Origin of the sequence: Mycobacterium sp. SMC-4 (genome assembly GCF_050205565.1) — a bacterium.
Taxonomy (GTDB): Bacteria; Actinomycetota; Actinomycetes; order Mycobacteriales; family Mycobacteriaceae; genus Mycobacterium.
Genome location: NZ_JBNMQU010000018.1, coordinates 1 through 56,533, shown reverse-complemented (window position 1 = coordinate 56,533; position 56,533 = coordinate 1). Strand labels below are relative to the sequence as shown.

Genomic DNA, 56,533 nt, shown 5'->3' with positions numbered 1-56,533 from the left:
GCGGCCTGCTCGGCGATGGCGGCGACGACCTTGGGGTGCTGGTGACCGATGTTGGTGTTGACCAGCATCGACGAGAAGTCCAGCAGGCGGTTGCCGTCACCGTCCCAGACGTAGCAGCCCTGCGCGGCCACCAGCGTCATCGGGGAGATCTCGGCCTGCGCCGACCAGGAGTGGAATACGTGGGCGCGGTCCAACTCGTAGGCGCGTGCGGCCTCGGCGCGGGCCTGCTCCACGCTCAACCCGTTGGGCAGTTCGGCACTGTGAAGCGTTTCGTCGAGCACACCGACGACGGTAGCGGCTCTAGCCGGCAGAGGCTTTCTCGAGCTCGGCGAGCGCCTCGCCGGTGTAGACGGCCAGCCGTTGCAGATGGGGCAGCCGGTCGCGGCAACCCACGAAGCCGACGTTGATGGTGTCGGCGTAGCTCTGCAGCGTGATGTTGAGCGCCATCCCGTGGATCGGGATCGACACCGGGAACGTGGCTTCCAGACGGGAACCGTTGAAGTACAACGGTTCCCGCGGCCCCGGCACATTCGACACGCACAGGTTGAACGTGTACGGCCAGGGCGGCTCGATCCCGGTCAGCGCGCCGGCGATCTGCCCACCGGCCGGGGCCAGCAGCGCCGCGCTGTACGCGATGATCGCCGCGGGCGACATCTTCTGCAGTTCTGCCTTGGCTGCTGCGGTGGCCGCGCTGATGACCTCGAGTCGCTCGACGGGGTCGGCGATGTCGGTGCCCATGGGCGCCAGGATCGCGCCGACCGAGTTGCCGCCGCCTTCGTCGCCGTGGGGCCGCACGTTGACGGGGAGGAAGGCCACGAGCGACCGGTCCGGCAACTCGCCCACCTCGTCGAGGAAGTTGCGCAGCCCGCCGCCGAGGATGGCCAGCGCGACGTCGTTGAGGGTGGCGCCGTGCTGTGAGCTGAGCTTCTTGAGCCGGTCGAAGTCGTACTGCTGAGTGGCGAAGCGGCGGTTGCGGCTGATTCGGGCGTTGAGGATGCTGTGCGGCGCCGAGGCGGACCCGGCGATGCGCCGCAGTTCACCGTCGCGCCGCAACTGCGTGTTCACCAGCGCCGAGGTCAGTCCGGCCACCGCGCTCACCCCGGACGCGATGGCCGAGCCCGCCTCGGTCAGCGAGCGCACCGCCGCTTCCAGCGGGTTCGACGTCTCCTGCCGCGGCGGCCGGGGCGCACGCGGCGGCGGCGGTGTGGCGAAGAAGAACCGGGTGTCACGGGCCTCGGGGTCGCACGACAGGCTGCGCGCCAGGATGCGCATGGCGCTGTATCCGTCGACGAGGGCGTGGTGGATCTTCATGTAGAGCGCGAACCGGCCGTCCTCGAGGCCTTCGATGACGTGCAGCTCCCACGGCGGACGCGTCAGGTCCAGGTGGTTGCTGTGCAGCCGGGACACCAGGATGCCGAGTTCGCGCTGATCGCCGGGGCTGGCCAGCGCGGAACGCCGCACGTGGTAGTCGAAGTCGAAGTTGTCGTCGGTGACCCAGCTGTGCAGCGGGCTGAACTGCAGGCGCGGATGGGCGAGCTTGAGGTTCCACGGCGCGACCACTTCCTGGTCGTGGGCCTCGGCGATCAGCCCGCGCAGGAAGTCCGGCCGCGCGTCCTCGGGCGGCGTGAACGGCAACAGGCCTGCGACGTGCATTTTCGAACTCGGTGTCTCGCCGTAGATGAACAGCAGATCCTGCAAGCCGAGACGTTTGGTGGCCACTGTGTCACGCTACGCCGGTGGGTTCACGTCCCGCAGAAAGTGCGGAAACCCGCCGTGAACTCCTTGTCTCCCGGTTCGGCGTAGCGCTGCAGCCCGGGCCGCTCGGTGTAGGGCTCCTGCACCACCGACAGCAGCGTCGTGAACGGCTCCAGGTTGCCTTCGGTCGCCGCCGTCAACGCCTCCTCGACCAGATGGTTGCGGGGGATGTACAGCGGGTTGGTTCGGTCCATCACCGCCGGGTCGGGATTCAGTGCCCGCCACCGCGTCAGCCAGTCGTCGAACCGGGCCAGGTCGATGAACTCGCCGCGCACGGGTTCTGCGTCCCCGCGGGCTGCTTCACCCAGGCGACGGTAGAACGACGTGTGGTCGACGTGGCTCTGCTGCAGCTGCTCGAGCAGCTCGGTGATCAGCGGCTCGACGGTGGGCACGGGCGCGTCGGGCACGCCCAGCTTGGTCCGCATCCCGGCCAACCAGTGGTCCTCGTAGTGCATCTGGAACGCGCCGAGATGCGCTTCGGCCAGCCGGATGGCTTCATCGGTGTCCTCGTCGAGCAACGGCAGCAGCGTCTCGGCGAACCGGGCCAGATTCCACAGCGCTACCGCCGGCTGGTTGCCGTACGCGTAGCGCCCGAAGCTGTCGATCGAGCTGTACACCGTGGCCGGGTCGAATGCCTCCATGAACGCGCACGGCCCGTAGTCGATGGTCTGTCCGGAGATCGTCATGTTGTCGGTGTTCATCACGCCGTGGATGAAACCGATCAGCATCCACTGCGCCACCAACCGCGCCTGCACCGCGATCACCGCATCCAGCAACGCGAGGTACGGGTTGTGTGCGTCGGCCGCGGCCGGGTGGTGACGGGCGATGGCGTGGTCGGCCAGCCGGCGCAGCACCGCCGGATCCTCGGTGGACTGCGACACCAGCGCGGCGTACTGGAAGCTGCCGACCCGTAGGTGGCTGTCGGCGACGCGGGCCAGCACTGCCCCGGGCAGGATCGTCTCGCGGTACACCGGGCGACCGGTGGCCACCACGGCCAACGCGCGGGTGGTCGGCACGCCCAGCGCGTGCATCGCCTCGCTGATCAGGTATTCGCGCAGCATCGGACCGACGGCGGCCAGGCCGTCGCCGCCGCGGGCGAACGGGGTACGTCCGGAACCTTTCAGATGCAGATCGCGCAGTCTGCCGCCGGCGTCGGTCAACTCGCCGAGCAGCAGTGCGCGGCCGTCGCCCAGACGCGGGGTGAACCCGCCGAACTGGTGCCCGGCATAGGCCTGCGCCACCGGAGCGGCGTCGGAAGGAAGCGTGGCTCCGACGAGCAGTCCGACGCCGTCGGGGCCGCGCAGCCAGTCCGGGTCGAGTCCCAGCTCGACGGCCAACGGCTCGTTGAGCACCAGCAGTGTGGGCTCGGGTGCCTCCTCGGCTTTCCAGCTCACCGCCAGCTCGGGCAGCTCCCCGGCGAAGCGGTGGTCGAGTGCAAGTGTCACCTCATCCAGACTACGGAGACTGCGGCAACACGGCGATGCCGTCGACGTCCTCCCGGATCGGGAATCGGCGCGAGCCGTCCTCGAAGACCAGGGTGCCGTCGGGCGCGCCGTACTGGTCGATCTGCGGCAGTAGCAGCGCGCGCTGACCCGGCGTGAGTTCGGCGGTCTGCAACGCCGACGTCGGCGGTGCGACCTGGGCGATCTGGCCGTCGGCGAGCTGCCACACCAGCGGCGGTTCGGTTTGGGGTTCGCCGCACCGCCACGTCGACAGGCTGAGCTTCGGCTGACCATCGGTCGGCCACCACAGCCGCGTGACGCGGGATCCGGCGGTCGGGTCGGAGCCGGCGACCTCGAAGACCTCCTGGGAACCGTCGGCCTTGGACTGCACGACTGCCGCGGTGCCGCACCCGCTGTCGGTGGCGCGGTAGACCGCGTAGGCCAGTTCGGCGCCGTCGGGGCTGAGCCGGGCCACCGTCACCGGGCTGTTGGCGTCGGCCTGCCCGAGCGACGCGGGCGGGCCCGGCCCGCGGACCGCATACAGCGTGTCCGGTCCGCCGAACGGCGACGGCGGAGCTTCGACGCGGGCCAGCACCGCGGTGCCACCGCGGGCGACGACCAGCCGGGGCTCCCCGGGCCGGATGCCGGCCACCGGCGGGAAGTCGACGATCTGTGCGACCTCGGGGACGGCGTCGGGGTCGGCCAGGTTCAGCCGCATCAACCGGTTGGGCTGCTCCCACCACACCACCGCACTGTCACCCGCGGTCCCCAGAGTGGGGCCGACGGTGACCGGGCGGATGGTTCCGCGCTGTGCCTCGACGTCCAGCGTCGCGAGCTGGTTGTCGTCGGTGCGGGCGAAGACGAAGCGGCGGTCCTCGGTGGTGATCAGGTCGTTGGACGTCGGGAACGTCCCCGGCACGGTGGCGACGATGCGGGTCCCGTCGACCAGCCCGATCTCGTCGGCGGCGCGGTAGGCCAGCAGCGGACCGGCCGGCGGCGGGGCGGTCGTCGTGGTGGTCGGGTCGTACGGCGAACTCGGTTGGGCACTGGTGGTCCCTCCGGTGCCGGCGGGAGGTCCGGCGCAGGCCGCGACGAGCAGCGCGACGAACGCGAGCGTCAGCGTCACGACCAGCGACCGCGGACGTGTCAGGGGCTCGGGCTGTGTATCCATGGCTTCTGTCCATGAAAGCGGACGGACGCCGGGGATGTGGTCGGCGGGGTCGTGCGTGCTGCGCGGGCGAACGGCCCGACTCGGTATGGTGATCCCCGCCGGTAGCGGGGGATTCCGGAGCCGACGAGCGGGTTTGAGAAGACCGCGCCGACGTCGAATGACAGATGTGGAGCAATCGCTGTGACCTTGAACACCATCGCGCTGGAACTCGTTCCGCCCAATGTGGACGGCGGTCGCGAACGCGCCCTGGAGGAAGCCGACAAGGTACTGCGCTGTGCCGCTGAAGCCGGGGTGGCCGGTCGTGTCCGGCACGTGATGATTCCCGGGATGATCGAGGAGGACGACGGCCGTCCGGTCGAGATGAAGCCCAAGCTCGACGTGCTGGACTTCTGGGAGATCATCAAGCCCGAGCTGCCCGGCATCAACGGGCTGTGCACGCAGGTCACCGCGTTCACCGATGAGCCGGCGCTGCGCACCCGGCTGACGGCGTTGCGCGACAGCGGTTTCGAGGGCATCGCGTTCGTCGGGGTGCCGCGCACCCTGAGCGACGGGGAGGGCAACGGCGTGGCCCCCACCGACGCGCTGTCGATGTTCGACGAGATCGTCGACCACCGCGGCGTCATCCTGATCCCGACCCGCGAGGGCGAGCAGGGCCGCTTCAACTTCAAGTGCGACCGCGGCGCCACCTACGGCATGACCCAGCTGCTGTACTCGGATGCCATCGTCGATTTCCTGACCGAGTTCGCCGCGACCACCGAGCACCGCCCGGAGATCCTGCTGTCGTTCGGGTTCGTGCCGAAGGTGGAGAGCCGGGTCGGGCTCATTCATTGGCTGATCCAGGACCCGGGCAACGAGGCGGTGGCCCGGGAGCAGGAGTTCGTGCGCACGTTGGCCGACACCGATCCGGCCAACCGGCGGGCGCTGATGCTCGAGCTCTACAAGCGCGTCATCAACGGCGTCGGCGAGCTCGGGTTCCCGCTGTCGGTCCACTTCGAGGCGACCTACGGCGTCAACACCGCCGCGTTCGAGACCTTCGCCGAGATGCTGGAGTACTGGTCACCCGACCGGGTGTGACGCCACAGTGGATGTCATGACGCAGAGCCAGGAACCGGTCGGCCGGCTGGGCGCGACCTCGATCGACTGCCCCGACCCAGGCGCGCTGGCCGACTTCTATGCACGGCTGCTGGGGATGCAGCGCATCGTCGAGCACCCCGACGGCAGCGTGGTCGCCATCGGCGACGGCACCGCGGTGCTGGCGTTCCTGCGCGTCGACCACTACGTCGCGCCGACGTGGCCTCAGCCGGGGCAGACCCAACAGATGCATCTGGACGTCTCGGTCACCGACCTCGACGAAGCCGTCGCCGCGGCCGAGCGGTTGGGTGCGCGACGCGCCGAGCACCAGCCGCAGCCCGACGGCTGGCGGGTGATGTTCGATCCGGCCGGTCATCCGTTCTGCCTGACCACATTCGGGGCGGACTGAATTGTCCGGACCGCCCCGCACCGACATCCGGGCGCTGCGGGCGCGGCTGGACGGACTGACTCTCCGCGACGCCGCGCGGCTGGGCCGCCGGCTGCGTCAACTGCGCAACCCGACACCTGAGCAGGTGGAACGGATCGAGCGGCAGATGGCCACGGCTGAGGCGCTGGTCGCGACACGCGCTGCCGCCGTCCCTGCGATCAGTTACCCCGACCTGCCGGTCAGCGAGCACCGCGACGAGATCGCCGCGGCCATCGCCGCGCACCAGGTGGTGATCGTGGCCGGCGAGACGGGGTCGGGCAAGACCACCCAGCTGCCCAAGATCTGCCTCGAGCTGGGCCGCGGCATCCGCGGCACCATCGGCCACACCCAGCCGCGCCGGCTGGCCGCCCGCACCGTCGCGCAACGCATCGCCGACGAACTCGGCACCGAGTTGGGCGACGCCGTCGGCTACACCGTGCGGTTCACCGACCAGGCCAGTGACCGCACGCTGGTCAAGCTGATGACCGACGGCATCCTGCTGGCCGACATCCAGCGCGACCGGCGGCTGCTGCGCTACGACACGCTGATCATCGACGAGGCCCACGAACGCAGCCTCAACATCGACTTCCTGCTCGGTTACCTGCGCGAGTTGCTGCCGCGCCGGCCCGACCTGAAAGTGATCATCACCTCGGCCACGATCGAACCGGAGCGCTTCGCGGCGCACTTCGGCAGTAGCGACGGTGTCCCCGCGCCGATCGTGACCGTCTCGGGCCGCACGTATCCGGTCGAAATCCGTTACCGGCCATTGGAAGTCGTCGTCGATGCCGATGACGAAGATGACCCCGACGACCCCGACCATGAGGTCGTCCGCACCCCGGCCCCTGGTCTTCGCGCAAGCGGCTCATCCGAACTGCGCGACCAGACCGACGCCATCGTCGACGCGGTCAAAGAGCTGCAGGCCGAACCCGACGGTGACGTGCTGGTGTTCCTGTCCGGGGAACGCGAGATCCGCGACACCGCCGAAGCGCTGCGTGGTGCGCTGGCCGACGCCCGACCGCCCACCGAGGTCCTGCCGCTGTATGCGCGGCTGCCGACCGCAGAACAGCAGAAAGTCTTTGCCCCGCACCAGAACCGGCGGGTGGTGCTGGCCACCAACGTGGCCGAGACCTCGCTGACGGTGCCCGGCATCCGTTACGTCGTCGACCCCGGCACTGCGCGCATCTCGCGCTACAGCCGCCGAACCAAGGTGCAGCGGCTGCCGATCGAACCGATCTCGCAGGCCTCGGCGGCCCAGCGCACCGGCCGCGCGGGCCGCACCGCGCCCGGGGTGTGCATCCGGTTGTACTCGGAGCAGGACTTCGAATCCCGTCCGCGCTACACCGATCCGGAGATTCTGCGCACCAACCTGGCCGCGGTCATCCTGCAGATGGCCGCGCTCGGGTTCGGCGACATCGAACAATTCGGCTTCCTCGACCCGCCGGAGGCGCGCAGCGTCCGCGACGGCATCGCGTTGTTGCAGGAGCTCGGCGCGTTCGACGCCTCCGGGGCGCTCACCGACGTCGGCCGTCGTCTCGCCCAGATCCCGGTGGACCCGCGGTTGGGCCGAATGCTGTTGGCCGCCGACGCCGAAGGCTGCGTGCGCGAGATGCTGGTGCTCACCGCAGCCCTGTCGATCCCGGACCCGCGGGAACGTCCCGTCGACCGCGAAGAGGCCGCCCGGGCCAAGCACGCCCGGTTCACCGACCCGCAGTCGGACTTCCTGTCCTACCTCAACCTGTGGCGGTACCTGTCCGAGCAGCGAAAAGAACGCTCCGGCAGCTCATTTCGCCGAATGTGCCGTGAGGAGTTCCTGCACTACCTGCGCATCCGGGAGTGGCAGGATCTCGTCGGCCAGCTGCGCGGTATCTGCCGTGACCTCGGCATCACCGAGTCCGACGAGCCGGCCGATCCCACCCGCATCCACTCCGCGTTGACCGCCGGGCTGCTGTCGCACGTCGGGATGCGCGACGACGACGGCCGCCTCTATCAAGGCGCCCGCAACGCGAAGTTCGTGCTGGCCCCCGGCTCGGCGCTGGCGAAACGGCCCCCGCGGTGGGTGGTGGTGGCCGAGCTGGTGGAGACCAGTCGGCTCTTCGGGCGCACCGCCGCGCGCATCGAGCCCCACGTCGTGGAGCGGCTGGCCGGACATCTGGTGTCGCGCAGCTACAGTGAGCCGCACTGGGACGCCGAACGCGGCGCGGTGATGGCCTACGAGCGGGTGACCCTGTACGGCTTGACGTTGACCGCGCGCCGCCGGGTCGGTTACGCCGGCGTCGACCCCGAAGTGTCGCGGGAACTGTTCATCCGGCACGCCCTGGTCGAGCAGGACTGGCACACCAAACACCACTTCTTCGCCGACAACGCGCGCCTGCGCGCCGAACTGGCCGAGCTCGAGGAGCGGGCCCGCCGACGCGACCTGTTGGTGTCCGACGACGAGATCTTCACGTTCTACGACGCCCGCATCCCGGCCGACGTGGTCTCGGGACGTCACTTCGACGGGTGGTGGCGCAAGGCCCGTCACCGCACGCCGAAGCTGCTCACGATGACTCGAGATGACCTGCTGCGCAGCGATTCCGGGGCTGAACAGCCCGATGCGTGGGAGGCCGGTGATGTCGCGCTGCCGCTGTCGTACCGGTACGAGCCCGGTGCCGCCGACGACGGCGTGACGGTGCACGTACCCGTCGACGTGCTGGCCCGTCTCGGTGGCGACCAGTTCGCCTGGCAGGTGCCCGCGCTACGTGAGGAACTGCTGGTGGCGCTGATCAAATCGCTGCCCAAGGATCTGCGCCGCAACTTCGTCCCGGCCCCCGACACCGCCCGCGCCCTGCTGAGCTCGATCTCCCCGGACAGCGGCCCGCTCCTGGACGCGGTGCAGCGAGAACTCAAGCGGCGCAGCGGAATCCTGGTGCCCATCGACGCGTTCGACCTGAGCAAGATACCGCCGCACCTGCGCGTCACGTTCGCCGTGGAGGGCCCCGACGGCACCGTGGTTTCCCGCGGCAAGGACCTGTCGCAGCTGCAGGAGCAGCTGGCCGCCCCAGCCCGCGCGGCCGTCGCCGCCACCGTGGCCGGCGACCTCGCCCGGCGCGGATTACGTTCGTGGCCCGACGATCTCGACGAACTGCCCCGTGTCGTCGAGCGTCCGGGTGCGTCCGGGCACGCGGTGCGCGGGTACCCCGCCCTGGTCGACGCCGGCTCCGCGGTCGACATCGAGGTGTTCGCTACCCCGGTCGAGCAGGAAGCCCGGATGGGGCCGGGCAGTCGGCGGCTGCTGCGTCTGGCCGGGCCGAACGTCACCAAAGCGGTGGAACGCAGCCTCGACACCCGGACCCGGCTGGAACTCGGCAACAATCCCGACGGCTCGCTGACCGCGTTGCTCGACGACTGCGCGGACGCCGCGGTGGCGGTGCTGGTGCCCGGTCCGGTGTGGACGCGCGACGAATTCACCGCTGCGAGTAGGCGATTGGCCGGTCAACTGCAGAGCGTCACCACCGATGTCCTGCGCCGCACTCACCGCGCACTGCAGGCCTGGCGCGAGGTGGAACTCGCGCTGCCGCAGCGTCCGAGTCCGCTGCAGGCCGACGCCGTCGCGGACATCCGGGCGCAGTTGGCGCGGCTGCTGCCCGTCGGGTTCGTCGCCGCCACCGGGGCCACGCGGTTGGTCGACCTGGCCCGCTACCTGACCGCCGTGCGGCGCCGGCTGGATCGGCTCCCGCAGGGGCCGGCCGCCGACGCCGACCGCATGGCGCAGGTGGCCGCCGTCCAGGACGCCTACGACGAGCTGCGGGCCGCGCTGTCCCCGGCCCGCGCCGCCGCCGAGGACGTCCGCGACATCGCCTGGCTGATCGAGGAATTCCGCGTCAGCCTGTGGGCGCAGCAACTCGGCACGGCCCGGCCGGTCAGCGCGCAACGGATCTACCGCGCCATCGACGCGGTACACGGCTGAACCTAGGGCTGCGTCACCGCGCTGGCCGGATCGATGAGGATCTTGGCGTGGGTCTCCGGGTCGCGCAGCGCGTCGAACGCCGCACCCACCCCGCCCAGGCCGACGGTGGCGCTGACCAGCGGCGATGCGTCGACCTTGCCGTCGGCCAGCAGGTACAGCGCGTCGCGGTACTCCAGCGGGGTCTGCCCGAACACGAACCGCAGCTCGACCTCTTTGCCGATCGCCATCGCGGGACGGATCCGGTCCTCGCCCATGCACACCCCGACCACGACGATCCGGGAGGCCAGCGGCGCGGCGGCGACGATGCCGTCGATCATGCCCGGCACACCGACGCACTCAAAGATCACCGGCCGTTTCGGCGCGGTGCCGCCCAACCTGTCGGCCAGCCGGTACACATGCGCCCAGCCCGGGATCTTGCGCAGCTTCTCCATCGACCCGACACCCAGCTCCATGAGCTTCGGCAGCTCGGTCAGACCGCGCTGATTCGGGGGCACCGCCTCATACGGCGAGTCGACGGCCGGGTCGACGGCCACGTGCGCACCGCAGCGGATGGCCAGGTCGCGCCGCGCGGGGGAGAAGTCGCTGGCCACGATGGTCCGCACACCGCGCGCCTTGAGATGGCAGATGATGGCCAAACCCACGGGCCCGCAACCGATCACGATCGCGACGTCCTTGGCGGAGATCTCGCTGCGCCGCACCGCGTGCAGCGCCACCGACATCGGCTCGGTCAGTGCGGCGGTGGCCGGATCCAGGCCGTTGGGCACGGCGAACGTCAGCGCGGCCTCGGTGACCACCTGCTCGGCGTACGCGCCGGGCGCCAGCGGGGACAGCCCGATCAGATGCACGCCGCCGCCGGCGCGCCGGATCGGGAACGACACCACCGTGGTGCCCTCGGCGAACTGCTTGCCGACCTTGCGGCCGCGTTCGCGGATCACCCCGCAGAATTCATGGCCCATCACCGTCGGGGTGTCGCCGCGCATGAAGTCGTGGTAGCCGCCCTCGGCCATCACTTCGGTGAGTTCGTCGGCGTGGTCTTTGGCGTGGAGGTCGGATCCGCAGATGCCGCAGCGCAGCACGTCGAGGACCAGTTGGCCTTCGGCGGGCCGCGGATCGGGCATGTCGACGACCTGCAGGGTGCCCTCAGAACAGCTGACCGCTTTCACGGGGCCATCGTTGCACGGTAGAACGGCGGTATGACCCGCGATAGGACAAAGTGGCGCCTCTGGGCGGCGTTGCTCCCGCTGACCTGGCTGCTCGGCGCCGCGGTGCCGTACGCGCAGGCCGTTCCCGCCGCGCCGGTGGTGGCGCCGGAGGTGCTGGGGGAGTTCGGTCACGACCCGTCGGCGTTCACCCAGGGCCTGGAGATCGCCGACGGCATCCTCTACGAGGGCACCGGGCTGGCCGGCCTCTCGCAACTGCGGGAGCTGGACCCGGCCGCCGGCACGGTGCGGCGCACGACCGACGTGCCCGGCTCCTATTTCGGTGAGGGCATCACCGTGGTCGGGGACCGGATCTGGCAGCTGACCTACCGCGACGGTGTCGCCGTCGAATGGGACCGGGCCACCCTGACGCCGCGGCGCGAGGTTCCCGTCGAGGGTGAGGGCTGGGGCCTGTGCGCCGACGGGAACCGACTGATCCGCAGCGACGGCAGCAGCCGGTTGCGTTTTCACGAGCCGGCCGACCTGGTCGAGACGGGCGGCGTCGACGTCACCCGCGACGGCCGGCCGGTGACCGGTCTCAACGAGCTCGAGTGCGTCGACGGCCACGTGTGGGCCAACGTGTGGCCCACCGACACGATCGTGCGGATCGACGATTCAGGCACCGTCGATCTGGTTGTCGAAGCTGCCGGGCTGCGCGAGCGCGGCATCCCGGTCGACGCCGGGGTGCTCAACGGCATCGCCCATGTCGGCGGCGACGAGTTCCTGCTGACCGGGAAGAACTGGCCGACGATGTTTCGGGTCCGGCTGGCAGAACCGGCGTGACGCAGCAGCGGGTGCTCATCGCGGGGATGGGCGACACCGGCGTGCTGACCGCGATCCGCCTGTCGCGGCGCGCCGACGTCGTCGGCATCTCCGCCAAGCCCGCACTGGTCAGCGGACAGGAGCTCGGCTGGCGGCTGTCCCGCCCGGACGACTGGGCGCGCCACTACCGGCTGGAGTTCGGGCGCTTCCGCGGCCTGGACCGCGTGCGCACCGTGCATGCGCGGCTCGCCCACCTGGACCCGGCCGCCCGCAGCGTCACCGTCGAACTGCCCGACGGGTCGGCCACCGCTCTGGGCTACGACGCGCTGGTGATCGCCACCGGCGTGCGCAACGGGTTCTGGCGTCGGCCCACCCTGCAGACCGCCGCCCAGGTCGACGAGGACCTGCGCGCCGCACACCGCCGGATCGCCGACGCACCGTCGGTGATCGTCGTCGGCGGTGGTGCCGCGGCGGTCAGCAGCGCCGCCCAGATCGCCGTCACCTGGCCGGGCAAACGCGTCGACCTGTACTTCCCGGGGCAGCGGGCGCTGACCGGACATCACCCCCGAACATGGGATGCGGTGCAGCGCAGGCTGACCCGCGCCGGGGTCGGCCTGCATCCCGGCCACCGAGCCGAGCTGCCGGAGGGCTTCACCGCCGAGGAGATGACCAGTGGGCCGGTGCGTTGGCGCAGCGGTCAGCCGCCCGCGTGGGCCGACGTGGTGCTGTGGACGATCGGTCGGGTGGCACCCAACACCGAGTGGCTGCCACCGGAACTCCTCGACGCCGACGGCTTCATCCGCGTCACCGAGACCCTCCAGGCGCCCGACCACCCGGACATCTTCGCCGTCGGCGACGTCGCGGCCACCGACCCGCTGCGCAGTTCGGCACGCAACCGCGCCGACGGCCTTGTCGCACACAACATCTGCGCGTTCTTCACCGGGGAGACGATGCGCCGCTACCGACCACCGGCGCGACGCTGGGGCTCGGTGCTGGGCATCCAACCCGACGGCCTGGAGATCTTCGCGCCCAACGGACGGGTGTTCCGGGTGTCGGCGTGGGCGTTCGAACCGGTGCTGATGCGCGGCATCGTGCGCCGCGGCATCTACCGCGGGGTGCGGGAGCAGCGGCAGATCGATCCCGCGAAAGTGCAACCACGGTAGCCGGTGGCGCGGCCACGCTACCGTGGAAGCACTCTCGACGCACGGAACGTCAACGCACCCGCGGGATCTCGGCGTTGATGCGGTCCAGCAGTGCGGGGTAGCGGTCGGCCTCCTTGTGCCGGCCCGGCTTGCCGCTGCTGACCACGGCCACCGACAGCGCACGCGACGGATCGGCCCACACCGCGATGTCGGTCAGGCCGGTGTGTCCGAACGCTTCGGCGTTGTTGCGGCCGAATGGCCCGAAGCGGTGCGAACCCAGCATGTATCCGGTGCCCCACCGCATCGGCATCAGCCCGGTCGCGATGTCGGGACGCAGCCGTCGGCACGGTCGGGTGGCCTCGCGTAACGTCTGCTCCGAAAGCACCCGCACGCCGTCGAGTTCACCTCCGCGACAGAGTATTTCGGCGAACCGGGACAGTTCCTCGGCGTTGGAGACCGTGTTCGACGACGGGATGACCCCGGTGAGGAACCGCGGCGTGTTGGAGAACGGGATGATCTGCGTCATCGTGCCGCCGACCGCCATCTTGAACACCTTGGCGATCGGGGCGGGTAGCGGCGTGCCGGTGACGTGGCTGGGCGCCACCGACGGGACGTCTTCGGGTGCGACGCCGTAGTTGGTCCACCGGAATCCCAGCGGTGCCAGGATCTCGTCGTGGAGGATGTCGCGAATGTTGAGTCCGGTTGCCGCGGAGATGATCTCGCGCATCAGCGGACCCCACGTGACACCGTGGTACATGTGCACCAGTCCGGGTGGGTGCAGTGGTTTGAGTCGGCTGAGCATGTCGCGCGCGTAGTCGCTGTCGTCCATGCGTTTGAGGTCGGGCCGCGGGCCGGTGGCGAACGGCACCCCGGCGCTGTGGGTCAGCACGTGCCGGATGGTGGTGCGGTCCTTGCCGTGGCTGGTGTAGGTGGGCAGGTAGTCGCAGACGCGGTCGTCGAGGGAGAAATGTCCGCGCTCGACCAGCATGTGCGTCACCGTCGTGGTGATGGCTTTGGCCGCCGAGTACACGCAGAACGGGGTGTCGGTGCGCACGGGCACCTGTGGGGTGCCGGGCGGGTCGGACGGGCCGTTGCCCCGAGCGTGGCCGATGGCCCGGTTGAGGATCACCCGACCGTTGCGGCGCAGGCACACCTGGATGGCCGGTTGCATCCCGGCCGCATACCAGTGCCGGGCCGCATCCCAGATCCGTTCGACGGCGCCGCCGTCGACGTCGCCGGGTTCCTCCGACCCGACCGCGGTGACCGCGTCGAGGTCGTCGGGAACGTTGATCCGGCCGTCGGTCAGCGCGGGCCTCCGTTGAACATGCCGCTGCCGATCACCTGCGTCAGCTGTCCGAGCAGTTCACCCGGGCCGGCCGGCGGCGGCGGCGGGGTGTTGGTCAACTGCCAGGTCTGGCAGTCGCTGGTCGTGAACGACGTGTCGGTCGGCATCACGTGCACGATGGCGGATTTCTTGGTCAGCGCGTTGTCGACGAGCTTCTCGCCCGCGGTGCGCTTCCAATAGCAGGCGCCGTCGTCGATGGGTCCGGCCGACTGGTAGAAGCCGGGGACGATCTGGGTGCCGACGGCGTACGTTCCGTCGCCTTCGATGACGGTCTTCGGCGCTTCGCCTGGTTGTGCGCCGGCGGCTTGTGCGGGCGCCGGTGGTGCGGGTTCGGTGGTGGCATCTGGTTGAGCCAGCGCTGACGGCGCCAGAGCGCACCAGCCCGCCAGCACCGCCGCGGCTGCCGCGGCCGCTCGTGAGGGCTTCATAGGAAGTCAGTCTAAGTGCTGCGGCGGCGAGTGGTCACCCGCCGCCGCAGCCATCAGAGGAGAGGTCAGCCGGCCATGAAGGTGTCGTAGGCCGACTGCAGGTCACCCGGCAGCACCGCGATGTTGCAGGAACGCTGGGTGTCGCCGAGCGGTGCCAGGATGCCGCGCAGGTCGTAGTACTCCGACGGGTTGGCGTTGAAGTAACCACGCAGGTTGGCCTCGGCCTCGGGTCGCGGCTGGTTCATCGCCGCGGTGACCGCCTGGTTGGCGCCCGGATGGGTGTCGAGGTACTGCCGGGCCGCGCCCGTCACGTTGCTGACGGTGTTGGCGACCGAGCTGGCGCTGCACTGCGGAGCCGGCTGCGCCAGCGCGGTGGGTGCGGCCACGGTGGCGACGGCCAGACCGCCGAAGACACACGCCGCCCCGACGCCGGCCAGTGCGCGACGCGAAGTCGGCACGGTGAAACCCTTGGAATTCATATGGATTGATCCTTCGAATTGTTGATCGGTCATTGCGGATCCCCGCCCGAAATCCAAGGTAACCGCGTCTTGAATGGGTCAAACTCGGCTGCGGAAATCGCAAGGGCGTGAGTTTGCCGGCGTTACAGGTCCAGGCGGTGATCTTCGCCTCAATCAGCGTCGATGTCGTTCGCTGAGGGCTCAATTCGAAAAGCGAAATCTGAGAGTTCTCAAAATACGGTGTCGTCTCTTAAATGATCGTGATGTGCGGTGTTTCCGAATTGTTATCGACGATCTTGAAATCCGGCCGCCCGGGGACGCCGCAGCAACGCGACCGCTAGCGTGGTTCACGCTATGAGCCACCCCTATCAGCCGGGCGCCCAACCGCCGACGCCCACGTGCTACCGCCACCCCGACCGGCCCACGTGGGTCCGGTGCACCCGCTGCGGCCGGTTCATCTGTCCGGAGTGCATGCGCAACGCCGCCGTCGGCCACCAGTGCCCGGACTGTGTGAGCGCCGCCGCGCGCACCGCGCCGGTGATCCAGACCCCGGCCGGCGGCCGGCGACCGACCTCAGCGCTGGGGGCCGCGCCGATCCTGACCTACGCGTTGATCGCGGTCAACGTCCTGATGTTCATCCTGCAGTCGACGTCCGCGGCACTGGAGCGCGACCTGGTGCTGTGGGCTCCCGCGGTCGCCGACGGCGACCTGTACCGGCTGTTGACCTCGGCGTTCCTGCACTACGGCCTGGTGCACCTGCTGTTCAACATGTTCGCGCTCTACATCGTCGGACCGCCGTTGGAGATGGCGCTGGGACGGTTGCGATTCGGCGCGCTGTACCTGCTCAGCGCGTTGGGCGGGTCCGTGCTGGTCTACCTGCTGTCGTCGCTGAACTCGGCCACCGCAGGCGCGTCCGGCGCGATCTTCGGGCTGTTCGGCGCGACGTTCGTGGTGGGCCGCAAACTCAACGCCGACGTGCGCGGGGTGATCGGGATCATCGTGCTGAACCTGGTGATCACCTTCGTCATCCCGCTGGTCAGCTCCCAGAACATCAGTTGGCAGGGACACCTGGGCGGGTTGGTCTCCGGTGCCGCGGTGGCGGCCGCGTACATGTACGCGCCGGCCCGTCAGCGCAACGCGGTGCAGGCCGCGGCGACCGCGGCGGCCGTCATCCTGTTCGCGACGCTGGTCTGGTGGCGCACCGCCGAACTACGGGCACTGTTCGGTCTCGGTTAGACCGTTCCGCCGCGTCAGGATCGGCGCGAGCGGGTAAGAAGAGGGGGATGCTGGGCCTACCCGATCGGATACGCGCGTGCCTCTTCGACCTCGACGGAGTGCTCACCGACACCGCAAGCGTGCACCGACGGGCATGGAAGGCGATGTTCGACGAGTACCTGCGTGCCCGGGGCGGGCCGGATTTCGTCCCGTTCGATGCGGGCGCGGACTACGAGCACTACGTCGACGGCAAGCCGCGACTCGACGGCATCCGGTCCTTCCTGGGTAGCCGCGACATCGTCGAGGACGAAGCGACCGTCCTCGCGCTCGGCGATCGCAAGAACGATCTGTTCGCCGAGACCCTGCGCCGTGACGGCGTCGAGGTCTTCGAAGGCTCGCGCCGTTACCTGCAGGCCGCGGCGGACGCCGGACTGCGCCGCGCAGTGGTGTCCTCGAGCGCCAACACTCAAGCGGTGCTCGAGCTGACGGGCCTGGAGGCCTACATCGAGTACCGCGTCGACGGCGTCACGCTGCGCGAGGAGAACATCGCCGGCAAGCCCGCACCGGACTCGTTCCTGCGCGCCGCGCAGTTGCTCGGAGTCACCCCCGACGAGTCGGCGGTCTTCGAGGACGCGATCGCCGGCGTCGCCGCCGGACGTGCCGGCGGGTTCGGCGTCGTGGTCGGCGTCGACCGCGGTGGGCAGGCGCAAGAACTGCGCGACAACGGCGCCGACATCATCGTCACCGACCTGGGGGAGCTGCTCGCGCCATGATGATCAAGGACGAGGCGTTCCCCGTCGAGCCGTGGCAGGTGCGCGAGACCCAACTCCACCACGACCTGCTGCCGCAGACCGAGTCGCTGTTCGCACTGTCCAACGGCCACATCGGATTACGCGGCAACCTCGACGAAGGCGAGCCCTACGGCCTGCCCGGCACCTACCTCAACGCGTTCTTCGAGATCCGCCCGCTGCCCTACGCGGAGGCCGGATTCGGCTATCCCGAGGACGGGCAGTCGATGGTCAACGTCACCAACGGCAAGATCATCCGGCTCCTGGTCGACGACGAGCCGTTCGACACCCGCTACGGCGATCTGCTGTCCCACGAACGCGTCCTCGACATGCGTGCCGGTGTGCTGCGCCGCACCGCGGAATGGGAATCCCCGGCGGGCAAGACCATTCGGCTGCGCACGGTCCGAATGGTGTCGCTGGAGCAGCGCGGTCTGGCAGCCATCGAGTACGAGGTGGAGGCCGTCGGCGAACCCGTGCGGATCACCCTGCAGTCCGAGCTCGTCGCCAACGAGGACCTGCCGTCACCGTCGGAGGACCCGCGCGTCGCGGCGGTGCTGAACCGGCCCCTCGAACCCGTGCAGCACGAGGTCAGCGAACGCGGCGCGATGCTGGTGCACCGCACCCGCGCCTCGGACCTGACGATGGCTGCCGCGATGGACCATCACGTCATCGACGCACCGGGCCGGCTCGACATCAGCGGTGACGCGGGCCCGGACTGGGCGCGCACCACCGTGGTGTGTGGCCTCAATGCCGGTGAACGTCTGCGGGTGGTCAAGTACATCGCTTACGGCTGGTCGAGCCTGCGGTCGCGTCCGGCGTTGCGCGACCAGGTCGCCGCCGCGATCGCCAGCGCGCGGTACAGCGGCTGGGACGGGCTGCTCGCCGAACAACGCAAGTACCTCGACGACTTCTGGGACTGCGCCGACGTGGAGGTCGAAGGTGACCCCGACTGCCAGCAGGCCGTGCGGTTCGCGCTCTTCCATGTGCTGCAGGCCAGCGCGCGCGCCGAAGCCCGGGCGATCCCCGGCAAAGGGCTGACCGGGACCGGCTACGACGGGCACGCGTTCTGGGACATGGACGGATTCGTTCTCCCGGTGCTGACCTACACCGCTCCGTACGCCGCGGCGGACGCGTTGCGCTGGCGCGCGTCGACCCTCGAGTTGGCCCGTGCCCGCGCCGAGGAACTCGATCTGGCGGGCGCGTGTTTCCCGTGGCGCACCATCCGCGGCGAGGAATGCTCGGCGTACTGGCCGGCGGGCACCGCCGGATTCCACGTCAACGCCGACATCGCGATGGCCTTCGAGCGCTACCGCGTGGTCACCGGCGACGACACCCTGGAGAAGGAATGCGGGCTGGCGGTGCTGGTGAACACCGCACGCATGTGGCAATCGCTGGGGCACCGCGACCGAAATGGCTTGTGGCGCATCGACGGCGTCACCGGGCCCGACGAGTACACCGCGGTGGTCCGGGACAACGTGTTCACCAACCTGATGGCCGCGGCGAACCTGCGCGCGGCCGCCGGGGCCTGCCGGCGCCGCCCGGACGCGGCGGCTGAACTGGGCGTCGACCACGAGGAGATCGCGGCCTGGTGTGACACCGCGGATGCCGTGCACATCCCGTACGACGAGGAACTCGGCGTGCATCCGCAGAACGACGGCTTCACCACCTTGCGTGAATGGGATTTCACCGCCAACACCGAATATCCACTGCTGCTGCACGAGCCCTACGTGCGGCTGTATCCGGCGCAGGTGGTCAAGCAGGCCGATCTGGTGCTGGCGATGCAGTGGCAGAGCCACGCGTTCACCGAGGAACAGAAAGCCCGCAACGTCGACTACTACGAGCGGCGCACCACCCGCGACTCGTCCCTGTCGGCGTGCACCCAGGCGGTGATGTGCGCCGACGTCGGCCACCTCGAACTCGCCCACGACTACGCCTACGAGGCGGCGTTGATCGACCTGCGCGATCTTCATCGCAACACGTCCGACGGATTGCACCTGGCATCGTTGGCCGGCGCGTGGACGGCGCTGGTGGCGGGCTTCGGTGGGCTGCGTGACGACGACGGCGTCCTGGCGCTGGATCCGCATCTGCCCGCCGGCATCTCGATGCTGCGATTCCGCCTGCGCTGGCGGGAATTCCGCATCACCGTCGAGGCCGACCACGAATGCGTCACCTACACGCTGCGCGACGGACCGCACTCGCAGCTGGAGATCCGTCATGCCGGTGAATCGCTCGAGCTGACCACCGACTACGAGACCCGCGTACCGGTGCGCCCGCGGGTGCCGTTGCTGCCGACGCCGCAGCAGCCGCCCGGTCGAGAACCGATACGCCGCCACCAGTACCGGCGGGTCGACGGCTGACCCTCATGGCCGGCGACGAGGCCACCGAGCAAGCACTCGACGCGCTGTACTCCGCACCGCGCGACGACTTCACCGCCGTGCGCACCCGGCTGGCCGCCGAGGCCAAGCAGCGCGGCGACACCGCGGCCGCCAAACGCATCGCCGGTAGCCGCAAACCGACCGCCGCGGCCTGGGTGGTCAACGTCCTGGCGCTGCAGACCTCGGCCCGCGACCGACTGGCCGATCTGGGGGCGCGCCTGCGCGATGCGCACGCGGCGATGGACGGCACCGAGATCCGTTCCCTGACCGCAGAACAACGCCGTCTGGTCGACGAGCTGGCCCGCGAAGGCCTGCGCCTGGCCGCCGTGGATGCGCCGACCGCGGCGCTGCGCGACGACGTCACCGCCACCTTGCAGGCCGCGGTCGCCGACCCTGAGGTCACCGCCCGCCTGGGCCGACTGGCCAAGGCCGAGCAATGGTCGGGTTTCGGTGAATTCGGCTCGGCCACAGCGGTTTCGAGTGTCAAGAAGGACAAACCCGCACCACGCGCAGCGCGGCAGGAACCAGAATCGCCGGCTCGCCGGCAGCAGCCAGAATCGCCGGCCCGCCGGCAGGGGCCCGAATCGCCGGCCCGCCGGCAGAAGCCCCCCGAGGACAACCGGCAGCGCCAGCGCGCCCACGCCACCCTGACGGCCGCACAACGGGCCAAGGCTCAGGCCGACGATGCGTTGACCGAACTGCAGGCCGACCTGGCGACCGCGCGGCTGCGCCACCAGGACGCCGAACGCCGACTGCGCGACGCGCAGACCGCGCTGACCGCAGCGCAGGACGCCTACGACTCGGGCAAGCAAGCCGTCCGCGACGCCGCGCAAGCGGTCAGAGCCGCTGACAAGGAGTACCGCCGGGCGGGCGGTTGACCCTAGTCCGCGGCGGGCCGGGACATGTCGTCCGGCGCCGCCGCGATATGTTGCCCTGGCACGGCTCACCCGGAGCCGTGTTAAGCGAAATACTCAGCGCCCCGCTTAAATTCGGGAGGGTGACATGGCGTCCGACATCCGGAAAGTGGTGACCGGAGCCTCCATCGGCAACGCGGTCGAATGGTTCGACTTCGCCATCTACGGCTTCCTCGCCACCTTCATCGCCGCGCAGTTCTTCCCGGCGGGTAACGACACGGCCGCGCTGCTCAACACCTTCGCGATCTTCGCCGCGGCGTTCTTCATGCGCCCCCTCGGCGGGTTCTTCTTCGGTCCGCTCGGTGACCGCATCGGCCGCCAGCGCGTCCTGGCCATCGTGATTCTGCTGATGTCGGCAGCCACGCTGGGGATCGGCCTCCTGCCCACCTACGAGACGATCGGATTGGCCGCGCCGCTGCTGCTGCTGATTCTGCGCTGCCTGCAAGGGTTCTCGGCCGGAGGCGAATACGGCGGCGGCGCGGTGTATCTGGCCGAGTTCGCCAGCGACCGCAACCGCGGTGTGACGGTGACCTTCATGGCATGGTCGGGGGTGGTCGGCTTCCTCCTCGGCTCGGTCACGGTGACCCTGCTGCAGGCGCTGCTACCGGCCGAGGCGATGGAGAGTTACGGGTGGCGCATCCCGTTCCTGATCGCCGGCCCACTGGGACTGGTCGGCCTCTACATCCGCCTGCGGTTGGGCGACACCCCGCAGTTCGCCGAGCTGAACAAGGCCGAGCAGACCTCCGATTCGCCACTGCGCGAGGCGATCTCGACATCGAGGCGCCAGATCCTGCAGGTGATGGGCCTGTTCATCGTGTTCAACATCGGCTACTACATCGTGTTCACGTTCCTGCCGACGTACTTCATCAAGACGCTGGAATTCTCCAAGACCGCGTCGTTCGTATCGATCACACTGGCATGCCTGGTCGCCCTGGTGCTGATCCTGCCGCTGGCCATGCTGTCGGACCGGATCGGACGGCGCCCGTTGCTCATCGCCGGTGCGGTGGCGTTCGTCGTGCTGGGCTACCCGCTGTTCCTGCTGCTGAACTCGGGGTCGCTGGTGGCCGCGATCGTCGCGCACTGCCTGCTGGCCGCCATCGAGTCGATCTACATCTCCACGGCCGTCTCCGCGGGCGTCGAGATGTTCGCGACACGTGTGCGGTTCAGCGGGTTCTCCGTCGGCTACAACCTGTGCGTGGCGATCTTCGGCGGCACCACGCCGTATGTGGTGACCTGGCTGACGGCCACCACCGCCAACCCGATCGCGCCTGCGTTCTACCTGATCGTCGCGGCTCTGGTCTCCCTGGCCACGGTGCTCACCCTGCGCGAATCGGCCGGCCGCACCCTGGCGCAGGTGCAGTGACTCCTGGTTAAGTGGGGCGCAGGCATCCACGAAGGGGAGGGCACATGAAGTTCCAGGTGTTGCCTTACATCACCGTCGAGGTCGACGACCGGCTCCGGCGGCGGTTGCGAACCGTCGGCGAGCGTCTCCGGGTCACCGTGCGCGCCTACCTGCTCAGCGCCGCCGACGACGTCGACACCGCCGGCGACCGGGTCCGCGACATGTGCGACCGCGCCGTGGACCGCGTCGACTCGGTGGTGGCGTCGGTCAACGACCGGATCGCGCCGGAGCCGGAGCCACCGACCCTCCGCGCGGTCTAACGGGCCGCTCCGCGACCCGACTCAACGGGCCGCTCCGCGACCCACGGTCTAACGGGCCGCTCCGCGACCCACCACAAACGAGCCGGCCACCAACACCACCCCGATGACGGCAACCGGGATGGCCCACGACCGCCGCGACGACACCGCCGACTCACACTCGACGACGAAGTCGCGGTGCGGGACGATCTCGTTGAGGATGGGCAGGTTCGCCGGGTTCTGATCATCGACCTGCTGAGCCTGCGACAGATCCTTCGAGATCCCGTTGCCGCACCCGATGTTCGAGTCCGGGCCGGACACCGACACCGGCACCAACAGCGCGATGACACCCACCAGCAAAGCCGCTATCCCGGCAACCAAGATCAGCTGTCGCAGTTTCATGCCTCCGGTAATAGCCCGGTACCGACACACCGAAACAAGATCGATCATTACGCCCGGGGCCACCGGAGTACGCACACGAGCCGCGGATGTGTTGTCCTAGTCGGGTGATCGGCCATGGACTGACGGTGCTGCTTGCGCTTCTTGCTGCGGTGTTCCTCGCCCTGGGGATCGTGATACGGCAGCGGGCCACCCTCGACGTGCCCGCCGAGCATGGAATCAGCGGCGTGATGTTCGCGACATTGATCCGGCGTCCGCTGTGGTGGGCCGGCACCGCCGCCGCGCTCGCCGGCTTCCTGTTCCAGGCGCTGGCGCTCGCGGAAGGTTCGTTGCTGCTGGTCCAGCCCATCCTGGTGTCCGCGCTGCTGTTCGCGTTACCGCTGTCCGCCCACCTGGCGGGCCGCCGCGTCACCCGCGCCGAGTGGGGATGGGCCGTCCTGCTGACCGTCGCGCTGGCGGTGTTCGTCGTATTGGCCAAGGCCAATCCCGGCGACTACGAGGCGTCGCTGTCGTCGTCGGCACTGGTGGCCGTGGTGTGCACGGCCGCGGTCCTGGCGTGCGTGATCGTTGCGACGCGATCGGTCGGGTGGCGGCGCGCGGTGCTGCTGGCGGTCGCGGTGGGCGTGTTGTTCGGCGTGGTGGCCGTGCTGACCAAACTGGTCATGCACCTGCTGACCCACGAAGGCATCGGCGAGGTGCTCAGTACTCCGGTGCTGTACCTGCTGGTGATCCTCGGCGTGGTGGCGATGCTGCTGCAGCAATCGGCGTTCCACGCCGGCTCCCTGCAGACCTCGGTGCCCACCATGCTCGTGCTCGAACCGATGATCGCGGTCCTGCTCGGTGCCGTGGTGCTCGGCGAGCACCTCGACGTCGGTCGGTGGGACGCGCTCGCGCTGGCGGTGTCGACCGCCGCGATGGTCGCGGGCACCATCGCGCTGGGCCGCGACGAGGGTGCCTACGAGGAAGCGCTGGCGCCGGCGGCGAAGACTGCCACGTCCGTCGACTAGCCGCCCTGCCAGGACGCCCATCGGGTGACCTGCACGGCGATGACCGGCCCCTCCAGCCCCACCGAGCGGTACTGCGGGTACTTGGCGCGCAGCGCCGTCAGACCGGTCTCGGCTTCGGCGTCGCCGTCATGGATCTGCGCGATGCCGTCGGCGCGCACCCACCACAGCCTCGACCAGTCGTCGTCGTACTGCGAAACCAGCAAGCTCACCGCCGGATGGTGGTCGATGTTGGCCAGCCGCTGCAGTCGTCGCCCGGACTTCGGTTTGCCGTCCACCGCGGTGTAGACGACCGGGTTCTCGCCGTCGGTCAGCGCGAAAACCACCGGCACCACATGCGGTGTGCCATCGGGCCGCACGGTGGCCAACATCGCCACCGGTTCGTCGCCGAACCTGGCCGCCTCCGACCCGCCCTCGGATTCGCGCAGTACCACGCAGCCGAGCGTAGGCGCGATAAGGTTCACCGCGGTGACATCCCAGTGCAAGCGCGACGCAACCGCGCGGTTGTGCGCCCATCGGAAGGTTCGGCAATGCACACCTCTGCTCCTTCGCTGATGACCAAGGCGCTGGCCGGGATCGCAGCAGCGCTGCTTGCCGTCTCGTGCGCGCCCCCGCCCGAACGGGACTCCGGCGCCGAGACCGACAGCGGGGTGCGCGCAGCAGAGGCGACGTCGGCGGCCGACTTCGGCGGCATGGACGGGCTGATCGAGGCGGCCAAAGCCGAAGGCGAGCTGAACGTGATTGCGCTGCCGCCGGATTGGGCCAACTACGGCGCGATCATCAAAGCCTTCTCCGACAAGTACGGCATCAAGGTCAACTCCGCGCAGCCCGACGCGTCGAGCCAGGACGAGATCAACGCGGCCAACCAGCAGAAGGGGCGCAGCACCGCGCCGGACGTGTTCGACCTGGGTCAGTCGGTCGCGCTGGCCAACACCGAGATGTTCGCGCCGTACAAGGTCGAGAACTTCGACGACATCCCCGCGGCGTTCAAGGACCCGGACGGCACCTGGGTCAACGATTACGGCGGTTACATGTCGATCGGGTTCGACTCGGCCAAGGTGCCGCCCGTGACGTCGGTCGACGACCTGCTCAAGCCCGAATACCGCGGCAAGGTCGCACTCAACGGCGACCCGACGCAGGCCGGCGCCGCGTTCTCCGGGGTGCTGATGGTCGCGCTGTCCCAGGGCGGCTCGGTCGACGACATCGCCCCCGGGGTGGAGTTCTTCGCCAAGCTCAAACAGGCCGGCAACTTCCTGCCCGTCGACCCGACCCCGGCGACCATCGGGTCCGGCCAGACCCCGGTGGTCATCGACTGGAACTACACCAATGCCGCCGAAACCAAGAAGCTGCCGTCGTGGACGGTGCTGGTGCCTCCGGACAACGCCGTGGCCGGCTATTACTACCAGGCCATCAACAAAGACGCGCCGCACCCGGCCGCCGCGCGGCTGTGGCAGGAGTTCCTCTACAGCGACGAAGGCCAGAACCTCTATGCCCAGGGCGGGGTGCGTCCGGTACGCGCCGACATGATGCTCACCGACGGCACTCTCGCCGAGGCGGTGGCCGCTTCGCTGCCCGTCGTCGACGGCCCGGTGACCGTGCCGACACCCGAGCAGACCGCAGCCGCGTCGAAATACCTTGCCGAGCACTGGGCGGCGGCGGTCGGCTGACATGAGCGTCGGCCGCCGGGTCCGAGACGCGCTGCCGCTGGTGCCGTTCCTGGCGGTCGTGACTGTCTTCCTGCTGATCCCGACCGCCACCGTCATCGTCAACGCCGTCTACGCCGACGGGACGTTCTCGCTGCAGCGCATCGAAGCTCTGTTCACCGGCACGGCGCTGTCCGCACTGCGCGACAGCGTGCTGCTCTCCGGTGCGACCGCGGTGCTCGGGGCTTTCTTCGGTGCGTTGTTGGCCTGGCTGATCGTCAGCAGCCCGCCGAACTCGGCGGTACGTCGTACGGTGCTGTCGCTGTGCAGCGTGCTCGCTCAATTCGGCGGGGTGGCATTGGCATTCGCGTTTCTCGCGACCATCGGTCTGAACGGGGTGCTCACCCTGTGGGTGCAGCAGATGTTCGGGTTCAACCTGGCCGCGTCGGGTTGGCTCTACGGGTTGAGCGGCCTGATCCTGGTGTACACCTACTTCCAGATCCCGCTGATGGTCATCGTGTTCCTACCCGCGCTGGAGGGCCTGCGCGCGCAGTGGCGCGAGGCCGCGGTCAGCCTCGGTGCGTCGACGTGGGCGTACTGGCGGGAGGTGGCCATCCCGTTGCTCACTCCGGCGTTCCTGGGCTCAGCACTGTTGTTGTTCGCCAATGCGTTCGCCGCCTACGCCACCGCGGCAGCACTGGTCAGCCAGGGCAGTCCGATCCTGCCGCTGCTGATCCGCGCGTCGCTGGTCAGCGAAGTCGTGCTGGGTCAGGAGGGCTTCGCCTACGCGCTGGCGTTGGAGATGGTCGTGGTGGTCGCGGTGGTGATGGCCGCCTACAGCCTGCTGGTGCGCCGCAGTTCCCGGTGGCTGTCATGAGAGCTGTTCTGCGCGGCGCACTCTGGGCCGGTTTCGCGATGTTCTTCCTGTTCCCGCTCTACGCCATGGCCGACTTCTCCACACGTGACCTGCTCGGGGGCGGACGCACATGGCAGGCATGGCGCAACCTCGTCGCCGACGACGCGCTGTTCGCGTCGATCGTGGTGTCCCTGCTGCTGGCGGTGTTGACGGTCGCGGCCATGCTGGCGGTGCTGGTGCCGACGATGATCTGGGTGCGGCTGCGCACCCCGTGGGCCAGACGCGCGGTGGAGTTCCTGTGCCTGCTGCCGCTGACCATTCCGGCGTTGGTGATCGTCGTCGGCCTGCGCAACGTCTACCTGTGGGTGACCTACCTGCTCGGGGAGTCGGCTCTCACGTTGACCTTCGTGTACGTGGTGGTGGTGCTGCCGTTCGCCTACCGTGCGCTCGACGCGGCGCTCTCGGCGATCGATCTGCGCACCCTCGCCGAGGCCGCCCGCTCGCTGGGGGCCGGATGGTCCACCACCATCCTGCGGGTCATCGTGCCCAACATCTGGTCGGGCATCCTGTCGGCGGCGTTCATCTCCATCGCCGTCGTGCTCGGCGAATACACCATCGCGTCGCTGAGCGGCTACGACACCCTGCCGGTGCAGATCGTGCTGATCGGCAAGAGCGACGGTCCGACGTCGGTGGCCGCCTCGCTGGCGACGCTGGTGTTCGGGTTCGCGCTGCTGCTGGCGCTGTCGCTGCTGACCCGCAGCAGGCGCGGGGGAGGGGTCGCGGTATGAGCGTGGACGTCCGGTTCGACCAGCTGACCCGGGTCTACGGCAGCACCCGCGCGCTCGACGGTTTGACCCTGCACATCGAACCCGGCGAACTCGTCGCCTTGCTCGGCCCGTCGGGCTGCGGCAAGACCACCGCGCTGCGCATCCTGGCCGGCCTCGACGAGGCCACCTCGGGCACCGTCACCGTCGGCGGCGTCGACGTCAGCGCGGTGCCGGCCAACAAACGCGACATGGGCATGGTGTTCCAGGCCTACAGCCTCTTCCCGCACCTGACCGTGCTGGAGAACATCGCGTTCGGTTTGAAGATGCGTCGAAAGTCGAAGCGGGACCGGATGTCTCGGGCCCGGGACATGCTCGATCTGGTCGGCCTGACCGCGCACGCCGACAAGTACGCCGCCGAGCTGTCGGGCGGTCAGCAGCAGCGGGTGGCGCTCGCGCGGGCGCTGGCGGTCCAGCCGCGCGTGCTGCTGCTCGACGAGCCGCTGTCCGCGCTCGACGCCAAGGTGCGCACGCAGCTGCGCGACGAGATCCGCCGCGTGCAACTCGAAGTCGGCACCACGACGTTGTTCGTCACCCACGACCAGGAGGAGGCGCTCGCGGTCGCCGACCGGGTGGGGGTGATGAACTCCGGTCGTCTCGAACAGCTCGCCGCGCCGGCCGACCTGTACGCGAATCCCGCCACGCCGTTCGTCGCCGACTTCGTCGGCCTCAACAACAAGGTGCGCGCCGAAGTCCGGAACGGGCGCGCCACGCTGCTGGGCGTCACCGTGCCCGCGCTGCCCGGCTCCATCACCTCCGGGACCGGGGTGGCGATGGTGCGTCCCGAGTCCGTCACGGTCACCGCCGATCCGGCCGGGACCGCGACGGTGACCGCGGTGTCGTTCCTCGGCGCGATCACCCGCATGACCGTCACACCGGCCACCGGGGGCGCGGTCAACGCGCAGATGACCAGCTCGGTCGCGCGCGCGTTCGCGCCCGGCGACCGCGTCACCCTCGGAGTCGAACCCGGCGGGGTGCTCGTCGCCGCCGGTCAGACGTCCTGAACCGGCTCGATGCCCAGATCGCGGTAGGTCACCAGCGCGTGGAACGGCACGCCGTGCCCCGCGAACCGTCGCGCGGCGACATCGCCGCGGTCGACCATCGGGATCACCCCGGTGACCACGGCGCCGAGCGCGCGAACCCGTTCCAGGGCGATCTCGGTCGATCCGCCGGTGCTGATCACGTCGTCGACCAGCAGCACGCGGTCACCGGCCTGCAGCCGGGTGCCTTCGATCCACTGCTCGCGGCCGCGGGTCTTCTGCTCCTTGCGCACCGAGAACCACGCCTTGCCGGTGACCATGGCCACGCCGTGCGCCAGCGGATCCGCGCCCATCGTCAGACCGCCGACCGCGTCGAACTCCACGCCGTTGGCCGCGGCCAGATCGGCCACCGCACGACTGACGACGGTGAGCCGTTCCCCGGTGTCCACGGCGAACTTGCCGTCGATGTAGTCGTGGCTGAGCTGACCGCTGGCCAGCCGGAACGGCTCTTCACGACGTTCGTACCCGCGGGTGCGGATCAGGTCGAACGCGGCCTGCCACGTCGGTGGTCGCTGCGGGGTCGCGCTCTGCTCCGTCATGTCGACAGATCGTAGAGCAGCGCTTGCCACGCCAGGGACGTGAATCAGGGCTCGCGCGCCAGCCGCGTCAACTCCACCGCAGCAGAACGCAATTCGCCGATCGACCCGATGGGGTGCGGATAACCGATCCGGGTGTAGGCCACGCCGCGGTCGGTGGTCAGGCGCAGGTCCAACCCGTAGCGGTCGGCGCCGGTGCACGTGGCGGCGGTCGCGTCCGGATAGCCGCCGAGCGTGCGGGCCATCGCAAGCAGCGAGTCGGCGTGATCGGCGTTGAGGTGGCCGATCGCGCCGGCCGCGTGCGGGGTGACCGGGTCGGGCTCGGCGGCGGAGTACTCCGCACCGCTGGTCGAGTCCATCCGCCCGTAGCCACCGACCCAGCGCACCCGTTGCACCCGCAGCACCCACAACGAGAAGTCGCTGTAGTCGATGTAGTACTTGGCCGCGGCGACGGCGGCGAGGTGCGCCTCGCGCGCGGCGGCGTGTTCGGCTGCCTCGGGCCGCTCCACGAACCCGGCCAGCGTGATCCGCGCATTGGCCAGCGGATCGCCCTCGGCGGCCGGGGCGACGACCGCCAGACTGGCGCGCGGGTCCCCGGCGAGGTTGCGGCCGTGTTCGGCGAGATTGGACACGCACAGCACCGGCGAACCGTCCAGCAGGCCGTACGTGACGAACGAGGCCCACGGGTCGCCGTCGGCGGTCAGGCTCGCCAGGGTGGCGGTGTTGGTGGACGCGGCGATGGTGCGGGCCTCTTCGGCCGCCGACGGGCGGACGGTGTTGACCGCGCGGGTCAGCGGGGGCGGCACCGTCGGTGCGTCGCCGGGGTCTCCATGATCACGGCCGGCGGAAGTCACGTAGCCACGATAGCGAACCGCGTTCACGCTGGGCGTTTGTGTCGGTGTGCGAGAATGTCGGAGAACTTGACCGGCCGTCGGGGAGATTCGAGTTTCTGGGGGCGACATGGCGGAGCTCGCGTTGCGCGTGGCAGCCGCTGCCGGCGTGCTCTCGCTTGGCGTTCTGACCGCCGTCGCCGGCGCAGCCCCGGTGCTCGCACAGCCCTCGGACTCCGACAACTCCACTCAGAGCACCGACTCCCCGGACCCCGGCGACAATGACCCCGACACCCCCGATGACACCATCGGTGACGCCGGTGACCCGCCGAAGTCCACCGAGCCCGAACCTGAGATCCCCGTCGATGACGAGGACGACGAACCGGCCGGCGGCGGAGGATCCGGCACCCGCAACGCGCCGCCGCCGGATCCGCTGCCTCCGCCGCCGGAGCCGGCGAAACCTCAATACGAGAACTCGCTGACGGTGCCGTTCTTCCGGCTTCCTGCCCCCGGAGAGGTGCCGCCCGGTTCCTGGCCGTCCATTTCGTCCTTCTACACGACCGTCGACATTCCGCTGCCGACGCTCGGTGAGTTCCTGGCGGCGCTGCGGGTGGTGCCGGCACCACCGCCGCCGGGCCCGGAGATGCGGATCCAGCAGGAAGGCCCGGTGCTCGACGCGGGCACCGGCACTCCGGGCGGCGCCGTAGCCGGCGGAGACGGCAGCAGCGGCGGCGGCGGCGCCACGGTGTTCCGGGCGCCTCTGGTGGTGTCGGTGCCGCGGGCCATGACCGTCGCCGGGGCTGCGCCGCGGGCGCGGGCCGTGCGCCCGGGCCAGCCCGCCGAACAGGCCACCACCGCGCCCGGCGTCGCCGGCGCACGCACCCCGGTGATCCGTGGCTCGGTGGCGCCCACCCCCGGTACGGCCGTCGTGATGTCCCCGGCCCCGGCGTCCGGGCAGATGCCGCGTCCGGCGGGCTACCCGCGACTGCTGACCAGCCCGACGCTGGCCCAGATCGCCGCCGTCGCGCTGCCCGGCCTGGCCGGGCTGCTGCTGGTGACTCTGGGCGGCAGCGTCATCGGGTACCGACAGGCCAACAGCCTGCGGTACGTGCGCACCGCCGGCGCCGAGCGGTTCCTGCCCTAGACGTCACGCGTGGTTCAGGTCGCGTCGTCCTGGGTAGGTTGACACCATCTATGGAGGACAGCACCCGCCACCGCTCGCCGGTCCCTGCCCAAGGCAGCCATGTCGAAGACGGGGTCGTCGAGCATCCGACCGCCGACGACTTCGGCCATGCCCGCACGCTGCCCGAAGACAAGCAGTGGTTCAAGCGCGCCGTGTTCTACGAGGTTCTGGTGCGCGCGTTCTACGACTCGAACGCCGACGGCATCGGTGACCTGCGCGGGCTCACCGAACGGCTGGACTACCTCAACTGGCTTGGCGTGGACTGTCTTTGGTTGCCGCCGTTCTACGACTCACCGTTGCGCGACGGCGGCTACGACATCCGCGACTTCTACAAGGTCCTGCCCGAGTTCGGCACCGTGGAGGACTTCGTCGAGCTGCTCGACGCCGCGCACCGCCGGGGAATCCGCGTGATCACCGATCTGGTGATGAACCACACCTCCGACTCGCACGCCTGGTTCCAGGAGTCGCGCCGCGACCCCGACGGTCCGTACGGGGACTTCTACGTGTGGAGCGACACCGCCGAGAAGTACCCCGACGCGCGGATCATCTTCGTCGACACCGAAGAGTCCAACTGGACCTTCGATCCGGTTCGGCGACAGTTCTATTGGCACCGGTTCTTCTCCCACCAACCGGACCTGAACTACGACAATCCCGCCGTGCAGGAGGCGATGATCGACGTCCTGCGGTTCTGGCTGGACCTCGGCATCGACGGCTTCCGGCTCGACGCCGTGCCCTATCTGTTCGAACGCGAGGGCACCAACTGCGAGAACCTGCCCGAAACCCACGCCTTCCTCAAGCACTGCCGGAAGGTGATCGACGACGAGTTCCCCGGCCGGGTGCTGCTCGCCGAGGCCAACCAGTGGCCCGCCGACGTCGTCGAGTACTTCGGCGACCCCGACACCGGCGGCGACGAATGTCACATGGCATTCCACTTCCCGCTGATGCCAAGGATTTTCATGGCGGTGCGGCGCGAATCGCGCATCCCCATCTCGGAGATCCTGGCCCACACGCCGCCGATCCCGGAGATGGCGCAGTGGGGCATCTTCCTGCGCAACCACGACGAGCTGACGCTGGAGATGGTCACCGACGAAGAGCGCGACTACATGTACGCCGAGTACGCCAAAGATCCGCGGATGAAGGCCAACGTCGGCATCCGTCGCCGGCTGGCGCCGTTGCTGGACAACGACCGCAACCAGATGGAGTTGTTCACCGCGCTGCTGCTTAGCCTGCCGGGTTCGCCGGTGCTGTACTACGGCGACGAGATCGGCATGGGCGACATCATCTGGCTCGGTGACCGCGACGCCGTGCGCACCCCGATGCAGTGGACGCCGGACCGCAATGCCGGGTTCTCCACCGCGACGCCGGGACGGTTGTACCTGCCGCCCAACCAGGATGCGATCTACGGCTACCAGTCGGTCAATGTCGAAGCGCAACGGGACACTTCGACGTCGCTGTTGAACTGGACACGCACCATGCTCACGGTGCGGCGCCGGCACGAGGCGTTCGCGGTGGGCACCTTCCGTGAACTCGGCGGCTCCAACCCGTCGGTGCTGACCTTCGTGCGCGAACTGCACGCCGACCCGCAAGGCAGAGCCGGCGAGCACGACGACACGGTGCTGTGCGTCAACAACCTGTCCCGGTTCCCACAGCCGATCGAACTGAACCTGCAGCACTGGAACGGCTACACCCCCGTCGAGATGACCGGCCACGTCGAGTTCCCCCGCATCGGTCAGCTGCCCTATCTGCTGACGTTGCCGGGTCACGGCTTCTACTGGTTTCTGCTCAAACCCGGTAACCCCGAGGCAGGAGAGATGACATGACGCTGCCCTACGGACAATGGTTGCAGCGGCAGCGTTGGTACGCCGGCCGCACCCGTGAGCTCGCTTCGGCGCAGCCTGCGGTGGTCACCCCGCTGTCCGACGGCCCGGGGCTCGACCTCGAACACGTGCTGCTCGACGTCACCTACACCGACGGGTCCAGCGAGCGTTATCAGGTGCTGATCCGTTGGGGCAGTGCGCCTATCGACGAGTACAACGACGTCGCCACGATCGGCACCGCACAGCGTCGCGACGGGGAACGCACCGCCTACGACGCGCTGTACGACCCGGAGGCGGCGCGGCACCTGCTGTCGATGATCGATGCGTCGGCGGTCATCGCCGACCTGAGCTTCGTCAGGGAACCCGACGTGGATCTGCCGCTGGATGCCGCTCCGCGGGTCTCGGGCGCCGAGCAGAGCAACACCAGCGTCATCTTCGATGACCGCGCGGTTCTCAAGGCTTTCCGCCGCGTCACGCCCGGCATCAACCCCGACATCGAGCTGAACCGGGTGCTGGCGCGGGCCGGTAACCCGCATGTGGCCAAGCTGCTCGGCTCGTTCGAAACCGTCTGGGACGGTGAGGGAGCCGAGCCGTGCGCACTGGGCATGGTGGCCGAGTTCGCCGCCAACAGTGCCGAAGGCTGGGACATGGCGACCGCGAGCACGCGCGACCTGTTCGCCGAGGGCGACCTGTACGCCGACGAGGTGGGCGGGGACTTCGCCGGGGAATCCCACCGTCTGGGCGAGGCCGTCGCGTCGGTGCACGCGACGCTCGCCGAGCACCTGGGCACGAGCACCGAACCCTTCCCCGTCGACAGCGTCCTCGAGCGGCTGCGCTCGGCGGTGACGGCCGCACCGGCGCTGCAGGACTACGCCGCCGTGATCGAGGAGCGCTTCGGCAAACTGGCCGGACAGGCGATCACCGTGCAGCGGGTGCACGGGGACCTGCACCTCGGGCAGGTGCTGCGCACTCCGGAGAGTTGGCTGCTGATCGACTTCGAAGGCGAGCCCGGCCAGCCGCTCGAAGAGCGCCGCCGTCCCGACTCGCCGCTGCGGGACGTGGCCGGGGTGCTGCGCTCCTTCGAGTACGCGGCGTATCAACGGATGGTCGACCTGGCCGGCGACGAGGACCGCGACCGCCAGCTGGCGGCGCGCGCTCGGGAGTGGGTGGCCCGCAACAGCGCGGCGTTCTGCGACGGCTACGCCGCGGTCGCGGGCACCGATCCGCGCGATGCAGCCGACGTGCTGGCGGCCTACGAACTGGACAAGGCGGTGTACGAGGCGGCTTACGAGGCGCGGTTCCGCCCGTCGTGGCTGCCCATTCCGCTGCGCTCCATCCAGCGCATCCTCGGCTGAGGGTTCACCGCGACTGCGGGAAGCTGGCAACCGTGGTCGCCGGGTAGGCTGCCGCCGCTCTTCGGCTCCTACTGCCGGCCCGCCGAGGCCGTGGCGTCAGGGCATCCGAAGACACCCGACGCCGACACGACGACCACGGTTGCAACAGCGTGTTCAAGCTAACACACGCGGACTCGAAACGTACTGAACTGAGCCATCAAGGTCGATGGCTCGCAACGTATTTCAGTCGGTCACCGCGCGCATCACCAGGGTGGCCCTGGCCGCCACCGTCACCGAAGTACCCGCGGTGTGGACGGCGTCGGGCTCCGGCTCCGACGCGGTGCACAACACCGGCGTCCATGCTTTGCCGAACTCGGCCTCGGGCAACGCGAAATCGATCGGCTCGTAGTGGGCGTTGAAGAACAGCAAAAACGAGTCGTCGATCACCCGTTGTCCGCGGGCGTCCATGTCCGGGATGCCGTGACCGTTGAGGAACACCCCGACCGATTTCGCGAACGCGGTGTCCCAGTCGTCGCCCGTCATCTCGGTGCCCTCGGGGGTGAACCACGCGATGTCGGGCAGGCCGGCGCTGCCGCGGCGACCCAGCGGCTTACCGGAGAAGAACCGGCGCCGGCGGAACACGGGGTGTGCTGCGCGCAGCTGCGACACCGACCGGGCGAACTCCAGCAGCTCGGTGTCGGCGTCGTCCCAGTGCATCCAGGTGATCTCGTTGTCCTGGCAATAACCGTTGTTGTTGCCGCCCTGGGTGCGTCCGAGCTCGTCGCCGTGACACAGCATCGGCACACCTTGGCTCAGCAGCAGGGTGGCCAGGAAGTTGCGCTGCTGGCGGGAGCGCAGCGCGTTGATCTCGGGGTCGTCGGTGGGGCCTTCGACGCCACAGTTCCACGACCGGTTGTGGCTCTCGCCGTCGTTGTTGTCCTCGCCGTTGGCCTCGTTGTGCTTCTCGTTGTAGGACACCAGGTCGCGCAGCGTGAAGCCGTCGTGGGCGGTGACGAAGTTGATCGACGCCACCGGGCGGCGCGCGGTGTGCTCGTAGAGGTCGGCCGATCCGGTCAACCGGTAGGCGAACTCGTCGAGGGTGGACGGCTCACCGCGCCAGAAGTCGCGGACGGTGTCGCGGTACTTGCCGTTCCATTCTGTCCACTGCGGGGGGAAGTTGCCGACCTGGTAGCCGCCCGGGCCGACGTCCCACGGCTCGGCGATCAGCTTGACCTGACTGACCACCGGGTCCTGCTGCACCAGCTCGAAGAACGTCGCGAGCCGGTCCACGTCGTAGAACTCGCGGGCCAGTGTGGAGGCCAGGTCGAACCGGAACCCGTCGACGTGCATCTCGGTGACCCAGTAGCGCAGCGAGTCCATGATCAGCTGCAGCGTGTGCGGATGGCGCACGTTGAGGCTGTTGCCGGTTCCCGTGTAGTCCATGTAGTAGCGCTTGTCGTCGTCGACGAGGTGGTAGTAGGCGCCGTTGTCGATGCCGCGCATCGACAAGGTCGGACCCATGTGGTTGCCCTCGGCGGTGTGGTTGTAGACGACGTCGAGGATCACCTCGATGTTGGCCTCGTGCAGCGCACGCACCATGGCCTTGAACTCCTGGACCTGCCCGCCCGGGTTGGGGTTCGAGCTGTACTTGGAGTCCGGCGCGAAGAACCCGATGGTGTTGTAGCCCCAGTAGTTGGACAGGCCCTTCTCCACCAGCGTCGAGTCGTTGGCGAAGTGGTGCACGGGCATCAGCTCGACGGCCGTGATGCCCAGCGCCTGCAGGTGCTCGATGATCGCCGGGTGCGCCACCGCGGCGTAGGTGCCGCGGATCTGGTCGGGGATGTCCGGGTGGGTCTGGGTGAGACCTTTGACGTGTGCTTCGTAGATCACCGAGTCGGCGTACTCGTGCCCCGGCGGGCGGTCGGTGCCCCAGTCGAAGTACGGGTTGATCACCACGCACTTGGGCATGTTCGCCGCGGAGTCGTCGTCGTTGCGGCTGTCGGGATCGCCGAAGGTGTAGCTGAACAGCGACTGGTCCCAGTCGAAGTGGCCGTCGATGGCCTTGGCGTAGGGGTCCAGCAGGAGTTTGTTCGGGTTGCAGCGCATCCCGTTGGCGGGGTCGTAGTCGCCGTACACGCGGTAGCCGTAGCGCTGACCCGGCTCGATGTTGGGGATGAAGCAGTGCCAGACGAAGCCGTCGACCTCGGGCAGCGTGATCCGCGTTTCCGTCCCGTCAGCGTCGAACAGGCACAGCTCCACCTTCTCGGCGGCCTCGGAGAACAACGCGAAGTTGGTGCCGTAGCCGTCATAGGTCGCCCCCAAGGGGTAGGCCTTGCCGGGCCACAGTTCGAGGTCGGGGGCGGTACCCGGGGTGGTGACGATGCTCAAACGATTCTCCTGAACTCTTCGTCTCATGGAGACGCTGGGGGGCCGCGACGATAGGGGATGCCCGTTCGGGGCGGGAGGCAACCGTGAGGTGGGTCAGGTCACCACGTCGACGCCGACGGAGCGCAATTCCTCTACCGCCGCGGCCGTCGAGGCCGGCGCGACGCCGGCGGTGAGGTCCAGCAGCACGCGGGTGCCGAATCCGGCGGCCACGGCGTCGGCGGCGGTGGCGCGCACGCAGTAGTCGGTGGCGATGCCGACGACGTCGACCGAGTCGATGTCGTGGGCGCGCAACCAGTCCGCCAGCCCGGTACCGGACTCGTCGGTGCCCTCGAATCCGCTGTAGGCCGCGCTGTAGTGGCCTTTGGCGAACACCGCTTCGACGGGTGCGACGTCGAGGTCGGGGTGGAAGTCGGCGCCGGGCGAGCCCGCCACACAGTGCGGCGGCCAGGAGTCCACGAAGTCGGGGTTCTCGGAGAAATGGCTGCCCGGGTCGATGTGAAAGTCCTTGGTGGCCACCACATGTCGGTAGTGCTGCGCCGACGGGCCGGTGAGCAGCTCGCTGACGGCGCGGGCCACCGCGGCGCCACCTTCGACCGCCAGCGAACCGCCCTCGCAGAAGTCGTTCTGCACGTCGACGATGATCAGGGCGCTTCGGCTCGGTGAATCGCTCATTGCTTCACGGTATCGCCGCCACGGGCGACCCGCAGGTGAGCGGTCAGCAGCAGGTGGTCGAACGCCGCGCGCGGGGGCAGCGTCTCCTCGTAGACGAGTTCGCCGTAGTCCTGGAGCAGCCGTTCGGCCAGGACCCGTAGCTTGACGTTGGTCTCTTGCGAGCGCCAGCGCAGCAGCTCGAACGCGGCGTCGGCGTCCACCCGGTAGATGAGCATCAGCATGCCCTTGACCTGTTCGATGACGGCCCGGTTCTCGGTGATCTCGGCGAGAGCGGCGGACATCATCGCTTTGGTCACCGATTCGCTGGGGGTGACGTCGACGTAGAAGCCGTGCGTGCCGACCAGGCGGCCGTCGTCGTCGCTGAGACGGTCGCCGATCACCACCACGTCGTGGATGTCACCGCGGGTGTCGATGATCCGGTGGCGCGTCGAGAACGTGCGATGCGTTCGGCGCATGTCGTCGAGCGTCGCCGCCACCTGCTGACGGTCCTCGGGGTGCTTGTGCGACAGCACCAGTTCCGTCGTCGGCGTCACGGTCCCGGGTTCGTAGCCGTGCAGGAGCTGCACCTGCTCCGACCATTCCCAGCGTTCGTCGGCGAAGTAGAAGCGGAACCAACCCACCCGCTGCGGCGCTCCGCCGGCAAGCGCCTGTTCCAGAGACTCCTCAGCTGACACAAGATGACATTATGGGGCAGCCTCGGCGGTTCACCCACCGAACAGCAGATACAGCCCCATGAACGTGTAGAACACCATCACCAGCATCATCGCGAGCTGGCCGGTGATCTGATGGTCTTTGGGCAGCAGCGCCAGCGACCGGTCGTGGGCCGCCACCACGCCGGCGATGTGACCCGCCACCACGAAGCCCACCTTCAGCGTGGCCAGCAGCGCGGGATGCATCGACAGCAAATAGCTGACCTGGGCGTCGGCCAGTCCGAGTACGTTCCACCCGCGTCCCAGCGGATCGGCCAGTTGAATGGCCGTCTGCTGGCCGCGTTCCACGAGGTAGGTCAGGTAGTGCGCGAAGACGTAGCCGATCACGATCGGGATGAGCGAGTGTGCCAGCAGACCGGGCAGCTCGCGGCGCCGCGCGGCGTCGACTCCGCCGGTGCAGCGCGCGGCCGCCCAGAACGTGCCGGCGACGACGCCGACGAACAGCAGTAGGGTCGCCGACTTCAGCAGTGTGGCACCCAGCGCGGAGTCGGTCAGGTCGCCGACCAGCCGCCGGAATTGCGGGGTCGCCGAGAAACTGTCGAACGCGGTGGAGCCCAGCAGGACCGCGAGCACCGCGACGACGCCGGGCCGCACGGGCAGCGTCTGCAGATGGTCGAACGGGTTACCGACCGCGATGCGCCCGTCGTCGCGGCGCCGGAACACCGACAGCCGCGACGCCACGACGCTGTACACCTCGAACGGGTCGGCGTTGGCATTCCACCGTGGTCCGAACCAGACCGCCCCGGCCAGCGTCACCACCAGGTAGATCAGCAGCCAGGTGCGGATCGCGCCCAACGAGCCGGGATCCGGGCTGGCCAGCTCCAGCCACACGAACGCGAGCAGCCCGGCCGCCGCGGGCCAGTAGCCCAGGGTTCGGGGATAGCTCCGGCCGAGGTTGCGGCCGCCGACGAGCTTGTGCAGGGCCCGCACCGGTGAGAGCACCCGCCACACCGGACCGATCGCCCACGACAGTGCGACCAGGCCGACCCACAGCAGCACATAGAAGACGCCGGGCAGGGCGTTGTCGGCGTTCTGCGGCCCGAAGAACGCGGCCATCGCGACCCATCCGGTGAACGCGAGCGTCAGCAGTGCGATCGCCCAGCGTGTCACCGGTGCGTCGACGACGGTGGTCACCCCTCCGGGCAGCGCGCGGCCGGGTTTGGCCGGGTCGAATCGCGGGGTGCGCCACGCCAGCGCGACGACGGCGAACGTGAACGTCAGGGCCCAGGCGGCGCCGATCAGCGCGTAGGTGAACGGGATGGGCAGGTCGGTGGAGCCGCCCAACCCGTGGGCCAGCAGCTGCGCGCTCACCGCACCAGGATGGTGGCGATCGTGGTGTGGGTGTTGTGCAGCTCGACGTCGACGCGGCCGGGCATCTCGATGGTGAACTCGAACGTCTGCCCGGGCGCCGCCGCGACGGGGAACGTGTGCTCGGGTGTCGAGTGCACGTGCAGTTCGTCGGCGGTGTCGCTGTCGACGCGGATCGCGATCGGCTGACCGACCGCGGCCTCAAGCTGCTCGTTGGTGGGTGTGACGTCGCCGTCGGCGATGGTGACGTCGAGAACCACCTGGTCGGGTTGCTGCTGGGTGGGTTGGTCCTCGGTCGGCGCGGTTGCCGCCGGCGCCGACGCCGGAGCCGAGGGGTCCTGCGAAGACTCGGAGCTGCCGCAGGCGACGAGCATCACCGCAGCGGCGGCGACGGCCAGCGCTGTGTCGATTCGGATTCCGATCACCTATTCAATGTGGGTTGTTCTCGTTGGACTCTTCACGCTTCTTCCGGTTGCGCACCGCGATGTAGATCACCACGCCGGTCACCACGAACGCCGGGGCGAATGCGGGCACGGCTATCCAGATCGGGTGGTCGGCCAGGATGACGGCGTCGGCGGATGGGGTCATGTCTGCCCGGAGGGTTGCAGGTGCTCGGCTTCCTGCCGCGGCTCGCTGTTGTTGATCCGGCCGCCACCCCAGGTGATGCCGGCGACCATGGCCAGCGTGCACGCCAGCACCACCAGGCAGCCGATCAGCCACAGCGACTGCGGGATGTCGGGGCTGCGCTCGCGCTGCAGGATGGTGATCTCGGAGACGAACGGCCGAGTGAACTGCGGCTCGGCGGGCACCTCCTCGGCGCCGATCCCGGGGTCTCCGGCCAGGAAGATCGGCACCGCGGTCAGCGTCGACCCGTCGTGCACGCGCAGCAGCGTCTTCCACGTGCCCGACACCGGCATCGGTTCGGTGGAGACGTAGTGGCCGTCGCCGACCTTCTCGAGGGTGTCGACGAACTGGCCGCGCTGGTTCTCCAGGCCGCCCTGCCAGCCCAGCACCGCCACCCAGTTCGGGTCGTCGCTGACGACGTCCGGCGGGTTGAAGCGCACGTCGGCGGTGACGAAGCGGTTGCCGTCGACATCGGGCGCCTCGGTCAGGGTGATCGTCGCGGTCGCCTCCTGCGGCGTGTTGTACTGCAGGCCGTTGGCCGCGGCGCCGCCGATGGCCAGCACGGTCAGCGCCACCAATCCGACGCCGATGGCCCGGCGCGGCAGCCGCTGCCCGGTGAGCACCATGCCGGCCATTGCGCCGCAGGCGCCGACCAGGACGGCCACCGGCACTGACATCGCCAGCGCCTCCGGCCAGATGCTCGACGGCCAGGGCAGGGGGTAGACGGCGTTGATCCACAGCGACTCGAGCCACAGCCCGACGGTCGCGATGCCCAGGCCGCTGACCACACCGAAGAGGATGGGCCGCTTGTACAGCGGCGTCAGTGCGACGAGTTCGACGACGACGGCCGCGCCCAGGTACAGCGGGAACCAGTTCACCGGTGCGTCGAGCACCGGAGCGACCAGGAACGCCACGATGCCGCGCAGACCGATCGCGATCACCGCCGCGATGATCGCGGCGCCGCGGCCCAGGAAGATGCGGGCCATCACCAGGGCCAGCGCCGCGGCGGCGGCGATCAGCATCGGCTGGAACACCTGGCGGAACTGCGGGACGCCGAAGTCGAACTCGATCTGGTAGACCGACGCACCGATCAGCACGCCCGCGAACGCCAGGTACATCACGAACTTCAGGCCGAGGCCGTCACGCGGGGCGTCGGGTCCGACGGCGCGTTTCCCTTCGTATTCGAGGAACGCCGCAGCCAGGGTGGAGAAGCCGGCGCCGCCGATCATCATCAGGTGCGTCGGTCCCCACAGCGTGACGTCCTGGCCGAAGATGCGGTGCCAGACGTCGTCGAGCGGGAAGCCGGTCAGCGCGTACAGGCCGCAGCCGGCCATCACGATGCCGCCGACGGGGGCGTACCAGTTGTCGGTGATGCGCACCGCGGCCGGTCCGGGTCGTTCGCCGTCGAGCGGCAACACCATCGCGGTGCAGCCGGCGACGAAGATGCCGAACAGCCCGATCAGGATGAAGTAGTGCGCGGGGTTGGCCAGCGCACCGTCGTCGCGGCCGTTGCCGATGTGCAGGCTGACGTCCCAGATGAAGCCGAACAGCGCGCAGATGATCGACGTGGTGAACATGAGGACCGGCAGCGCAACCCACGGCGGTCGCTTGAATCGCCGGCCGGACCAATCAGCCAGGCTGGTCAGCCAGCTGATCTTGTGGCTGCGGTGCAGGTGGCCGATCCACACGAGGATCGCCGAGACCACCACGGCGGCAACCGACAACCCGATGACCTCGTGCAAGGCGGTGCCGCCGCCCTCCTCGCCCTGAGCCAGGACCGAAACGTCGTACTGCGCTTGCCCCCATGAAGGTGCCCACGAAAACGTCATTGTCATCCCATCGCTGCGCGCTCGGACACGTATGTGACTGATCGGTAATGTTGCCAGAACCACAGTAGGTGAAACCAGGGGTACTGCATGTCTCGGCTCCCGATTCGCGTCACTTTCGCGGCGGCCGGAGCACTTTCATGGCCATCTGCATGACGGGCTGGGGCACCCGGTCCTTCGCCGACAGCGCCCGTGCCGCGGCCTGGGTGCGTAGCGGAGTGCCGCGGCCGAAGTAGCGGTTGAGCGGTCCACCGGTCGGTTCCAGGTCGACGTGCAGCGGGGGAGCGCCGTCGGCGGCGCCCAGCGCGCGGGCGATCACCATTCGCTGGATCTCGCTGGTCCCTTCGAAGATGGTGTAGAGCTTGGCGTCCCGGTACCACTTCTCCACGGGGTGGTCCTTGATGTAGCCCCAGCCGCCCATGGTCTGGATGGCCCGCTCGGTGGTCTTGACGGCGACTTCGCTGGCGGCCAGCTTCGACATCGACCCCTCGCCACGTTCGAACGGCACCCCGGAGGCGGCCATCCACGACGCCCGCCAGGTCAACAGCCGGGCGGCATCGATCTGGGTGGCCAGGTCGGCGATGGGAAATGCGATGCCCTGGTTGTCGATGATCGGCGCGCCGAAGGCTTCGCGCCGGTTGGCGTACTCGGTCATGTACTCCAGCGCGGCGCGGGCGATGCCGAGCGCCTGCGCGGCGACCATGGGGCGGGTCTGTTCGAACGTGCCCAGTGCTGCCGAGCGGGAAGGGCGGGCACCCGCCAAGCCTTCAGAGGCTTCGCGGGCCTTGGCCAGCTTGTACTCGAGCTTCTCCTCGCCGCCGAGCAGGTTCTCGCCGGGCACCCGCACGCTGTCGAACCGCAACTCCGCGGTGTGCGAGGCGCGGCACCCCAGCTTGTCGAGCTTGCGCACCAGCTCCAGGCCGGGTGTGCCGCCGGGCACGATGAACAGCGCCTGACCCTTGTGTCCGAGGTCCTGGTCCACCACGGCGTTGACGACGTGGACGTTGGCGATGCCGCCGTTGCCGATCCACATCTTGTGGCCGTCGAGGATCCAGTCGTCGCCGTCGCGGCGGGCGGTGGTGCGCAGGTTGCGTACGTCGCTGCCGCCCTCGGGTTCGGAGATGGCCAGGGCTGCCAGCTTCAGGTCACCGGGCGTGCCGAAGCATTCGGGAGCCCACTTCAGCATCTGTTCGGGTGAGGCGGCCTGCCCGATCGCCGACAGCGCCAACGCGGGCATCACCACGGCGAGCCCGATGCCTGCGCAACCCCAGAACAGTTCCTCCATGAACATCGGCAGCGACAGACCGGTCGGGTCGCCGATGAGGTCGCGGTAGAACAGCGGGCTGTAGAAACCCCGGGTGGCCGCTTCCTCCAGCACCGGCCAGGGGAACTCCTGGCGCTGGTCGTACTCGGCGGCGACGGGCCGCACGACCTCTTCGGCGAACTCGTGGGTGCGCCGGGCCAGGTCGTGTTGCGCTGCGGTGGGGGTGATGTTGAAGGTCATGTGCGCCCCTCGTCGGTCAACCTACGGTGAGCCTGTACCCACCGTGCGGATTTCCCAGACAGGGGCGGGTTTGAGCAACGCGAGCGCGAGACTGCTGACGCCCATCAACACCATCGTGAGCACCAGGAAGGGGGCGTACCCGCCGAAATGGTCCGAGGTCGCTCCGGAGGCCAGCGGCCCGAAGGCGGTGCCCAGCGACAGCGCCGCGACCAGCCCGCCGAACAGTCCGCCGAAGTTGCGCAGCCCGAAGTAGCGGGACGCCAGGTACGCGATGACGTCGACCTCCGCACCCAGAGTGAGCCCGAACAGCGCCGCGGCCGCGGTCTGACTGACCGGGTTGGCGCCGTCGAACAGCAGCAGTGCGCTGCCGGCGATTGGCACCAGGTAGGCACAGGCGCCGACGACGCGGGCCGGGAAGCGGTCCAGCAGCAGCCCGACGCCCAGCCGGCCGACGATCGAGAACAGCCCGACCAGCGCCGCGGTACCGGCCGCGGCCAGGGGTTCGGCGCCGGCGTCGCGCAGGATCGGCACCAGGTGCACCACCACCCCGAGGGTGGTGAACGCGAAAAGACCGGCGGCCAGGAGCAATTGGTAGAAGGTCAGCGAACGCAGCCCTTCGCGCATCGTGACGCCGGGAAGCTCGACCGGTGGCGTCGCGACTGCCGTCGGCGTGTCGGCGGCGGGCACCGCGGCGGGTTCGGCGCGCGCGTCGGCTCGGGCTTCATCCTGGGCGCCCCGGAAGAACAGGGCGACGGCGGCGAGCACCAGACCGCCCCACAGAACGCCGAGGCCGATGAACGCGCCGCGCCATCCCCAGACCCCGATCAGCGCCGTCGCCAACGGCGGGAACACCGCAGCGGCCAGTGAGCCGCCGGACAACGTGACGGCGAACGCGAGTCCCCGCGAAGTCTCGAACCGGCTGGCCACCGCCGATGTCCACACGGTGGTCTGCACCCAGAACGACGCGAACGACAGAAGCGCCCACAGCAGGATCCAGTTGGCCATCGAGCCGGTCGCCGTACCCATCAACGCGAACGTCGTCGCCATGAGCACCACGCCGCACAGCCCGACGCGCCGCGGCCCGAGGCGGTCGACCAGCAGCCCGATCGGCAGGGCCGCGATCGCGGCGGCCATACCGACGATCGTCAGCCCGACGGAGGCCTGTGCCCGCGACCATCCGAACTCGTCCTGCAGCGGCTCCATGAATGCGCCCAGGCAGTAGACGTGGATGACGCCCATGGAGTAGCCCAGCCCGGCGGCCAGCGGCACCTTGCCGAACCGACGCCACTCGGCGAGTGCCAGGCTTCTGCTGTCTGCCATGCCGGTCCCTTGTCAGTAGCGGGCGAAAGTGTAAAGGCGTTCCTGATGGGCGGAGTGTAACCAGACGGGCCTGGATACGCTGAGGCGATGACCCGCACCTATGCCACCGCCGACGAGGTCACGCTGCCCGAACTGCTCGAGTTCGTCCGCCCGCGGCACCGCATGGTGCTGACCACTTTTCGTGCCGGGGAGTCGTTGCAGAGCTCACCGGTCACCGGCGGCGTCGACGCCGAGGGCAGGATCGTGATCGCGACCTATCCGCAGCGCGCCAAAGCGGCCAACATCCGTCGACGGCCGCGCGCCAGCATCGTGGTGCTGTCCGACGAGTTCAACGGCCCGTATGTCCAGGTCGACGGCTCCGCCGAGGTGATCGACCTGCCCGATGCGCTCGAACCGCTGGTGGAGTACTTCCGGGTCATCTCCGGTGAGCATCCGGACTGGGACGAGTACCGCGCGGCGATGGTGAAGCAGGGCAAGTGCCTGATCAGGGCGACTCCGCAGCGCTGGGGCCCTATCGCGACGGGCGGGTTTCCGCCGCCGGCAGCGCACTCGTGAACCGAGGGTGAACAGGACGCTGGCCGGCGACTGTGATAGTCAGAAGCTGGCGCCGCATTGCGTCTCCTAGCACGTCAAACTATAGTCTGGACACATGTCCAGGAGGGTTCGGATTCCTTGCTCCAATCGATTCGGGCAGCTCAGGGCGGCTTCCCAGCCTGGACCAGCGCGTCGGTGCGCGCCGTCGAAGCGGTGAGCTGACCATGCGCATCGCACTGCTGTCCTACCGCAGCAAGACCCATTGCGGTGGCCAGGGCGTCTACGTCCGCCACCTGAGCCGCGGTCTGGTGGAGCTCGGCCACGAGGTGGAACTGTTCTCAGGACAGCCGTACCCGGAGGGCCTGGACCCGCGGGTCACCCTGACCAAGGTGCCGAGCCTGGACCTGTACCGCGAGCCGGACCCGTTCCGCATCCCGCGGCCCAGCGAGATCAAGACCAGCATCGACCTCGAAGAACTGCTGACCACCTGGACGGCCGGCTTCCCGGAACCCAAGACGTTCAGCAAGCGCGTCGCGCGCCTGCTGGCCGACCGCCGCGACGACTTCGACGTGGTGCACGACAATCAGTGCCTGGGCACGGGACTGTTGGACATCGCCGCGACGGGCCTCCCGGTGGTGGCCACCGTGCACCACCCGATCACCCGCGACCGCGTGGTCGAGATCGAGGCCGCCAAGTGGTGGCGCAAGCCGCTGGTACGCCGGTGGTACGCCTTCGCCGAGATGCAGAAGCAGGTGGCGCGGCAGATCCCCGAGCTGGTCACCGTGTCGTCGACGTCGGCCGCCGACATCGCCGAAGACTTCGCGGTCGATCCGCAGCAGCTGCACGTGGTGCCGCTCGGCGTCGACACCGCGCTGTTCCAGCCCGCGGCCGAGCGGGTGCGCAACCGCATCATCGCGATCGCCAGTGCCGACGTTCCGCTCAAAGGCGTCAGTCACCTGCTGCACGCGGTAGCACGTCTGCGCATCGAACGCGATTTGGAGCTGCAGCTGGTCGCCAAGCTGGAACCCAACGGGCCCACCGAGAAACTGATCGCCGAGCTCGGTATCTCCGACATCGTGCACAGCTCCAGCGGCCTGTCCGACACCGAGCTGGCCGCGCTGCTGGCTTCGGCTGAGGTGGCGTGCATTCCGTCGCTGTACGAAGGTTTTTCGCTGCCGGCGGTGGAAGCCATGGCCAGCGGCACGCCGATCGTCGCCAGCCGGGCCGGTGCACTGCCCGAGGTGGTCGGACCCGACGGCGAGTGCGCGCGGCTGGTCACACCCGCCGACGTCGACGAACTGACCGCCGTGCTCGGCGATCTGCTGGACTCCCCGCGCGAGCTGCGCCGCCTCGGCGACAACGGCCGCCAGCGCGCACTGGAAGTGTTCAGCTGGGAATCGGTTGCCGCACAGACGGTTGCGGTCTACGAACGCGCGTGCGGAAGGGTTGCGGCATGCTGACCGTCGATTTCGACCGGCTGGGAGTCGGTGCAGGCACCAAGGTGATCGACGTCGGCTGCGGCGCCGGCCGCCACACCTTCGAGGCGTTCCGCCGAGGTGCCGATGTCATCGGATTCGACCAGAACGCTTCGGATCTCAACGATGTCGACGAGATCCTGCAGGCGATGAAGCAGCAGGGCGAAGTGCCCGCGTCGGCGTCGGCCGAGGTGGTCAAGGGTGACGCGCTCGACCTGCCGTACGCCGACGGCACCTTCGACTGCGTGATCGCCTCGGAGATCCTCGAACACGTCCCCGAGGACGAGCGGGCCATCGCCGAGTTGGTTCGCGTACTGAAACCCGGTGGGCACCTTGCCATCACGGTTCCCCGCTGGCTTCCGGAGCGGATCTGTTGGGCGCTGTCGGACGAGTACCACGCCAACGAGGGCGGGCACATCCGCATCTACCGGGCCGACGAGCTCCGGGACAAGGTGCTCAAGCACGGCCTCGAGCTGATCCACACCCACCACGCGCATGCGTTGCACTCACCGTACTGGTGGCTCAAATGCGCTGTGGGAACCGAGAAGAACGACCATCCGGCGGTGACCGCGTACCACAAGCTGCTGGTGTGGGACATGATCGACTGCCCGTGGCTCACTCGCACAGCCGAGTCGCTGCTCAACCCGGTCATCGGGAAGAGCGTGGCCCTGTATTTCGAGAAGCCGCAATCGAGCTGATGTCCGACATTCCCAGCGTCCCCGGTGTTTTCACCGCGGCTCAGTGTCTGCAGACGGCCGAGTCGATCGCGGCGACGCAGGAATCCAGCGGGGCGATCCCGTGGTCGGTGGGTGGGCACACCGACCCGTGGGACCACATCGAGAACGCGATGGCGCTGACGGCGGCAGGGCTGATCGAACCCGCCCGCCGGGCATTCGAGTGGTCGCGGGTCAACCAGCGGCCCGATGGGACCTGGCCGATCCAGCTGCGCGACGGTGTGGTCGAAGACGCCAACAGCGACAGCAACTTCTGCGCCTACATCGCGACCGGAGTCTGGCACCACGTGCTGGTCACCGGGGACCGCGATTTCGCGGTCACCATGTGGCCGGTGGTGGCCAAGGCCATCGACTTCGTACTCGAATTGCAGTGCGGCACAGGTGAGATCGCTTGGGGTCGCGGGCCTGGTGGCCCCACCGAGGAGGCCCTGCTGACCGGGTGCGCAAGCATCCACCACGCGATGCGGTGCGCCCTGGCGCTGGCCGACTACGTCGGAGACTCCCAGCCGGAGTGGGAACTGGCCGTCGGTCGGCTCGGCCACGCCATCGCCGATCACCCTGATGCGTTCGCCGTCAAGGACCGTTGGTCGATGGAGTGGTACTACCCGGTGCTCGGCGGTGCACTGCGTGGCGAGCGGGCGCACACCCGCATCGACCAACGCTGGGACGACTTCGTCGTGCCCGGCCTCGGTATCCGTTGTGTCGACGACCGCCCGTGGGTCACCGGCGCCGAAACCTGTGAGCTGGTCATGGCTTTGGAGGCGATCGGCCAGCACGATCGCGCGCACGAGCAGTTCGCGGCCATGCATCATCTGCGTGAGGAGGACGGCTCCTACTGGACCGGGCTGGTGTACGCCGACGGCAAGCGCTGGCCGGTGGAGCGCACCACCTGGACGGGCGCGGCGGTGATCCTGGCCGCCGATGCGTTGTCGTCGGCCACGCCCGGCAGCGGGATCTTCCGCGGCGTAGACCTGCCAACCGGGCTGGAGGGCGACTACGACTGCGAGTGCGCCACCAGCGAGCGTTAGCCGCCGCGCAGGACATTCGTCGTGCTCGTCGTCGAAAGGCCGTAGACCTCAGGCCACCCGGTTGTCGGGTGGTGCGGGTCCGCCGGGTTCGTCGGGATCGTCGGTGGGCGCCTCGGCACCCGGCTCGTCATCGCTCGCCCCGGTACCGTCGGCGGGCAGCTCGACGCCCGGCCCAGGGTCAGCCTCCTCTGTACCGTCGGCTGACGCCGCAGTCGCGTTGTCCCCGAACGCTTCTGGTTCGTCAGGTGGGCGTAGGAGTCGTTCGGGTTGGTGGTAGTAGTTGACCCGGGCTTGGCCGGTATCCAATTGGGGTGGTGGGATCCATTCGACTTCGCAGCGGTCGTTGATTCGGGTGCTCCAGCCACCCTCGTCGACGCTGCGGTTGTCAGATCCGCAGGCCAGGGCCAGTTCGTCGACGTTGGTGTTCCCACCGCGCGAGTAGTCAGTCGACCCGTGGTGGGCTTGGCAGCCATAGGCACTCACGGTACAACCCGGTTTGGTGCAGCCGCCGTCACGAGCGATCAGCATGATCCGCTGCGCCGGCGACGCTATCCGTCTGGTGCGGAACAGATTCAGCGCCGATCCGGTCGCGCGGTCGAACACCGCCAGGTAGTGGTTGGCATGCGAGGCCAGCCGGATCACGTCCTTGATGGGCATGATGGTGCCGCCGCCGGTGGTGCCGACCCCGGCCCGGGACTCCAAGTCCTGCAGGGTGGTGCGGATGATCACCGACACCGGCAGACCGTTGAGTTGACCGAGCTCACCGCTCATCAACGCGATACGCCCGACCGCGACCAGCGCGTCGTGCTGACGCTGGGCCAGGCTGCGGTAATCGTTGTCGATCTGGGCTTGCGACGGAGTGCCCGAGGTACACGGTTCGGGATCGTCGGGGTTGCACATCCCGGGTGCGGCGAACTTGGCGAAAATGGCTTCCCACACCGCCCGCGCCTCCGGCGTCAACTCCCCAGAAATCGCCGACATCCCATCGTCGCGCTGCTTACCCAGCGAGATTCCGCGTTTACGGGCACGTTCCGTGTCATCGGGTTCGGGGCCGTCCTGATCCAACAAGAACAGGACGCGCTCAGCGACATCGTGGAGTTCCTTGGGACCCACCCCGACCGCGGTGCGCACCAAATCCACCTCAATCTGCTCACGGGTGGCCGTATCGACGAAACCGGGCAACCGATCAACAGCCCGACGGATGACCTCGACATGCTCGGCATTGATCAACCCGTGCGCTTGAGCGGCCGCAGTCGCGGCCAACACCGGCGCCAAGGCCGGCCCGATCAAGGACTGCCGCGGCGCCAACACCGCGGCTTCAGCCAACCGCCGACGGGCCTCACGCGCCGAGATGCGCCAGCGCACGGTCAGCACTTCTTTCCACGACTTGGCCCCCATCGACTGGGGTGTCGCCTCGGCCTGCAACCGGGCCAGTAGACGGTGACTCATCGTGGGCAACTGACACCCCAACGCCTCGAGTTCATCGAGGGCGTCAACCAGCTCGGGTCGGGTCAACAAATCAACATCACAGGCGCCCACCTCCTCAAAGGCGGCCCGCAACGCGGCGACCGCGGCCTGCAGCTCACTACCCGACATACTTCGAACATACATTCGAAGACCGACAAAAAGCCGAGCCCAGAATGGACTAGCGCAGTATCAGCCGCGCGGACTTCTCGAGCCGAGCTGCGATCTCCTGGTAGGAGTCGTAACCCATTCCGGCACGCACGAGGGCGCCCGCGTAGAGCATCTCAAGTGAGTCGACGACGTCGGGATCAGTGTCCGGGCCGAGCGCGGCACACAGCCGGTCGCGGATGTCGCGGCCGATGCGTTGGCGCAGCACTTCGACGTCGGGATCCTTGCCGAGCAGCGCCGTGGTCACCGCGCCGGCGAACTCGGGCTCGCCGGCGACCAGCATCGCAATGTGCGCGAGCACTTCGACGACGCGGGTCACCGCGTCACCGGACTCGTGTTCCACCTCCGGGGAATTGGCCAGCCGGCGCCAGAACACCTCTGCGACGAGGTGCTCTTTGGAGGAGAAGTAGGTGTAGGCGGTGGCGGATCCGACACCCGCGGCCGCGGCCACACGCCGCACGGTGATGCCGGCGAAGCCTTCGCGGGTGAGCAGGTCGACCGCGGCCCGTCCCAGCCGGTCGACGGTGTCGGCCTGCCGGGCCGTCAGCCTGCGCCGAGTCGACTCCAGGGCCGGATCGGACACATGTCCGGACGCTACTACAACCCCCTGGGGTCAGCAACGGTAAGTTGTGCGGCATGGGTACCGATACCGCGCTGCCTCCCGAGACTGCCGCGTTGTTCGACCTCGCCGAGCGGGTCACCGGCTTCATGCCGGCCGACGAGGGGCGCACTCTCTACGACACGGCCGTGGCCTACCTCGCGGACGGCGTCGGCGTCGAGATCGGCACGTACTGCGGTCGTTCCACCATTCTGCTCGGTGCCGCGGCGCAGCAGACCGGCGGGTTGATCTACACCGTCGACCACCACCACGGGTCCGAGGAACATCAGGCCGGCTGGGAGTACCACGACGAGTCGTTGGTCGATCCGGTGACCGGGCTGTTCGACACGTTGCCCACCATGCGCCACACCCTCGATGCCGCCGGGCTCGACGACTACGTCGTCGCGATCGTGGGCCGCTCGCCGGTGGTGGCGCGGGGGTGGCGGACTCCGCTGCGGTTCCTGTTCATCGACGGCGGCCACACCGAGGAAGCCGCCAACCGCGACTTCGACGGCTGGGCCAAGTGGGTCGACGTCGGCGGTGCCCTCGTCATCCACGACGTGTTCCCGGACCCGGCCGACGGCGGTCAGGCGCCGTACCATATCTACTGTCGCGCAATGGATTCCGGAGATTTCCGGGAAGTCCGGGCGACCGGGTCGATGCGCGTTCTGGAGCGGATCTCCGGCCTGCCGGGGTCGCTTCGCAGCAGCTGACGCGGCTCTAGCGGGCGCCGAGCAGAGCCGTGGCGGCGTCGACCGCCGGCTCCACCAGGTCGCGCATGTTGCGGCCGTCTTCGACGTGCAGCGCGGTCAGCTCTCGTAATCCGCCGACCAGGATGAGGGCCACAGGTGCCTGCACCGGCGACAACCCTGCGCGGGCGAACCCCGGGCTCGCGGTCAGCCCGATCAGCATGTCAGCCAGGCTGGTCATCGCGTGCCGGTGCAGCGGTGCCGACGCCGCGCCGAGCGCGGGTGCCTCGCGGATCCAGCTCAGTGTGATCGCAGGGCGGGCCTCGATGTGCCCGACGTAGGCCTCGACGGCCTGGCGGATCTGGGTCTGCCAGTCGACATCGGGATCGACGGCGGCGCGGATGGTGTCGATCAGCTCGGCATTGTTGCGGCGCAGCAGTTCGACCAGGCACTCGTCCTTGCCGGAAAACTGTTCGTAGAACGTGCGTTTGGACGTGCGGGCATGACGGACGATGTCGGCGACGGTGGTGTCGCGATAGCCGCGGTCACCGATCGCCGCAGCCAGACCGTCGAGCAGACGGTCGACCACCGCGGGCAATGTCGAGCTTGTCGCCACGTCACCCTCCCGCCCGAACCGGTCTTGTGCCGCTTGGTACCACGGGGTACCGTACCCGAAAGATCTCCGGTACTTCGCTGTACCACGGTACTGATCGGGAGTCCCCATGAGCGAGTCGACGATCACCGCAGCCACCCCCGCACCCCAGGTCCGGCTGCCCCCGGCCCCGCGCATTCCCCGCCTGGTGCAGTCCGTGGGCTTCACGGTGTCCCGCAAGTGGACGCTCGCCCAGATCGTGCGGCGCACCGGCTACGTGTTCACCATGCATCTGCCGGTCTTCGGACAGACGGTCATGGTCGCCGACCCGGCGCTGGCCAAGCAGTTGTTCATGGCCGACACCGAGGAAGTCGGCAACATCCAGCCGAACCTGTCACGCGTGCTCGGACCCGGATCGGTGTTCGCGCTCGACAGCGCCGACCACCGCCGCCGTCGCAAACTGCTCACCCCGCCGTTCCACGGCCGCAGCATCAAGAACTACGAGAAGATCTTCGAAGAGGAGACCCTGAGGGAAGCCGCGAACTGGCCGGAGGGCCGGCCCTTCGAGATTCTCGAGCCGATGATGCGGATCACGCTGAACGCGATCCTGCGCGCAGTGTTCGGCGCCGATGGTGCCCATCTCGACGATTTGCGCCGCATCATCCCGCCGTGGGTGACGCTCGGTTCGAAGCTCGCGGTGCTGCCCACCCCTGCGCGCACCTATGGCCGGTTCAGCCCGTGGGGCAGGCTCGCGGCCTACCGGCGTCAGTACGACGAGGTCATCGAGCGACTCATCGACGACGTCCTGGCCGACCCCGACTTCACCGAACGCGACGACGTACTCGCGCTGCTGCTGCGCAGCACCTACGAGGACGGCTCATCGATGTCGCGCCAAGATATCGGCGACGAGCTGCTGACCCTGCTGGCGGCCGGGCACGAGACCACCGCGGCGACCATGGGGTGGGTGTTCGAACGCATCAGTCGCCACCCGGAGGTGCTGGAAAGGCTTGTGGCCGAAGCGGATACCGACGGCAACGAGTACCGCCAGGCGACGCTGTTGGAGGTGCAGCGGTCCCGCACCGTCATCGACTTCGCCGGTCGCCACGTCTATGCGCCGACGTTCCAGCTGGGCGAGTGGGTGATCCCGCGCGGCTACTCGATCGTGGTGGCGATCGACCAGGTGCACCAACGCATGCAGGAATATCCCGACCCGCAACGTTTCGATCCGCAGCGGTTCCTCGGTCAGCGGCCGAACACGTTCTCCCACATCCCGTTCGGCGGCGGTACCCGACGCTGCGTCGGTGCGGTGTTCGCCAACGTGGAGATGGACATCGTTCTGCGGACGGTGCTCCGGCAGTTCACCGTCGAGACCACCACCGCCCCCGGCGAGAAGGCGCACTCACGCGGAGTGGCCTTCACACCGAAGGACGGTGGGCGCGTGACGCTGCGGCGGCGCCGCTGAGCGGCGGATCAGGCTGCAGCCGCTGAGCTGATCAGACCTGGCTGCGCTTCGGCAGCTTCCAGCCCGGACGCGGAAAGTGGCACGTGTAGCCGCTCGGGTAGCGCAGCAGGTAGTCCTGGTGCTCGGGCTCGGCCTCCCAGAAGTCGACCGCCGGGCTCACCTCGGTGACGACCTTGCCCGGCCACAGCCCGGAAGCGTCGACGTCGGCGATGGTGTCCAGCGCGACTTGGCGCTGGTCGTCGTCGACGTAGAAGATCTCCGAGCGGTAGCTGGTGCCGACATCGTTGCCCTGCCGGTCCTTCGTCGTCGGATCGTGGATCTGGAAGAAGAACTCGAGCAGCGCGCGGTAGTCGGTCTGCGCGGGGTCGTAGATGATCTCGATGGCCTCGGCATGGCCGGGGTGGTTGCGGTAGGTGGGGTGGTCGTTGCTGCCGCCGGTGTAGCCGACACGGGTGGACACGACGCCCGGCTGCTTGCGGATCAGGTCCTGCATGCCCCAGAAACAGCCGCCGGCCAGTACGGCACGCTTGTAGTCGCTCATAGGTGCCAGGCTACCGGCGCCTGTACAACCGGGTGGCGGACCGTTTTAATCGAGAACTGTGCGTGCAACGATCGTCGCTTCAGCGGTGCTGATGCTGGTGGGGGCTGCGCCCGCCGCGGCGCAACCGGCCGTGGACGTGCCGGAGATCCCCGCGGATCCGGCGGTGACGGTGTTCGTCGACGAACCCGAGATCGTCGATGCCTATCTGGTGCGGCCGCAGGCCTTCAGCCGGTTGCCCGACGATCGCACGGTACGGCTGTACTTCACCAGCGGAACCCCGCAGTGCTACGGAGCGACCGCGACGGCCGAAGAGCGCCCCGACGAAGTGGTCGTCAGTCTGCGTACGGGCACGCTGCCCCATCTCGGCGACCGCGCCTGCATCCTCATCGCGCTGGTCGGTGCGATCGACGTGCCGTTGCAGCAGCCGCTGGGCATGCGCGCCGTCCGCAGCGCGCCCTGACCCGTACTCGACAACGACAGCTGGAACGTGTTCTATTTTTCGGTGTGACGGCCAACACCTTTTCCCGCGCCGAACTCGAGTCGGCGTTCGCTGCGTTCGAGGCTACCGTCGACGAAGCGGCGCGTACTCGCGACTGGGATCCGTGGGTCGACCAGTACGCCGAGGACGTCCTGTACATCGAGCATGCCGCCGGCACCATGCGCGGACGCGAGGAAGTCCGTCCGTGGATCTGGCGCACCATGGGCAGCTTCCCGGGCAGCTACATGACGTCGTTCCCGTCGCTCTGGCATGTGATCGACGAGGCCACCGGCCGCGTCATCTGCGAGCTGGACAACCCGATGCGCGACCCGGGTGACGGCACGATCATCAGCGCCACGAACATCTCGATACTGACCTATGCCGGAGACGGGAAATGGTCCCGGCAGGAGGACGTCTACAACCCGCTGCGGTTCGTCGCGGCCACGGTCAAGTGGTGCAAGTTGGCCGAGCAACACGGCACGCTGCCCGCCGAGGCCGCCGAGTGGCTGGCCACCTACGGGCGGCAGCGGTGACCGCACTGGTCATCGGCGCCAACGGTTTTCTCGGCAGCCACGTCACCAGGGCGCTGGTCGCCGACGGCCAGGACGTCCGCGTCATGGTGCGACCGGGTGCCGCCACGATCGGTATCGACGACCTCCCCGTCACCCGCCATCACGGCGACATCTTCACCAATGACGTTCTGCGGGAAGCGATGACCGGTGTCGACGTGGTGTACTACTGCGTCGTCGACGCTCGGGGGTGGTTGCGCGACCCGGCACCGCTGTTCCGCACCAACGTCGACGGCACCCGTAACGTCTGCGAGATCGCCACCGAGTCCGAGATCGCGCCCGGGCTGAAGAAGTTCGTCTACACCAGCAGCTACGTCACCGTCGGACGCAAGCGCGGCCGCGTCGCCACCGAAGCCGACGTCATCGGCGACCGCCGTCTGACGCCGTACGTGCGTTCCCGGGTACAGGGGGAGAACCTGGTGCTCGACTACGCGCAGCGCCGTGCGCTGCCGGCGGTCGCGATGTGCGTGTCGACGACCTACGGTCCGCGCGACTGGGGACGCACCCCGCACGGTGCGATCATCGCCGGTGCCGCCTTCGGCAAGCTGCCGTTCGTGATGGGCGGCATCGAACTCGAGGCCGTCGGCGTGGAAGACGCGGCGCGGGCGATGCTGCTCGCCGCCGAGCGTGGCCGCCCCGGACACCGTTACCTGGTGTCGGAGAAGATGATCCCCAACACCGAGGTCGTCCGCATCGCCGCCGAAGCCGCCGGGGTGTCCCCGCCGACGAAGACGATCCCGCTGCCGCTGTCCTGGGCGATGGCCGCGGCCGGCAGCCTGCGTGGCCGGATCAAGCGCACCGACGAACGGTTGTCCCTGCAATCGTTGCGGTTGATGCGCGCCGAGGCGCCGCTGGACTGCGCCAAGGCGCGCACCGAATTGGGTTGGCAGCCAGGGCCTGTCGAGGATTCGATCCGGGCAGCCGCACGATTCTGGACCGAGCTGCGCGCGGCCCGCCGTCCCAGCTGACAGACGATCACAGCCGGGAGCGCCACCAGCACAGGTGCCCGCCGATGAGCGAACGGGTGGCGACCACCGCCCAGATGAGGACCAGTGCACCGTAGAGACACAGCGAAAACACCTCGAGTGCACGGGAATCCGCGGCCTCACCCAGCGCTGACAGACCCAGCGTGGTGGCACCGATCGGGAACACCAGACTCCACCAGCTCAGCGAGAACGGCGTTCCCGGCTCGGTGCCGTGAGCAGTGAGCGCCGAGGCGAACAGAATCCAGAACAGCGCAAAACCCAGCATCACGACACCGAAGCCGATACCCACCGTCCGCAGCACAGGACCGACGGCGGCGCCGGCCACCGTGGCCGAGCTGTTCCCGAGGCCGAGCAGGTTGGCCGCGGCGATCGACTGTCCGATGACGCCGAGCGGAATCCACACCGTCGGGACGGTCCCGGCGACCGGCGTACCGATGTGCAGCAGGCGGTGGTAGATCATCGTCAGCGTCATCAGTGCCAAAACCAGTGCCATGCCGAACAATCCGTAGCACAACGCCTGCATCGCCGTACGCATCGGTTCGGAATCGATGTGCCCGAGCAGACCCGCACCGGTGGTGGCCGAGACCATCGGCGGTACCACGGGAAGGATCCAGCAGGGCAACGCGTAGTCGCCCGGTCCGTCAGCGGACAGCACCGCCGCGATCGGCACGCCGACGGCGGTGATCACGCCCAGGACGGTGCCGACCGTCCACAGGCCCGCGGCGATCCAGGGGCCGGCAGGGCCGAGCACTGCCGGCCCGTACAGCAGCGTCCCTGCACCGACGGTCAGGATCGCCATCGGCACCGTGCCGTAGAACGGGAGTGCCGCGTCAGTGCGACCGGTCTGCACCGCGTCGTGTCGGTGCAAGGTCCACTCGCCGACCAGACCGATCGACAGTATGATCAGCCAGACGGCGGCCAGAAGCCATACGGCCGTGCCGAATTCGCGGAAGACCGGCGAGGCCCACTCGAATCGAGTGGCCAACGTCGCGACGATCCCGGTGCCCATCACCGAGGCGAACAGACCGGGTGGCACCCGGCGGAAGAACCCGGCGCCGGCCGGCGCTGGTACGCCTGGTGCGCGGACGGTGTCGGGCACCGTCATGGGATTGTGTGTGGACACGCCTACCTCAACTTGTCGCGTTTTCGGGCACGCCGGACCGACGGTCGGGCCAGACCGGCCCGACCGTCAGCCAACTCAGTGCGTGCGGCTCAGTACTCCTGCAGGCTTTCGCGCAGGGTGGTGCCGGGGTAGCGGGTGCGGAAGCGGCCGCGGCGTTGCAGTTCGGGGACCAGCAGTTCGGTCATGTCGTTGAAGCAT

Annotated in this window: 54 protein-coding genes (1 of these 54 cut by a window edge); 28 read left to right on the top strand and 26 right to left on the bottom strand. The window is 69.0% G+C overall.

Translation table 11 applies throughout. From position 1 onward, the window contains the following. The 4 genes in view from ACQI46_RS25030 to ACQI46_RS25015 are tightly spaced (at most 23 nt apart) and all read right to left on the bottom strand, a layout consistent with a single transcriptional unit that may run on beyond the window. Window positions 1-281: the 5' end (the start) of an aspartate aminotransferase family protein gene (locus tag ACQI46_RS25030; protein ID WP_427096747.1), read on the bottom strand. It extends 1,111 nt beyond the left edge of the window; only the first 281 of its 1,392 coding nucleotides appear in the window; the start codon lies at window positions 279-281; the stop codon falls past the left edge of the window. Between the two features lie 19 nt (window positions 282-300). Then, window positions 301-1,719, bottom strand: a complete 1,419-nt coding sequence (locus ACQI46_RS25025; RefSeq protein WP_427096746.1) for a WS/DGAT/MGAT family O-acyltransferase — start codon at window positions 1,717-1,719, stop codon at window positions 301-303. A gap of 23 nt (window positions 1,720-1,742) precedes the next feature. After that, window positions 1,743-3,200, bottom strand: coding sequence for a protein adenylyltransferase SelO (locus tag ACQI46_RS25020; RefSeq protein ID WP_427096745.1), 1,458 nt, complete (start codon window positions 3,198-3,200; stop codon window positions 1,743-1,745). Window positions 3,201-3,210: 10 nt separating this feature from the next. Next, entirely contained in the window at window positions 3,211-4,368 is a 1,158-nt protein-coding gene (locus ACQI46_RS25015; RefSeq protein WP_427096744.1) for a hypothetical protein, read from the bottom strand. Between the two features lie 180 nt (window positions 4,369-4,548). Between ACQI46_RS25015 and ACQI46_RS25010 the strand changes: the two genes are divergently transcribed. From ACQI46_RS25010 to hrpA, 3 genes are read left to right on the top strand one after another with little or no spacing between them, the layout of a single operon-like run. Continuing rightward, window positions 4,549-5,442, top strand: coding sequence for a mycobacterial-type methylenetetrahydrofolate reductase (locus tag ACQI46_RS25010; protein WP_427096743.1), 894 nt, complete (start codon window positions 4,549-4,551; stop codon window positions 5,440-5,442). Between the two features lie 16 nt (window positions 5,443-5,458). After that, window positions 5,459-5,848, top strand: a complete 390-nt coding sequence (locus tag ACQI46_RS25005) for a VOC family protein (protein ID WP_427096742.1) — start codon at window positions 5,459-5,461, stop codon at window positions 5,846-5,848. A 1-nt stretch (window position 5,849) separates the two neighbouring features. Beyond that, window positions 5,850-9,812, top strand: a complete 3,963-nt coding sequence (gene hrpA / locus ACQI46_RS25000) for an ATP-dependent RNA helicase HrpA (protein ID WP_427096741.1) — start codon at window positions 5,850-5,852, stop codon at window positions 9,810-9,812. A 2-nt stretch (window positions 9,813-9,814) separates the two neighbouring features. Here the strand turns inward: hrpA and ACQI46_RS24995 are convergent, their stop codons facing one another. Beyond that, window positions 9,815-10,975 (bottom strand): zinc-binding dehydrogenase, encoded by a 1,161-nt coding sequence (locus tag ACQI46_RS24995; RefSeq protein ID WP_427096740.1) that lies wholly within the window; start codon window positions 10,973-10,975, stop codon window positions 9,815-9,817. A gap of 30 nt (window positions 10,976-11,005) precedes the next feature. Between ACQI46_RS24995 and ACQI46_RS24990 the strand changes: the two genes are divergently transcribed. Both ACQI46_RS24990 and ACQI46_RS24985 read left to right on the top strand, forming a co-directional pair. Next, the gene (locus ACQI46_RS24990) at window positions 11,006-11,794 is read left to right on the top strand and encodes a glutaminyl-peptide cyclotransferase (RefSeq protein WP_427096739.1); all 789 of its coding nucleotides are present in this window, start codon (window positions 11,006-11,008) and stop codon (window positions 11,792-11,794) included. After that, window positions 11,791-12,936 (top strand): FAD-dependent oxidoreductase, encoded by a 1,146-nt coding sequence (locus ACQI46_RS24985; protein ID WP_427096738.1) that lies wholly within the window; start codon window positions 11,791-11,793, stop codon window positions 12,934-12,936. Before ACQI46_RS24990 ends, ACQI46_RS24985 begins: the two co-directional genes overlap by 4 nt. Before the next feature lie 49 nt (window positions 12,937-12,985). Here ACQI46_RS24985 and lipE read toward each other — a convergent pair whose 3' ends face one another. The 3 genes from lipE to ACQI46_RS24970 all read right to left on the bottom strand — a co-directional run bounded on the left by lipE (window position 12,986) and on the right by ACQI46_RS24970 (window position 15,167). Continuing rightward, complete coding sequence (lipE, locus tag ACQI46_RS24980; protein ID WP_427096758.1) at window positions 12,986-14,221, bottom strand: lipase LipE; 1,236 nt, start codon at window positions 14,219-14,221, stop codon at window positions 12,986-12,988. Further along, the gene (locus tag ACQI46_RS24975) at window positions 14,218-14,688 is read right to left on the bottom strand and encodes a hypothetical protein (protein ID WP_427096737.1); all 471 of its coding nucleotides are present in this window, start codon (window positions 14,686-14,688) and stop codon (window positions 14,218-14,220) included. The genes lipE and ACQI46_RS24975 overlap by 4 nt, the downstream gene beginning before the upstream one ends. 65 nt (window positions 14,689-14,753) lie before the next feature. Beyond that, complete coding sequence (locus ACQI46_RS24970) at window positions 14,754-15,167, bottom strand: heme-binding protein (protein WP_427096736.1); 414 nt, start codon at window positions 15,165-15,167, stop codon at window positions 14,754-14,756. Window positions 15,168-15,500: 333 nt separating this feature from the next. Between ACQI46_RS24970 and ACQI46_RS24965 the strand changes: the two genes are divergently transcribed. From ACQI46_RS24965 to ACQI46_RS24940, 6 genes are all read left to right on the top strand, one after another. Further along, complete coding sequence (locus tag ACQI46_RS24965; RefSeq protein WP_427096735.1) at window positions 15,501-16,382, top strand: rhomboid family intramembrane serine protease; 882 nt, start codon at window positions 15,501-15,503, stop codon at window positions 16,380-16,382. Window positions 16,383-16,429: 47 nt separating this feature from the next. Next, entirely contained in the window at window positions 16,430-17,134 is a 705-nt protein-coding gene (locus ACQI46_RS24960) for a beta-phosphoglucomutase family hydrolase (protein WP_427096734.1), read from the top strand. Further along, the gene (locus ACQI46_RS24955) at window positions 17,134-19,506 is read left to right on the top strand and encodes a glycoside hydrolase family 65 protein (RefSeq protein ID WP_427096757.1); all 2,373 of its coding nucleotides are present in this window, start codon (window positions 17,134-17,136) and stop codon (window positions 19,504-19,506) included. The genes ACQI46_RS24960 and ACQI46_RS24955 overlap by 1 nt, the downstream gene beginning before the upstream one ends. Before the next feature lie 5 nt (window positions 19,507-19,511). Further along, entirely contained in the window at window positions 19,512-20,402 is an 891-nt protein-coding gene (locus ACQI46_RS24950) for a hypothetical protein (protein WP_427096733.1), read from the top strand. A 124-nt stretch (window positions 20,403-20,526) separates the two neighbouring features. Further along, on the top strand, window positions 20,527-21,801 hold the full coding sequence (locus tag ACQI46_RS24945; RefSeq protein ID WP_427096732.1) for an MFS transporter: 1,275 nt from the start codon (window positions 20,527-20,529) through the stop codon (window positions 21,799-21,801). 44 nt (window positions 21,802-21,845) lie between these two features. Next, complete coding sequence (locus ACQI46_RS24940; protein WP_427096731.1) at window positions 21,846-22,100, top strand: hypothetical protein; 255 nt, start codon at window positions 21,846-21,848, stop codon at window positions 22,098-22,100. 48 nt (window positions 22,101-22,148) lie between these two features. Here ACQI46_RS24940 and ACQI46_RS24935 read toward each other — a convergent pair whose 3' ends face one another. Beyond that, window positions 22,149-22,478 carry an aminopeptidase gene (locus tag ACQI46_RS24935; RefSeq protein WP_427096730.1) on the bottom strand — a complete coding sequence of 110 codons (330 nt, stop codon included), beginning with the start codon at window positions 22,476-22,478 and terminating at the stop codon, window positions 22,149-22,151. 104 nt (window positions 22,479-22,582) lie between these two features. Here ACQI46_RS24935 and ACQI46_RS24930 point away from each other — a divergent pair, with 104 nt between their 5' ends. Continuing rightward, window positions 22,583-23,482, top strand: a complete 900-nt coding sequence (locus ACQI46_RS24930; protein ID WP_427096729.1) for a DMT family transporter — start codon at window positions 22,583-22,585, stop codon at window positions 23,480-23,482. Here the strand turns inward: ACQI46_RS24930 and ACQI46_RS24925 are convergent. After that, window positions 23,479-23,913, bottom strand: coding sequence for a TIGR03668 family PPOX class F420-dependent oxidoreductase (locus ACQI46_RS24925; protein WP_427096728.1), 435 nt, complete (start codon window positions 23,911-23,913; stop codon window positions 23,479-23,481). The genes ACQI46_RS24930 and ACQI46_RS24925 overlap by 4 nt on opposite strands. A 96-nt stretch (window positions 23,914-24,009) precedes the next feature. On the opposite strand from ACQI46_RS24925, the gene ACQI46_RS24920 reads away from it, so the two are divergent. The 4 genes from ACQI46_RS24920 to ACQI46_RS24905 are packed head-to-tail and all read left to right on the top strand — an operon-like array spanning window position 24,010 to window position 27,806. Then, window positions 24,010-25,146, top strand: coding sequence for an ABC transporter substrate-binding protein (locus ACQI46_RS24920; protein ID WP_427096727.1), 1,137 nt, complete (start codon window positions 24,010-24,012; stop codon window positions 25,144-25,146). A 1-nt stretch (window position 25,147) separates the two neighbouring features. Further along, complete coding sequence (locus ACQI46_RS24915) at window positions 25,148-25,999, top strand: ABC transporter permease (RefSeq protein WP_427096726.1); 852 nt, start codon at window positions 25,148-25,150, stop codon at window positions 25,997-25,999. Next, a complete protein-coding gene (locus tag ACQI46_RS24910) occupies window positions 25,996-26,766 on the top strand; it encodes an ABC transporter permease (RefSeq protein ID WP_427096725.1) in 771 nt (256 codons plus the stop codon). The genes ACQI46_RS24915 and ACQI46_RS24910 overlap by 4 nt, the downstream gene beginning before the upstream one ends. Beyond that, entirely contained in the window at window positions 26,763-27,806 is a 1,044-nt protein-coding gene (locus tag ACQI46_RS24905) for an ABC transporter ATP-binding protein (protein WP_427096724.1), read from the top strand. Before ACQI46_RS24910 ends, ACQI46_RS24905 begins: the two co-directional genes overlap by 4 nt. Here ACQI46_RS24905 and pyrE read toward each other — a convergent pair. Next, window positions 27,794-28,381 (bottom strand): orotate phosphoribosyltransferase, encoded by a 588-nt coding sequence (gene pyrE / locus ACQI46_RS24900; protein WP_427096723.1) that lies wholly within the window; start codon window positions 28,379-28,381, stop codon window positions 27,794-27,796. The genes ACQI46_RS24905 and pyrE overlap by 13 nt on opposite strands. Window positions 28,382-28,425: 44 nt before the next feature. Next, window positions 28,426-29,232: a HugZ family protein gene (locus ACQI46_RS24895; RefSeq protein ID WP_427096722.1), complete on the bottom strand. Its 807-nt coding sequence runs from the start codon at window positions 29,230-29,232 to the stop codon at window positions 28,426-28,428. A 106-nt stretch (window positions 29,233-29,338) separates the two neighbouring features. Here ACQI46_RS24895 and ACQI46_RS24890 point away from each other — a divergent pair, with 106 nt between their 5' ends. Genes ACQI46_RS24890 through ACQI46_RS24880 form a run of 3 tightly spaced genes read left to right on the top strand, consistent with a single transcriptional unit; the run spans window position 29,339 to window position 33,563 of the window. Next, window positions 29,339-30,352, top strand: coding sequence for a hypothetical protein (locus ACQI46_RS24890; RefSeq protein ID WP_427096721.1), 1,014 nt, complete (start codon window positions 29,339-29,341; stop codon window positions 30,350-30,352). Between the two features lie 50 nt (window positions 30,353-30,402). Then, window positions 30,403-32,211 carry a maltose alpha-D-glucosyltransferase gene (treS, locus tag ACQI46_RS24885; RefSeq protein ID WP_427096720.1) on the top strand — a complete coding sequence of 603 codons (1,809 nt, stop codon included), beginning with the start codon at window positions 30,403-30,405 and terminating at the stop codon, window positions 32,209-32,211. Continuing rightward, a complete protein-coding gene (locus ACQI46_RS24880) occupies window positions 32,208-33,563 on the top strand; it encodes a maltokinase N-terminal cap-like domain-containing protein (RefSeq protein WP_427096719.1) in 1,356 nt (451 codons plus the stop codon). Before treS ends, ACQI46_RS24880 begins: the two co-directional genes overlap by 4 nt. Before the next feature lie 222 nt (window positions 33,564-33,785). Here ACQI46_RS24880 and glgX read toward each other — a convergent pair whose 3' ends face one another. From glgX to ACQI46_RS24835, 9 genes are all read right to left on the bottom strand, one after another. After that, window positions 33,786-35,957, bottom strand: coding sequence for a glycogen debranching protein GlgX (gene glgX / locus ACQI46_RS24875; protein WP_427096718.1), 2,172 nt, complete (start codon window positions 35,955-35,957; stop codon window positions 33,786-33,788). Window positions 35,958-36,023: 66 nt separating this feature from the next. Beyond that, window positions 36,024-36,602: an isochorismatase family protein gene (locus tag ACQI46_RS24870; protein WP_427096717.1), complete on the bottom strand. Its 579-nt coding sequence runs from the start codon at window positions 36,600-36,602 to the stop codon at window positions 36,024-36,026. After that, entirely contained in the window at window positions 36,599-37,276 is a 678-nt protein-coding gene (locus tag ACQI46_RS24865) for a PAS and ANTAR domain-containing protein (RefSeq protein ID WP_427096716.1), read from the bottom strand. Before ACQI46_RS24865 ends, ACQI46_RS24870 begins: the two co-directional genes overlap by 4 nt. 30 nt (window positions 37,277-37,306) lie before the next feature. Then, on the bottom strand, window positions 37,307-38,623 hold the full coding sequence (locus ACQI46_RS24860; RefSeq protein ID WP_427096715.1) for a hypothetical protein: 1,317 nt from the start codon (window positions 38,621-38,623) through the stop codon (window positions 37,307-37,309). Next, window positions 38,620-38,994 (bottom strand): hypothetical protein, encoded by a 375-nt coding sequence (locus tag ACQI46_RS24855; RefSeq protein WP_427096756.1) that lies wholly within the window; start codon window positions 38,992-38,994, stop codon window positions 38,620-38,622. Before ACQI46_RS24855 ends, ACQI46_RS24860 begins: the two co-directional genes overlap by 4 nt. 55 nt (window positions 38,995-39,049) lie before the next feature. After that, the gene (locus tag ACQI46_RS24850; RefSeq protein WP_427096714.1) at window positions 39,050-39,208 is read right to left on the bottom strand and encodes a hypothetical protein; all 159 of its coding nucleotides are present in this window, start codon (window positions 39,206-39,208) and stop codon (window positions 39,050-39,052) included. Then, window positions 39,205-41,073: a hypothetical protein gene (locus ACQI46_RS24845; protein WP_427096713.1), complete on the bottom strand. Its 1,869-nt coding sequence runs from the start codon at window positions 41,071-41,073 to the stop codon at window positions 39,205-39,207. Before ACQI46_RS24845 ends, ACQI46_RS24850 begins: the two co-directional genes overlap by 4 nt. Before the next feature lie 109 nt (window positions 41,074-41,182). Further along, window positions 41,183-42,574, bottom strand: a complete 1,392-nt coding sequence (locus ACQI46_RS24840) for an acyl-CoA dehydrogenase family protein (RefSeq protein WP_427096712.1) — start codon at window positions 42,572-42,574, stop codon at window positions 41,183-41,185. A 21-nt stretch (window positions 42,575-42,595) separates the two neighbouring features. Continuing rightward, a complete protein-coding gene (locus tag ACQI46_RS24835) occupies window positions 42,596-43,894 on the bottom strand; it encodes an MFS transporter (protein WP_427096711.1) in 1,299 nt (432 codons plus the stop codon). A gap of 87 nt (window positions 43,895-43,981) precedes the next feature. Here ACQI46_RS24835 and ACQI46_RS24830 point away from each other — a divergent pair, with 87 nt between their 5' ends. The 4 genes from ACQI46_RS24830 to ACQI46_RS24815 all read left to right on the top strand — a co-directional run bounded on the left by ACQI46_RS24830 (window position 43,982) and on the right by ACQI46_RS24815 (window position 47,665). After that, on the top strand, window positions 43,982-44,449 hold the full coding sequence (locus ACQI46_RS24830) for a PPOX class F420-dependent oxidoreductase (protein ID WP_427096710.1): 468 nt from the start codon (window positions 43,982-43,984) through the stop codon (window positions 44,447-44,449). A gap of 203 nt (window positions 44,450-44,652) precedes the next feature. After that, window positions 44,653-45,888 carry a glycosyltransferase family 4 protein gene (locus ACQI46_RS24825; protein ID WP_427096709.1) on the top strand — a complete coding sequence of 412 codons (1,236 nt, stop codon included), beginning with the start codon at window positions 44,653-44,655 and terminating at the stop codon, window positions 45,886-45,888. After that, window positions 45,882-46,601, top strand: coding sequence for a class I SAM-dependent methyltransferase (locus ACQI46_RS24820; RefSeq protein WP_427096708.1), 720 nt, complete (start codon window positions 45,882-45,884; stop codon window positions 46,599-46,601). Before ACQI46_RS24825 ends, ACQI46_RS24820 begins: the two co-directional genes overlap by 7 nt. Next, window positions 46,601-47,665, top strand: a complete 1,065-nt coding sequence (locus tag ACQI46_RS24815; RefSeq protein WP_427096707.1) for a prenyltransferase — start codon at window positions 46,601-46,603, stop codon at window positions 47,663-47,665. The genes ACQI46_RS24820 and ACQI46_RS24815 overlap by 1 nt, the downstream gene beginning before the upstream one ends. Before the next feature lie 48 nt (window positions 47,666-47,713). Here ACQI46_RS24815 and ACQI46_RS24810 read toward each other — a convergent pair whose 3' ends face one another. Beyond that, window positions 47,714-49,276 carry an HNH endonuclease signature motif containing protein gene (locus ACQI46_RS24810; protein WP_427096706.1) on the bottom strand — a complete coding sequence of 521 codons (1,563 nt, stop codon included), beginning with the start codon at window positions 49,274-49,276 and terminating at the stop codon, window positions 47,714-47,716. Between the two features lie 34 nt (window positions 49,277-49,310). Beyond that, window positions 49,311-49,880, bottom strand: coding sequence for a TetR/AcrR family transcriptional regulator (locus tag ACQI46_RS24805; RefSeq protein WP_427096705.1), 570 nt, complete (start codon window positions 49,878-49,880; stop codon window positions 49,311-49,313). A 53-nt stretch (window positions 49,881-49,933) separates the two neighbouring features. Here ACQI46_RS24805 and ACQI46_RS24800 point away from each other — a divergent pair, with 53 nt between their 5' ends. Next, complete coding sequence (locus tag ACQI46_RS24800) at window positions 49,934-50,608, top strand: class I SAM-dependent methyltransferase (RefSeq protein ID WP_427096704.1); 675 nt, start codon at window positions 49,934-49,936, stop codon at window positions 50,606-50,608. Window positions 50,609-50,615: 7 nt separating this feature from the next. On the opposite strand, the gene ACQI46_RS24795 is transcribed toward ACQI46_RS24800, so the two are convergent. Then, window positions 50,616-51,200, bottom strand: coding sequence for a TetR/AcrR family transcriptional regulator (locus tag ACQI46_RS24795; protein WP_427096703.1), 585 nt, complete (start codon window positions 51,198-51,200; stop codon window positions 50,616-50,618). A 106-nt stretch (window positions 51,201-51,306) separates the two neighbouring features. On the opposite strand from ACQI46_RS24795, the gene ACQI46_RS24790 reads away from it, so the two are divergent. Next, on the top strand, window positions 51,307-52,638 hold the full coding sequence (locus tag ACQI46_RS24790) for a cytochrome P450 (protein WP_427096702.1): 1,332 nt from the start codon (window positions 51,307-51,309) through the stop codon (window positions 52,636-52,638). Window positions 52,639-52,669: 31 nt separating this feature from the next. On the opposite strand, the gene msrA is transcribed toward ACQI46_RS24790, so the two are convergent. Further along, a complete protein-coding gene (gene msrA, locus ACQI46_RS24785; RefSeq protein ID WP_427096701.1) occupies window positions 52,670-53,179 on the bottom strand; it encodes a peptide-methionine (S)-S-oxide reductase MsrA in 510 nt (169 codons plus the stop codon). Between the two features lie 58 nt (window positions 53,180-53,237). Here msrA and ACQI46_RS24780 point away from each other — a divergent pair, with 58 nt between their 5' ends. From ACQI46_RS24780 to ACQI46_RS24770, 3 genes are read left to right on the top strand one after another with little or no spacing between them, the layout of a single operon-like run. Next, window positions 53,238-53,639, top strand: coding sequence for a hypothetical protein (locus ACQI46_RS24780; RefSeq protein ID WP_427096700.1), 402 nt, complete (start codon window positions 53,238-53,240; stop codon window positions 53,637-53,639). Between the two features lie 44 nt (window positions 53,640-53,683). Next, window positions 53,684-54,190: a nuclear transport factor 2 family protein gene (locus tag ACQI46_RS24775; RefSeq protein WP_427096699.1), complete on the top strand. Its 507-nt coding sequence runs from the start codon at window positions 53,684-53,686 to the stop codon at window positions 54,188-54,190. Continuing rightward, window positions 54,187-55,194 (top strand): NAD-dependent epimerase/dehydratase family protein, encoded by a 1,008-nt coding sequence (locus ACQI46_RS24770; RefSeq protein WP_427096698.1) that lies wholly within the window; start codon window positions 54,187-54,189, stop codon window positions 55,192-55,194. The genes ACQI46_RS24775 and ACQI46_RS24770 overlap by 4 nt, the downstream gene beginning before the upstream one ends. Before the next feature lie 7 nt (window positions 55,195-55,201). Here ACQI46_RS24770 and ACQI46_RS24765 read toward each other — a convergent pair whose 3' ends face one another. Continuing rightward, the gene (locus ACQI46_RS24765) at window positions 55,202-56,317 is read right to left on the bottom strand and encodes a TDT family transporter (protein WP_427096697.1); all 1,116 of its coding nucleotides are present in this window, start codon (window positions 56,315-56,317) and stop codon (window positions 55,202-55,204) included. Window positions 56,318-56,533: the final 216 nt, after the last annotated feature.

Excerpts from the sequence above, each read along its gene's own strand:
- ACQI46_RS25015 (WP_427096744.1), bottom strand. The coding sequence starts at position 4,368 with ATGGATACACAGCCCGAGCCCCTGACACGTCCGCGGTCGCTGGTCGTG.
- ACQI46_RS25005 (WP_427096742.1), top strand. The coding sequence starts at position 5,459 with ATGACGCAGAGCCAGGAACCGGTCGGCCGGCTGGGCGCGACCTCGATC.
- ACQI46_RS24990 (WP_427096739.1), top strand. The coding sequence starts at position 11,006 with ATGACCCGCGATAGGACAAAGTGGCGCCTCTGGGCGGCGTTGCTCCCG.
- ACQI46_RS24975 (WP_427096737.1), bottom strand. The coding sequence starts at position 14,688 with ATGAAGCCCTCACGAGCGGCCGCGGCAGCCGCGGCGGTGCTGGCGGGC.
- ACQI46_RS24970 (WP_427096736.1), bottom strand. The coding sequence starts at position 15,167 with ATGAATTCCAAGGGTTTCACCGTGCCGACTTCGCGTCGCGCACTGGCC.
- ACQI46_RS24965 (WP_427096735.1), top strand. The coding sequence starts at position 15,501 with ATGAGCCACCCCTATCAGCCGGGCGCCCAACCGCCGACGCCCACGTGC.
- ACQI46_RS24960 (WP_427096734.1), top strand. The coding sequence starts at position 16,430 with ATGCTGGGCCTACCCGATCGGATACGCGCGTGCCTCTTCGACCTCGAC.
- ACQI46_RS24955 (WP_427096757.1), top strand. The coding sequence starts at position 17,134 with ATGATCAAGGACGAGGCGTTCCCCGTCGAGCCGTGGCAGGTGCGCGAG.
- ACQI46_RS24950 (WP_427096733.1), top strand. The coding sequence starts at position 19,512 with ATGGCCGGCGACGAGGCCACCGAGCAAGCACTCGACGCGCTGTACTCC.
- ACQI46_RS24945 (WP_427096732.1), top strand. The coding sequence starts at position 20,527 with ATGGCGTCCGACATCCGGAAAGTGGTGACCGGAGCCTCCATCGGCAAC.
- ACQI46_RS24940 (WP_427096731.1), top strand. The coding sequence starts at position 21,846 with ATGAAGTTCCAGGTGTTGCCTTACATCACCGTCGAGGTCGACGACCGG.
- ACQI46_RS24935 (WP_427096730.1), bottom strand. The coding sequence starts at position 22,478 with ATGAAACTGCGACAGCTGATCTTGGTTGCCGGGATAGCGGCTTTGCTG.
- ACQI46_RS24920 (WP_427096727.1), top strand. The coding sequence starts at position 24,010 with ATGCACACCTCTGCTCCTTCGCTGATGACCAAGGCGCTGGCCGGGATC.
- ACQI46_RS24915 (WP_427096726.1), top strand. The coding sequence starts at position 25,148 with ATGAGCGTCGGCCGCCGGGTCCGAGACGCGCTGCCGCTGGTGCCGTTC.
- ACQI46_RS24910 (WP_427096725.1), top strand. The coding sequence starts at position 25,996 with ATGAGAGCTGTTCTGCGCGGCGCACTCTGGGCCGGTTTCGCGATGTTC.
- ACQI46_RS24905 (WP_427096724.1), top strand. The coding sequence starts at position 26,763 with ATGAGCGTGGACGTCCGGTTCGACCAGCTGACCCGGGTCTACGGCAGC.
- pyrE (WP_427096723.1), bottom strand. The coding sequence starts at position 28,381 with ATGACGGAGCAGAGCGCGACCCCGCAGCGACCACCGACGTGGCAGGCC.
- ACQI46_RS24890 (WP_427096721.1), top strand. The coding sequence starts at position 29,339 with ATGGCGGAGCTCGCGTTGCGCGTGGCAGCCGCTGCCGGCGTGCTCTCG.
- treS (WP_427096720.1), top strand. The coding sequence starts at position 30,403 with ATGGAGGACAGCACCCGCCACCGCTCGCCGGTCCCTGCCCAAGGCAGC.
- ACQI46_RS24880 (WP_427096719.1), top strand. The coding sequence starts at position 32,208 with ATGACGCTGCCCTACGGACAATGGTTGCAGCGGCAGCGTTGGTACGCC.
- glgX (WP_427096718.1), bottom strand. The coding sequence starts at position 35,957 with ATGAGACGAAGAGTTCAGGAGAATCGTTTGAGCATCGTCACCACCCCG.
- ACQI46_RS24870 (WP_427096717.1), bottom strand. The coding sequence starts at position 36,602 with ATGAGCGATTCACCGAGCCGAAGCGCCCTGATCATCGTCGACGTGCAG.
- ACQI46_RS24855 (WP_427096756.1), bottom strand. The coding sequence starts at position 38,994 with ATGCTCGTCGCCTGCGGCAGCTCCGAGTCTTCGCAGGACCCCTCGGCT.
- ACQI46_RS24850 (WP_427096714.1), bottom strand. The coding sequence starts at position 39,208 with ATGACCCCATCCGCCGACGCCGTCATCCTGGCCGACCACCCGATCTGG.
- ACQI46_RS24845 (WP_427096713.1), bottom strand. The coding sequence starts at position 41,073 with ATGACGTTTTCGTGGGCACCTTCATGGGGGCAAGCGCAGTACGACGTT.
- ACQI46_RS24840 (WP_427096712.1), bottom strand. The coding sequence starts at position 42,574 with ATGACCTTCAACATCACCCCCACCGCAGCGCAACACGACCTGGCCCGG.
- ACQI46_RS24835 (WP_427096711.1), bottom strand. The coding sequence starts at position 43,894 with ATGGCAGACAGCAGAAGCCTGGCACTCGCCGAGTGGCGTCGGTTCGGC.
- ACQI46_RS24830 (WP_427096710.1), top strand. The coding sequence starts at position 43,982 with ATGACCCGCACCTATGCCACCGCCGACGAGGTCACGCTGCCCGAACTG.
- ACQI46_RS24825 (WP_427096709.1), top strand. The coding sequence starts at position 44,653 with ATGCGCATCGCACTGCTGTCCTACCGCAGCAAGACCCATTGCGGTGGC.
- ACQI46_RS24820 (WP_427096708.1), top strand. The coding sequence starts at position 45,882 with ATGCTGACCGTCGATTTCGACCGGCTGGGAGTCGGTGCAGGCACCAAG.
- ACQI46_RS24815 (WP_427096707.1), top strand. The coding sequence starts at position 46,601 with ATGTCCGACATTCCCAGCGTCCCCGGTGTTTTCACCGCGGCTCAGTGT.
- ACQI46_RS24810 (WP_427096706.1), bottom strand. The coding sequence starts at position 49,276 with ATGTATGTTCGAAGTATGTCGGGTAGTGAGCTGCAGGCCGCGGTCGCC.
- ACQI46_RS24800 (WP_427096704.1), top strand. The coding sequence starts at position 49,934 with ATGGGTACCGATACCGCGCTGCCTCCCGAGACTGCCGCGTTGTTCGAC.
- ACQI46_RS24790 (WP_427096702.1), top strand. The coding sequence starts at position 51,307 with ATGAGCGAGTCGACGATCACCGCAGCCACCCCCGCACCCCAGGTCCGG.
- msrA (WP_427096701.1), bottom strand. The coding sequence starts at position 53,179 with ATGAGCGACTACAAGCGTGCCGTACTGGCCGGCGGCTGTTTCTGGGGC.
- ACQI46_RS24765 (WP_427096697.1), bottom strand. The coding sequence starts at position 56,317 with ATGACGGTGCCCGACACCGTCCGCGCACCAGGCGTACCAGCGCCGGCC.